Here is a 47008-nt window from a genome sequence, read left to right on the forward strand (position 1 = left end):
TAAATTAGGTTTCAATAGTCATAACCCATTGAACAAATTCGAAGGTTCAATGGGTTTATGATAGGTTATACAATGAAGTGGTCTACACTTCTAGTTTTTGACCGGAAATGGAATCAAAATCGGCTCATCAAGGCACTTTTTGAAGAGAAAAGCTATTGTTGCAAAAAGTAACACGGAGGAGGCGTTTTTGAAACATTTTTCAGGAAAAAGAAAAAGGTTAATTTACTTCAATTACTCGATCAAAAACTTTTTTGTGATCATTTGTCCTTGGGCTTCCGATTTGATCAAATACATCCCTTTGGGATAATTGTTCAAGTCTAGTTCCAATTGCTTTTGAGGACTGGCCACTTCCAACATCTGTTGAGATATCTGCACACCACTTGCATTAAGAATGGTGATAAGAACTTGTCGGGTGCCCTGTAGCCCTTCTAAATATAAAGTTGCTGATTCTCCTCCTTCCAAAGGGTTGGGATATATTCTTGAGGTCAATTGCACTTGGTTCGGTGGTACAATAGGGCTTGGGTCATTACTGCTACGTAAACGGTTGAGGTTGTTGAGACTGTTGAGAATAAAAACAGTATAATCTTCCACTTCACTAAAATACCCAAGCCCACAAGGAGTAGGAGTTGCCCCATACACGGTTCTGATCCTCATTCGTGTACTGTTTACGGCTGAAGCTGGGGGAGTCACTTGGGCCGTGTAGGAAGATGCCTGCCCTGTAGCACTTAACACTTCTTCGTTACTGCTGAAAGTCCCATCTCCATTCCAATCAATCCAAGCTTTAAGAGCCGTTCCGGCCCAGGAGGCTTGGAGGGTAATACTCAAGTTCTCACTGGTATTTATCGAAAGTTTTGCTTTTAAATGCGTAAAATCCGAATATCCATTTAGTTCAAAACCGGAATTGGTATTTTGTAAATTCCCCAAACTGACAGATTGGATGTATTGGCCAAGGGGTACTACATTGCTTACTGTACAATACGCCGGAGGAGCTGTACCTGTCGCTATCAAATTGGCCGGCTGCCAAAGAGGTTCCCGGCTGGGGTGTTGCAGGGCGGCCAGCATCCGGTCCACTTGACCTTCGGTAAACATGCGGTAACAATTGCTATAGTCCATATAGTTTTCCCCGTTGGGAACTCCGGCTCCCGGACAACGTTCCGTATTGGTATTGCAAAAGCCAAAGTTGCTTAGTGTGGCAGGGGTATCGTCTACATGGTCTCCGGGAGCATTACATCCATTGTCAAACGTATGGGCTAAGTTCAACCAATGGCCAAATTCATGGGTCAAAACACTGCGGAAGTTTTCATCGGTATTATAGCCCAGGTATCTTCCGTTATAGACCACCCGGGCCAGGTCGTTGTCGGACATAGAGGTATCGGGATACCAAGCTACTCCTGAGTTATTCGTCACACCGTTGTTGTACAAATCCAACATAACGTAGATATTCATGTATTTGTAATTGTCCCAGGCATACTGTTGGATTTTTGCGTTATACCCCCATCCATTTCCAAACCCTGCTTCTACCGGGTTAAATGTAATTCCATTGGTAGGATTGCCTTGAGGGTCTAAGCGGGCCAGTTTAAATTCTATATTTAGGGTTTGTTTAATGAGGGAAAAAGGAGCAGCAATCTGATTCCAATCCTCATTTAAACCGTTAAAGTCCTCGTTCAGCTTGTGTAAAGCGTTCTTGATGACATCTTCATCCACTATACTTCCTCCTTGATTTACCCCAAAAACATGGAAGACTACAGGAATGATATAGGTTACCTCTTGAGCCTGTTGCTTTGAAAGGGATTGTATGAAGTTTTGGCTAAATAGCTCAAACTGTGCGGCATTCTCTTTTGCTTCAGGGTGTCGGAGGTAAAACTTTTCCATTGCTTCATCTGTACCGCACTTGATCTTATCCTGAGCAAAGGCGATGGAATGGAGCAAGAGTACTGTTGTCAATAAAAAGCCGAATCGTTTTGGAATAAACTGGGAAAAGGGCACGACAAACTTTTGTGGACATAGAAAATATTTCAATTCCATAATTGACATTTTTAAAAAGTTTGAGATGTTAGTTTAAAAAATAGAAGTGTTCCAAAACACTGTTTTTATCAATCTGTTTGTGATAAAACTGATAAGATGAAATATAGGAGTGATTACAACAGTAAGCGCTTGACTGAGTTGAACAAGTATAAATACTTATACTCTAAGTAAAGGTAATAAATTAATAGAGGCAAAGGTAACTGGATTTGAATTTTTATTTACCTATTTGGTGGTATTGTTAATGTGTAAAACTGCTCTGCTTTGATCCTTGGGTTTAGAACATGTTTAAATTTCACCTTTTGGACTGTAAATTCCCATTTCAGGAACCTCAGTACAGTATTTTGAGTGGTCGAATCATCGGAGTGCCGAACCATCGGAATGTCGAATCATCGAAAGTCTACCACGAAGGTTTCAATACATAAGCGTTGCAGATATTTGATTTATACTTCGTTTTTTTGATAAAAATCTTAATGAAGTGGTTTACACTTCTAGTTTTTGACCGAAAAAGGAATCAAAATCGGCTCATCAAGGCACTTTTTGAAGAGAAAAGCTATTGTTGAAAAAAGTAACACGGAGGAGGTATTTATGAAACATTTTTCAGGAAAAAGAAAAAGGTTAATTCCCTTCAATGCTTAAATTTAACAGATTCATCGTTGTTTTTTGAAAAATACATCTGTTGAAGAAATTATCGAAACCTTGTATCAGGTATCACAAGTCACCTCGTCCCATTCTTGGTTATTGTATTTGATTAGCCAATTCAGAGCATAGTGTCTTTCATATACCACCCCCGGATGAACGGCTTGCATTTCTTGACCATTGATTCTCGCATCCACACAAGCCCAATCGATGCGGTAATAAAGATCGTTGGCATCCAGAATTGCCTTTTTACTTCTGGGTACTTTTGCAGATTGGATAAATGAATTGGGGTCTGTGTCAGAACCAATAGGATATTGTTCGGAAGGGATCGCGTTTAGGTCAGCCATATGGTTGGGGAAAGCCAAGTCCTCCACTATGCCTAAAGCCCACATCAATACCCAAATGCCTTCGCACTTCCAGGTTTCATAGTTTTTCTTTTCTTCGGTAGGGTTATTCAAAAAATCCAATTCTTTAGGAGTGGCTTTGTCAAGGAGCTTGTACCCGTTGAGATATTCTTTTGCCTGCTCTCCCGAAATGGCATTAAAAGCAACCATATTGGTAGTGGCCAACATTACCACCCGTTCGGCAATTTTTTCCACTGAGCGGATGCTAACGTTTTCATCGGATGGAATATAGGGTAAGTTGGAATTTACCTTCACCTGTTGTGCCATAAGGATGCTTTCACTGTTCTTCTTTCTCTCTACCTGCATTTCGGTGGCGTTTTCCTGAGGTTTGTCATGGTATTTGGTAAGAATATTTACCTTGAGCTCGGAAATTTCATTGTTTCCGTTCATATCCAGTATCAAGGCCAAATCTTTATCCAGAAAGTGTTGCGTATCTGAACGGGAAATGACCGTGTCAGGACGGGCAAATACAATCACGTCTAACGCTTGGCTTAATGCTTTGATCAAACTGATTAATTCAGGAAAGTCATTGATAGAAGTTAAAATCGAAAATTCACAATTCAGGGTCTCGATTTTCCGCATCAACAAGTATTTCACCTCTTCGTTTTGGCTGGACAAAGAATTGACAAAACCCAACATTCCCGACAGGTTTTGGGTTAACGAAGAGTCAATCTGCTCGATTTTGTATGAAGGTTTGGCCCTTTCTCTATAGTTTATCTGAAATTGACTTTTGGCTCCTGTCAAGCCATTGTTTGTGTTGACGGATATGCTTTTTGTCTCTCCACTTTCCGAATAACTAATTTCTTCATTGGGAAAACGGGTATTTATTTCTTCAATAATCTTTTCAAGTGCTAACTCATGTGCGTAAAGGGTGCAGTAGTTTTCCATTGAGATGTGAGTTTGTGTATAGAATCTATTTAAGCGTGCAAAAAGTTGAAGGTACAGAACTCCGTTTTGCTTTTCGTCCAAAAATACGAAGAAGTTTAAAGGGTTCTCTCCCAAAGAGAGGGGAATCATAAAAATCCCCGGATTCTGTGAGATATTTTATTCACCTTTGTTTTCCAATGCTTCTTTCACAAGTTCCCGTATGGGTACTTCGTCAATCATCACATCTTTTATGATAGCTTCTCCATTTCTTATCATCACCAACGCGTAGGATTTTTGCTGTTGATCCCTACTGGAACCCCGGTAAATCCGCTCGGCTTCTAATGCTTTTGATTCTTCCATATAAAACCTGTCAAAGGGATAATGAATATATAGAATATTGTCTGCAATAAAGTTTACCCTGACTTTAAGGTAATCGGCCGTATGGTTTGGTGCTTCCTTGGAAACATCCAGGAGTTTTGCATAATCGTCATTATCTTTCATCAAGGTAACATATACCCAATCCCCTTTCTTCCAGTTGGTATCCTCTGGTACCCGGATAGTATTTTCTTTATATTGTAGCGTAATGTATTTCCCCCTGAAAGGATCGTAAGGATCTACCGGAGCCGTTTGAAATTTATATTCTACTCCTGATTTTAAGATATCCTCACTATCCAAAATCATCTTTGCAGGTACATACAATTGAACGAGTACTACCAGGACAAATGCGGGTAGTATAAATTTTCTATTGTTCATCAGTTTTTCTCTTTTTTAACATATGATAATTGGATACAAAAAAGCCTATTCCCAGTAGTACGAAAACAACTCCTCGAAGCACAAAACTTAAGTTGCTATCAAAGAACTTACAAGTTACCAAGGCAGTGATGATGAATAGTCCGTAATTCATAATTCCCATATGGCTGGACTTAATGCCTCGCCAAATTGTAGAGAGACCTATGATTAAAATCAGTAGGTTGATCAGCAGCATCGGAGAGGAGATTAAGATGCCTATACCAGAAAAACAGGTAAGTAAAACAAAGGCAGGTTCCAGCAAGGGAATTTCCCGGAGGGGTTTGTTTTTCCAATATAAGAAAAGCAAACTAAGGGCTAATGATATTGAAACGATAAAATAAACATATTCCGGGATAAAGATTTCCGGGTAGATAAAATCATTTTGTAGCACGAAGCTTTGCCATAAACCATAAAACCCACTCCCAAGTAAAATACCCACCGTGCCAAACAGGCCCGCTCGATAGAATGTACTTTTCTTTGATTTTTGTATTTTAAAATGGCAAAACAAACCTGCCAGGTAAAATAATGCCATAAGGCTAATGATGACGAGATGTATATTCATTTCTGCCCATTCCAAGCTCCAACTGATAATAATGAAAATAATAGAAGGAAGGAGGAAAATATGGAAATTCAAACCAAGAATGAATATAGGAAGAAACAATACAAAGGCAAATTCCAAGGGCTGTCTTTCCCGGAGAGGTTTATTTTTCCATTGAAAGTAAAGTAAAACCGAAGCCATAACTGTCAGTATCGCTGAGGATAAAAATTCTGGGGATACGATCAACTCCTTGTAATGAAATTTATGTGCTGACAAGTCTTTCCAAAACCAATCAAAACTTAACCCCAGAAAAAGGGCAATGGTCCCCAGTGAGCCTATGATACGAAAGCCATTATTCCTTAACTTTTGCCGCCGGAAAAACTCCGAATTCCCGATAAGGTAGAACAAACCGAAAAGGCTGGTATAAGCGATAAACATCCATTCACCCATTTGATAGGCCACAGTGCCCAAAGTGATGGTGATTGAAAGGGGAATGAACCAATTGTGAAATATCATAAAATTGCTTCCTGGCTTTTTCTTGAAAAGGCTATAATAATGGGGCAAAGCAAGGAATAACAGTAACCAATAAAGGTAGGATTCTACTTGAGGATACGACCAATAACTGGTTTCTCCCGCATAGTAGGTGATGGCGATCAGGTAAAGCAAGGATACCACAGACGATTTCATTATATAAACCAAAGGAATACCCAGCAACGCCCAAGTAAGTAGGAAAGCACTGAGGTTGCCCGGTAAATGGTAGATTTGGGAAATAAGTGCGATACTGGCTCCTACAGTTAAAAACAAAAAGGTACTACTGCCTTCACGCCAAGAGAAGCTTTGCTGTTGACGAAGCAAGGTATATCCGCAAAGTGCTTGGCCAAGCAACAAAGGGATGAATGCCAAGGCGGTTTTTGTATTTCGGGAAAGTTCGTCCCAATTATGAGCGATGATTAAAATAACCCCAAGTCCGACCAAAAGAGCTCCCAGTACGGCAAAAATGATAAAAAGCCGATTCGTAGAAGTTTCCTTTTTTTGTTGGTAATATTCCTGTATTCTGTCAGCGGTTTCCTGCGAAATGATTCCTCCATGTACAAGTTCCGGTAACTGTTTTGATAAATTCATGATCCAGTATTAAAGGATGGTCAATGTTTACCTGTTACGTACCTTATTGTATACATGTTGCAGTCAGCCGTTATTTTTCCTTTTCACAAAAGGTAGGTTTATGCGATAACAACAGGTCTGATAAATTTGATTCTGTTACGAATATATTTTGTTGCGAATGATGGAACAGACTAAGCGAAAGGGAAGGTTTTTTATCAAATCTTATACACAGTCAGAAAATTATGATTTCCTGACTTCATTGGGTGTGCATCCAAAATAACGCTTAAAGGCGGTCATAAAATGTTGTGGGTAATTATAGCCTACACTACTGGCTATTTCAGAGATCGTCAACTCTGTGGATAATAATAAATGATGGGCTTTTTTCATCCTTAAATTTGTCAGAAACTCAAAAATGGTTTGCCCAAAAAGTTCTTTAAAACCTGTCTTTAACTTTGTTTGGTTAATACCTACTGATACTGCAAGGTAAGGAATAGTGGTATGCTCAAGATCTTTGCTGATAATGTCTTTTGCATGATGAATCGCTTCTATATCATTTTTATATAGTCTGGAGCGTGTAGGTTTGCTATCTTGAAGGAGGCATAGTTGAATGAGAAGTAACTCGGACACTTTAGATTCGATGTATAATCGTTTTAACTTTCCCGAATAATTATCTTTTCGTTGGTATATTTCTGTAATGATTTTTCGCAAAACCGGGTCTTTAGAAATAGAAGCAAATAGCCTTTTTCCTTTAAAAACACGATCCGTAATGGCATGATCAGCAAAATGAAGAGCATATAGATCGGGGCAAAAAGAGACCTCAAAGAATTCACCGATTCCTTGATCTACGTCCATATGAAATAAGTAATCGTCTTTATCTTCTTTAAATAACATGCATTCCCCCCGCTCAATATTAAGATAGCTTTTATGCTCACTCACACAGGAGCCTCTAAGGCAAAAATGTGCCACCACGCTTTCTTTTTCAGGAGAGACTGAATAGGTTTTGATACGGTTTGATTGATACTTCCCCCATTTTAAATGAATCCCTTCCAGAAAAACGTTTGTCAGATCTATGTCAAAACCATTGTTGTCGGATAAAGTATCTTTTCGCTCATCCACTTCAGAAGTCTTCGTATTTCTGTTTTTGAATTGATAGTTGGTATTATCTATAGACATTTTATACTTCATATTTCATCCGTTTGCGTAATGAATACTTCTTCTTGCGTATAGCCAGTTTAGGCCATAAACCACACTTTTGCGCAAAAGTAAAACTTATTTAGAATCAATACAAATAGTATATAATGTTCAATAAAATACTCTTATTCATATTGCTGATGGTATCGTCTATGGCGTGGGCGCAAAATACGGAAACTGTTAAAAAGGATACGGTATCGGATAGTCATTTACTACTCGAGGAAGTAGTTATTACCGTACAAAAAAAAACGTATAACACCGATCAAACCTCATCCTCTTTGCGGCTTGAGGAACATATAAAGGAAGTACCTCAGAATGTTCAGGTCTTGAATGAAAACGTAATCTCCGACCAACAACTATATACAATGGCTGATGCAATAGCCCGCAACGTGAGTGGTGCCAATCGGATTGAAGAATGGGGAGATCTGTACACTTATATCACAATGAGAGGGTCTAGAGCGGGCTCTTTGAGAAACGGAATGAATACCACCTTGAAATACGGTTTATTATCGGAAGATATGAGTTTTGTGGACCGTATAGAATTTGTAAAAGGTCCGGCTGGATTTCTGTTTTCCGGTGGAGAGCCAAGCGGTATGTATAATATTGTCACCAAACGACCTTCCGGGTATAATAAAGGGAGTGTTTCATTGAGTCTGGGCAGTTATGGTTTATACAGAGCTTCTTTAGATGTAGACGGGATCGTAAATAAAGACCAATCCCTGTTATACAGGGTGAACCTTTCGGCTCAAGACGGTCATTCATTCAGAGAATACGAGACCAGCAAAAGGTTCAACATTGCCCCGGTGATTCAATACCAATTTGATGAAAAAACAACTTTAACGCTGGAATATATTTTACAATATGCCCAATTGCCCGACTTAGGGATAAGTAATTTGTTTTCCAAAACGGGATATGGCACCGTGGCCAAGACCCGAACAATATCCGACCCCGGAATAGAACCCTCTGTTATAAAAGACCAAAACATGACAGTAAACCTTGAACATAAACTGAGTGACAACTGGAAACTTACTACGCAATTATCGTATTTTGATTATGATCTAAAAGGCTCCTTTTTATGGATTCAAAATATTGATAATGAGGGTTATTTACAAAGAATACGTTATATATGGGATGCTAAAAATGAAATGACATTCGGCCAGGCATATATAAACGGTAGCTTTAGTACGGGCATCGTAAAGCATAAGCTGCTTGGAGGCCTGGACTATAACGCTAAGAGTTATGTGGCTGATTTTAGCCAAAGTCATATACTGGATAGTGTAGGTACCTTTAATATCCATAGTGACCAGTACCAAAAACCCTATTTTGGTGTGGGACAATTTGATAGGAGTATTGATACTAAAGAGCGTGTAGGAGCAGGCTTTCTTTTAGAAGAAAATTTGATGTCTGTTTATTTACAAGACAGGTTATCCTTTTTGAAAGAAAAACTACATATAACCCTGGCCGGGCGGTATACCTACCTAAAAAATAATAATTATGGTACGGTGTCTGAAAATAAAAAAATTACTCCCAGGTTTGGGCTAAACTATGCTGTTACTGACCGTACTAATCTCTATGCATTGTATGACCAGTCCTTCGTTCCCCAAACCGGAAGGCTTCGGCATGGAGGTGAAATAAAACCCTTAACGGGTAATAATGTCGAATTCGGAATCAAAAAAGATTGGCGTAATCGAAAATGGAACACGACTCTCTCTCTTTACCGGATTACAAAGAATAATCAGGTGTCCAATGATCCGGATAATATCGGGGGTGAGAACTATGTTTTACAATTTGGGCAAACCAGAACACAGGGAGTTGAATTCGATATAAAAGGGGAGCTTCTTACCGGATTGAATGCCCTTGCCAATTATGCATTTACCGAATCGGTCATCACAAAATCAACGACACAATTCGAGAAGGGGACTTTTGTGCCTGGGTACACAAAACATACGATCAACACCTGGCTTAACTACCGAATCCAAAAGGGGAGTCTAAAAAAAATAAGTGTGTCTGCCGGTATGATGTATATGTTGGACAGGAGGACCTGGTGGAATGGTGATTTTAAAGGGGAAGACTTACCGGATTACTTTCGCCTGGATGCTGCTGTATCATGGAATTCTCAAAAAACACGGATAGCGTTAAACGTATACAATGTCCTGAATAAAGACCTCTACAATGGAGGCCACCATTCAAGTGGTTGGTATTATTGGCGGCCTGAATCTCCAAGAAATATCAGGTTAAACCTTACCTATAATTTTTAACATACTTATGGTAAAAGCAACGGTGTTTCAGGATAGTACTACCCATCACCAGAAAATATGAAGAACTCTAAATTAATGATACTACTCGTTTCCTTTCTCACTTTTTCTTGCGCTCAATCAGTTAAAACACCTCCTAAAGAAAAGTACAACAGGGTGATGGTGCTCGGTCAGAACCCATTAGAGATACTTCTGGATTTAGGGTTAAAAGACAAAATTGCCGGTATCGCCTATCTGGATAATGAGAATGTTTTTAAACATTACCCAGGATTACCTGTACTGTCTTTGGGATGGCCCAATAAGGAAAGTGTCTTGTCTCTCCAGCCTGATGCGATCGTTGCTTTGGAGTCTGCTTTTAAGCATCAACGGATTGGTAATGAGGGATTTTGGAGGGAGAGAGGCGCGGAAATCTGTGTTGTCGATAACTATAATTCGGACAAAAACTTTAATAATTATTATAAAGATTTAGAAACTGTAGGAGCACTCTTTGGCATCAAGCATACGTCAGACTCCATCGTTGACAATCTAAAAAAAGTCGCAGAAAAGTATACCCAAATAAAAAATATCCGGATGCAAAAAGTCTTGCATTTATCCTATACGGGGATGTCCGGCCAATTCTATTATTATCCTCCTTCTATGTGCTTGCTTGATGAGATCGTTGACAATTGCGGAGGGGAATATATAAACCTTGGCATCAACTACTTTATTATGCCTTTAGAAACGATTATGAAAGTAAATCCGGATAAAATAATCCTTACCCGGTTCAGAAAAAGGAAAGATGAGGATGTGATCGCCCAAATAATTAAAAATCCGCACCTCAAATATGTAAAGGCCGTTAAGCAGCAAGAAATTATCGAGGTGGATTATACCCGTGCCATTCGAGGTACTACTGAAATGGAAGCTATTTATCTCTCAATATCAAACTTTCTTAAGCGATGAAATGGGTACGAACAATTTTAATACTATTTGTGATATTGCTATTCTTATCCGTAGTGACTTTAAAGATGGGGCAAATAGAGATATCGATCACACAAATACTGGATTCTTTCTGGATACGGAGCGGTTACGATTTAATCACTGATGTTATTATAAACCTGCGTTTGCCAAGAGTAATCTTTGCTATCTTATCAGGGGCAGGTTTAGCTTTATGCGGATATATCATGCAAGCCTCTATTCAAAACCCGCTTGCAGACCCTTATGTATTGGGTATATCTTCGGGTGCTTCACTAGGCGCTTCATTAGCAATCGTACTCAATATTTCTTTAGGAAGTCTTATCGGAGATCATTTGATCATTTCAATATTTGCTTTTCTTGGCTCCTTTATGACCATGGTATTGGTAAACCTGACTTCTAATTATAAGGGAAATGCGACAACCGAAAGGATCATTTTGTCGGGAGTGATTGCCAATTCACTTTGTATCGCCTTAACCAACCTGATGATGTATTTGGCCAAAGATGCCGAAAGTGTAAGGAATATAACCTTTTGGACTATGGGGAGCCTATCCGGCATTTCCTGGACACAAGTCAATCTATTAACAGTAGCTACCATGATCTCGGTTATTTTCTTTTTGACGCAGTATCGCGCGCTAAATCTGATTAGTCTGGGAGACGAAGCGGCAGCTAGTTTGGGGATTAATGTACGGAAGAAAAGAAATATATATATCCTTGCTGTTACCTTCCTTACCGGGGTTATTGTCTCGCAATGCGGGATCATTGGGTTTGTCGGTCTTGTAGTACCTCATGCTGTGCGTAAAGTTTGCAGGACTTCTAGTAGCCACATACTGCCTATAGTACTCCTGAGCGGGAGTGTCTTTATGTTATTTGTTGATGCCTTGTCGCGAAGTATTCTTGTTCATCAAGAAGTTCCGATAGGCATTGTCACCTCACTCATAGGGGCACCCGTTTTTTTATTCATATTTATCAAAAGGAAATAGAGTCATGATGATTAATGTAGAGGACTTAACAATAAAAATTAAGGAAAAAACGATTCTCGAAAATATTTCTTTTAAGGTTTTACCAGGGCAATTTGTAGGGATCATAGGTTCAAATGGAAGCGGGAAATCCACTTTGATTAAAAGTTTGTATAAGATATTAGAACCTTCTTCTGGGAGCATACTTTTCAACAAAAAAAACATTTCCGGGATGTCACATGCGGAATTAGCTAAACACGTTGCTGTTGTAGGGCAATTCAATAGGACTGACCTGGATTTTTCAGTGAGAGAATTTGTAGTGATGGGCAGGTACCCTCATAAGAAAAGATATGAACGGATGAACCGTGAGGATTATACAATCGTAGAGCAAACTTTAAACCTATTGGAGATAAGGGATTATCAGGATAGAAAGATATCAAGCTTATCAGGAGGGGAAAAACAAAGAGTTGTTGTGGCGCGTGCTCTGACACAACAGCCTAAGTGCTTGATTTTAGATGAACCTACAAATCATTTGGATATTAAATATCAACTGCAGCTTTTTAAACAATTAAAAAAACTACCTATCACGATAATCATGAGTATTCATGATATAGCATTTGCCTATAATTTTTTTGATCGGATATTGGTTCTGGTTAAGGGAAGGCTTCTGATGACAGGAACCCCCGAAGAAGTCATTACGCCTCAAACCATTAAGCAAATGTTTGATGTCAATGCTCATTTAATTCCTTGTGAAAGCCAAAATAAGACAGCTGTGATTTATGAAGATGATTAATCCGGTAATGACTTAAGACATGTTTTAAATGGCTAACGGGCTTTCAATACAATTGAAAAAGTTGTTGACCCCTGTGATACAGGTTGCAGTCGGCCGTTATTCATCCTTATTCATAAAAGGTGTGTTGAATTTGATCGCGTTACGAGTGTATTGCTTTTGAAGGGGGTAGGATTAGCGAAAGGGGAGAATTCCTTTTTAAAAGAGGATCTAAAAAAATAGAGGTCAGCTTGCTACATGAAGTAATGCAGAAAACTGACCGGCACATATGAGGTCATAACTTGATATTCAATCTTGCTTTTCGTCCACTGTATCATATAAAGAGATGATATTGGTAATTCTTTCAGCATGATCATATATGTTATCCAGGTCTTCAATATAAATTCGTTCTTCTTTTTTATGATCATCAAATAATCCAATATATTTTTTTCCTCCGTTGAAGTGTAATCTACAAATCGGTTTTCTATTATTATCATCTAACAATACTCCAAAGTAACTTTTTGTATCTCTGGAAAAGATCCTATCTAAGGAAACTACTTTTCTCAGAATTGCCTTGATTATCCTGAACCCTTCAGTTTCTTCGTCAGTCGTAATAATACCCTTTTTATCATTAGTCAAGATAGGTCCTTCATCATCTGTTTCAGTTTCTACCTTAACGATGTCTTTTTCATTGTCTAAAGCGTTTTGTAAGCGAGCGCTTATCATATCACTGATTAGATATTTTGCTGCCTTTTGTACAAGTTCAGTAAACTGTTCTTGGATTTTTTGTGTGACTCTACCTGTATAAACTTTTGTAGCAAAATATCTGACAAATTCCTCAGATGGTTCCTTCAGTTCTTTTGATAAAATTTCTCGAATTTGTTTCGAATATTTTAAATCACTTGCAGAATTAACAATGTATTCTAAATCGAACTGGTTCTTTTGGAATTTTTTCAACTCATTCACAATGTTTTCATTTAAATTTTCAAATGAAAATTCCAAAAAAGGCCGATCATCCATTTTGTTTTTTTCATCCAAGTCCGTAAAGAAACGGTAGGTAATTCCATTTGTTAATACTCCAAATCGTGTTGACGAGACATGGAAATATCGATGAAGCTGTGTATGATGTACATCCAGTACTTCATCACAATGTTTACATTCAATGATCATTATAGGCTCTCCATCTTTCAAGATACAGTAATCAATCTTTTCACCCTTTTTGATCCCTAAATCAGCCGTAAATTCCGGCACTACTTCCAAAGGGTTAAATACATCATATCCAAGTGTAGAAATAAAAGGCATTACAAATGCATTTTTAGTAGCTTCTTCAGTTTGTACTTGATCTTTCATTTTCAAAATACGATCCTTTAGTTCTTCCAAGCGGTCAATGAAATCCATGGTCATAAAAAAATTAAAGGTTATATATTATACTTAATGAGATTTCCTTTATTAGTCCATTCGCTTCTAATGATGCTTTACTTCCTTAAAAAAATCATATAATGACCTTCTTAAAGTGTATCTAAGATTAAGTTAATAAAAATAACTATTTATGTGTGTTTTTTTTGAGATGTAATTATTGCGGAGTCAATGACGATATTTTGTAGTTCAAACTGAAACTTAGATATAACCCGTTGTTAGTGGTAGTGAATACGTAAATAAACATCTTAACCCTGATGCTTATCAAGCAATGATACAACAATCTTTTGGAGGCGAAGTACAGGTGCCTGGCTTCTGAATAGTTGGCTTTCCATGATGGCATTTTCAAATAAAGAATACACCTGGTAAGCCAATTCGGAATCTTCCAGTTCCGAAGCAAAAAACTTTTGAAGTTCCAATTTATGGTATTGCAGGGCTTCAAAAATCTTCGTCTTTTGCGGAGGGGTTTCCGAGAGCATATTCAGAAAACTGCAGCCTCTGAAATCGTTTTTTAAATTGTCGTCAATGATCGCATCGAAGGCCGCAATGACTTTATTGGGCTTGTCCCTTAAAAATGCCCGGAAGTCTTGTTCCCATTTCCGGTGGCGTTCTTTCAGGTAGGCAATGCAAAGGTCGTCTTTGGTAGGAAAATGATAATAAAGACTGGCTTTGGCCACCTTTGCCTCCGCAATCACTTGGTTGATTCCGGTAGCATTATACCCTTGCTTGTGAAATAGCGCAGTGGCAATATGTAAGATTTTTTCCCGGGTGGATACTTTGTCTTCTTTTTTCACAATATGTTTGTTAAATCACAGAACCGGGCAAATCGTAGGATTCGCCCGGTTAAAGTTAGTATTAATACAGGATTTATTTCACATTTCGCATAAATGAGCGAATGTTTGCAATGATTTCCTCCCCGAATTCTTCCAAGGCAAAGTGTCCGGTATCGTAAATATGATAGTCAATTTCTTTCACATCCTTTTTGTAGGCTTCCGCACCTGCTTCCGGAAAGAATTCGTCATTTTTTCCCCATGTAATCAACAAAGGGGGCTGGTGGACTCGCAAATACTTTTGCCATTCAGGATACAAAGCCACATTGTTTCTATAATCGTAAAAAAGATCCAGTTGAGCCTTGTGGTTGCCCGGGCGTGATATTTTCAGAAAGTCCAGGTTCCAATTGTCCGGATTGATAGCCTGAGGGTTTTGTGTACCATGCGTATATTGCCACTTAATTCCTTCAAGTGTGAACGCTTCAAGTGCTGCTCTTTCATTTTCCGGTGAACGGTCTTTCCAAAGTCGTTTTAGCGTTGCCCAAGCGGTTCCCAAGCCTTCTTCATAAGCATTTCCGTTTTGTACAATCAAGGCCTTTACTCTCTCTGGATGGGCTGTAGCGATGCGATAGCCGATAGGAGCCCCGTAATCTTGCACCATAAGGGTGTATTCATCCAATGACAAGCTTTCCAGGAATTTATCCATAATGGAGGCCAAATGATCAAAGGAATATGTGAATTGTTCCGGTGAAGGGTATTCACTTTCTCCAAAGCCGGGATAATCCGGAGCAATGAGATGGTATTCATCCGATAGTTTGTCCAACACTTCTCGGTACATATGTGAAGACGTAGGAAACCCGTGTAATAGGACGATGGTTTTGTTTTTAGGATCTCCGGCTTCCCGGTAAAAGATGTTGAGCCCTTCTACTTTTTGGAATTTAAATTTAGTTTTTGTCATGATCTGATCGTCTTGTTGGGTCTTATGGGTTGATTTTGTGCAACTTGTGAATTGCATTAAACAAATTAAAAGTAAAGTTTTCATGGATTTAACAGATTTATACAGATAGGTCTGTATGATTTATATTTAAAAGAATACCCTTACTAAGAAATAAGGGTGATATTGAATTAGGTTGATCAACTTGTGAGCAAAGGTATTGAGAATTTTTTATCCAGACAAGTCTGTCTGAAAATTTAAATATGATTTATGCATTATCTTTGGAAGAGGGGGGAATTAAGGTTGATTTTTTAATTCCTTAGCCAACTCATGAATGGCCTTATTGGTTTTGTCAAAATAGCTTGCGATAATTTGCAAGTCATCTTCCGAAAATTGCTGGTAGACTTCAGTTAATTTTTCTTGCAGGCGGGTAAACATTGGACCAAACACCTGGAAAGATTTTTCCTGATCCGGAACAATCAGTACTTTTCGTCTGTCTTTTGGGTCTTTTTCTCTGTTTACAAATCCTCGCTTTTCAAGACGATCGATCACACCGGTAATGGCTCCGGTGGTCAAGCCGGTTAAAATAGCAAGCTCTCCGGCTGTCATTTTAAAGTAATGTGTGAAGTGATGCTTCAATCGAAGAGATAATAGGGTAGAGGGTACATTTGAGAATGAGGACAAGCCTTTTGTAAAAACTATTTTGTACGAATATACTTTCACTGAAAGTAAACATTCAATCACTTAAAGACACTTCAAAACCATGGAAAAAATAGCAGTAAACAGGAATGTTGAAATGCATTTAAGCCTTAGCAGGGCTGATCTTTGGCTGTTTATATGTCTCTCAACGTATTTTATAATGAATGGTGCTCAGCTGTGGGAAACGGTCATCATGACACCTGCCTGGACAGCAGCTCCTCCGGCATCCTTGGTCTTTTTTCAAGCTCCCTATGGTTTGGATTTTAAAGTTTTTTGGATTGTCGTGCATTCGTGTCATGAGGTGATCTTTCTTCTGGCGCTTGTTTTTAACTGGAAGATCAGAGCGAGAAGGTTGCCTTTGTTAATATTGTTTGTCGTACATGTGGCCATTCGTGTTTGGACGTTGGCTTATTTTGTCCCAACCATTATTGAATTTCAACACCTACCTTTTAGCAATGCCATCGATCCGGAATTGGTAGTAAAAGCGGCTCAATGGAGGCATCTCAATTATCTGAGAGTCGGCCTGTTTTTCATCGTCAATCTTTTGTTCATTCCTGTGTTTTCACTTCAATCAACTCAACAGTGAATATAGATACAATCATGCTACAATGTAGCTTGTACCCGGTCTATGGAAGAACCCAACAATGCGGTGGTTAAATCCAAGTCGGCTTATCAACCAACGAATGATCACTTGATGTCCCCCAAAAGGAAAAAGTTCTCAATCAATAAGAAAGCACCAATAAGGAGCCGTAGAAAATAGTACCGGAAGGCAGGAGGGATCAATATAAGGCAATAAATAAGGGGTTATCTTACTGAGAAACAAACCATGGTAAGATAAGCCCCTATGTTCATTCAATTGAGTTGTCCATCGTGGGGATTTGGATGGATAAGGTTGCTTACATTATCGAACCAGCCTTACTTGGGTTGCAATAGGACCTTTCTCACCCATCTCTACTTCAAAACTCACTACATCATTTTCCCTCAATTCGTCTTCATCCAGGACATTTTTTACATGCACAAAAACGCTTTCTTTTGTTTCTGAATCCTTGATAAACCCAAAACCTTTCGACTCGTTAAAAAATGTTACAGTTCCCTTTCTTACAGGGTCAGGGGCTTCAGCAGAATCTTGTTTAGGTATGCTAATTTCGATATTCTCTTTTTTGACTTCCTGCTTCTGGTTGGGGTCAGGGGGAGTGGAGGTAATCATGCCAAACTCATCTACATAGGCAATCATGTCATCCAGATTGCTCGATTTCTCCCTTTCCTTTTTGGCTAACCTTTTGGCCTCTTTTTCTCGCTTCTTTTTTTCTTTTTTGTTTCTTACTTCTTTTTTGTGAAATGTTTCTTGTGATCTACCCATAAATTAATTTTTAATTGATTAAATAAACATTTTGACGAATATTGAATCTATGTAACACGATCTCCACGTTCTTAATTTCCGAAAGTCGAAATAGTTGAGGTCCGCATTCTCAATACAATGATTCACCGAATACTTTAAAGATAAGCTTTTTTTTATAAGTGGGCTAAAGCATGTTTGAATTAAATTCTTCTTGGCCTATGGCATATGTTGCTTTTGCTCACTCTTTTAAGAGTATGTTTAAATTTCATCCTTTGGCTCAAAAACTCCCATTTCAGGGGCCTCAGTGCAGTATTTTGAGAGCCCTCAACTGAGAATTTAACCACCAAAGAAGCGGGCTCTCGAAGGAGCCTCTCCCACAACGAAATTTAGACATGCTCTAAACAGGGAATGCTCCCATGTAAAACAATTTGACAATAAGAAAGCCTGTCATGCATGACAGGCTTTCTTATTGAAATTCACGGAATGTAGAAGCAATTAAACTACCTTAACATTAACGGCATTTAATCCTTTTCTACCTTCTTGTAAATCAAACTCAACAACATCACCTTCTTGAATGCTGTCGATTAATCCTGAAACGTGTACAAAATATTCTTTGTTTGTACCTTCTTCGATAATGAACCCAAACCCTTTTGATTCATTGAAGAACTTTACTGTGCCTTTATTCATTGATGAAAATTAAATAATAATGATATAATGAGGCAAAGGTATTGTTATATCATTTTATCTGACAATTTTTAGCGCTTAAATTTTATTTTTTTCTTCACTTAATTTGTTAACTATCTGATATTGAGTGATTTGTATTTTTTTGTTAAAATGAGAAAAAACTACAAAAAGTGATTTTTTGTAGTGAATTTGCTGGCATTAGTAGAGTTTTCAGGTTTGAGGTTAGTTTTGAATTGTCTTCCGTTACTTCCCATAATTCTATAATTTAATACCTGTTTAATTGTATTTTCATCAAGGATATTTGACAAAATATGCCTTTGATATATGTACAGCTCATGTAATTCTTACCTTATCGAGTTTTTCACATAATTCGATATTGGAGAGTGTTCCGCTTTTTCTTTGGCTTGAAGAGTTAAAATCCCTTGCAAGGAAATGCGTACAATTTTCAATGGCAGTCAGGTCTCTTTGCCGGTCATCTGCAAAGCCTCCGCAAAGTTGCCACTGACCCACTGTGGTTTTATATTGATCTGGAAGATACCTCGGTCGCTCCCCAATATGGTAAAGGGTAACATTTTGCGTAACAGATTTCAGTAACTCCATTATCAAAATGTCCACTCCTCTAAAATCGCAGACTGAAAAAGAAACATGCGCTTGAGTACTATATTTCCTCAACGGTTTTTCATAAAATTCCAAAAAGTCAGAAAAACGGATATTCCCATTTCCAAAAATGAATATATTCATTGGTAAAGTAGTTGATGGATGCTTTAAAGGATTTGCTTATTAAAGGCAGGTTTATATTTTCTCCAGGTTCTCTTTTGTGAATTTTCCGGGATTGTTTCCTGTATTTACCGTAGAGATGGGTTCAAATAACATGACCGATACTTCTTGTTCTGCAACGGGGCGGTGTTCTACTCCTTTGGGGACAATGATGAATTCATGTTCATGTACTTCAACGGTTTTGTCACGAAACTCCATACGGAGCTTCCCTTTGAGTACATAGAACATTTCATCCTCTTTGTCATGTTTGTGCCATACAAATGTTCCGTACAGTTTTACCAACTTGACATGTTGCCCATTCAATTCACCTACAACCTTTGGGTTCCAGTAGTCTGAAAAACCGGAAAGTTTATCTTCAAGTGTTACTTTTTCAATTTTCATCGTTGAATTTATTTTTGACAATCGTTTAGGCTTATCAAATATAGCCGGTGAATTGAATTTTATCTTCAAACAAGATTAGCATGAAAAAATCCCCTGAAATTATCGGTTCAGAGGATGATGTACTTTTAATTTTTATATGTTTTCCAGGCGGTCAGGGAGTAATTTATCGATCCAATCGTCATATTCCCCATCGTAACCGACTTTTCGTTGCAATGCTTCTGTTCTGTCCAGAATGCTTTGAATCACTTCGTCCGGCATAAATTTCTTTTGTTGAATTTGCTCTGCAATGCTACTGATTTTCTTTTCAATGGTGCTTTCTGTGGTGCGTAACCATTTTTCGTAATCATTTTCCTGCCAATCAAAAAAATGATCCATCACCTCCAGGGAAACTTCCTTTCCATGCTCCAACGATTCTTTGATATTGCCTCGGCCGGTGACGGCATTCCCTAAGGCAAATACATGCTCATAGCCTTCCACTTGGCAGCTTTTAGGATCAGTAAACCGGAACAAAGGCCCGTCAAAAGGAATGCCCTCTATCTTTTCAGGGATGCTGCCTATGGAAGATATTACCAAGGGGGAACGGGCTGTAAACTCACTGCCAGGTACCGCGACTACTTTTCCATCTTGGATTTCTGTTTTCTGAAAAACCATCCCTTTTAACTGCTCTTGTTCCACAAGTTTGTCAACAGGCATGGCACAGGGTTCAAAATGAAACAAGTATTTATTTTGAAAGTTTTCCATGATTTTTTGAGCAACCTTTTGAGCTTTGGCTTCGGCTTCCGGTGTATCTTTGGCGATGGGAGACAAGGGCATGTCTATGGCTCTTCTACGATAGTACAGAGTGCAGCCTGTCAGGCCAAGGTCTTTCAAGGTGAGGTGATGGTCGTCCAGAACTTTTTTGATGCTTTTTTCCAGGGTAAACATGTCGGTTTGAATTCCCCGGTCTTCCAGTGCTTGGTGTACGGTTTCGATCATCAGAACTTTTACCACATCCAAGGAAGCCAAGCCTCCGCCAATCACAATAGCATTATCACGAATGGGGTAATAGGGTCCTTGGTAATCGGGTTCATGAAAGTGATTGAACCAATAAATAAAGGGGTTTTGGTAAACTAAGCCTTTGTTAACGTATTGATCAATACCAGGAACGGGCAAAGGGCGGTCTTTCCACGCTCCGGTGGCCAGTAAGATGGCTGAAAAGCCCCAGTTGTTTACCAAGTCATCGAAAAAAATATCTCTGCCCAACTTTACCCCGGGTACATAGCGAATATGCTCTTGGCTTAATTTGCTGTCAATCGCCCTTTCCTCTTTGTCTCTGAGCTTGACATGCCATTTGGGCAACCCATCTTCAATTTTACCATAGGGAAGTAAATTTTGATCAAAAACGACTACTCTGAAGCCTCGTTTGGCTAATTGATGTGCAGCTTCCGAGCCGGAAACGGCTCCTCCGATAATTGCGACAAAATGATGACCGGTGAGATTTTCCATAGTGCTTTTCGGGTGTTTTTCAGGAAGATAAGAAAATACATGGAATATGTAAAACCCTCAAATTAATATTTTGCGAACCGCTTCTTTTCTCTTGAGAAATAAAAGTCAATGAGTACAAAGCTGTAAGTGAAGTGAATTAACCTTTTTCTTTTTCCTGAAAAATGTTTCAAACAGGCCTTCTCTGTGTGCCTTTTTTCAACAATAGCTTTGGCTATTCTTTTCAAAAAGTGCCTTGATGAGCCGGTTTTGATTCTATGTTCGGTCAAAAACTATTCGTGTCAACCACCTCAGTGTGTTAAAAGAAACAGTGCAAAGTGAAAAAAAGATGAGAAGTATTTTCCGGGGCTTGTCTATTTTTGGAAATTACGGGGAAATGAAGCGCTTTAAACGCTATCAACCGCCCAATATAAACGAAGTTTCATATTACGATGTAGAGAAAGATGGACTCAATAGAAATTCTCATTAAAATACGAAAAATTGTCCGCTCGATTAATTTGGAGTCAAAACGTATTCAAAAGGATTTTGGAATTAGCATTCCGCAATTATTGTGTTTGGGGCACTTGACCCAATGCGAAAATTATCAATCGACTCATAGTGAGTTGATGCAATTGCTCAGTTTGAACTCGAGTACGGTGACGGGGATTATCAATCGCTTGGAAAATAGGGGGTTGGTTGCGCGTTTGCCTAAAATGGGAGATAAACGGATTACGTACATTGCCTTGACCTCCAAGGGCTTTAAATTGCTTGAGGATACGCCTAATATTTTGCACGATCAACTTTCTGCTAAAATTGATAAATTGCCCCAAGGAAAGAAAGAAATGATCAAGGAGGCGCTTGAAATAATTATTGAGGCCTTGCATATTGAAGAAATAGATGCTTCTCCTTTATTGACCATTGAAGAACCTATTGGGAAGAAAGAGGAGCAACATGAAGAGTAGGCAAATGTTCTACTCACCCGGGCCCATTTGTATATAATTACTGGGCTCGGGTGGTTGATGCAAAACGGGTTTAGAGCATTGGAGAAAGTACACAGTGTTGAAAAGGAAGACGCAAAAAGATTTCCAGGACTCCTTCTGATGGGCTGCCGAACGTTAATTTTCCTTGATGTTGTTGTACTACACTGTAACATACTACCAAACCTTTATCTTTTTGTAGTAAGGCGGTATAAGGGTTGATCAATGCTTCCAGTTCGCCTGCTTCCAGGTGTTTGCCGTTTATGCGAAGGGTTAGTTCGGTAGTAGGCGCTTCGGCAGGGTCAGCCTCAGCCATTTGCAAATGGAGGTATAATTTCCCCTTATCTTCAATTCGTTCCAAGGCAAAACGAAAGAGGTTGTACAAGGCAATTTCAAACTGAGGCAAACAAGCAAATTCTTCTATCTCTTCATAATCCTTAATGATCCGCACCTTTTCCGGAGGTCCACACTCCTGTAATACACTGTCAATTAAATCCGGGTAACTGCGATTCGTTTTTTCGACCTTGGATAAAGCAGCTTGTTTTTGTAAAAAATGAATGCTTTTTCTCAGTTGCAGGCATTTTTCATTTATTCCTTCTGTCAGTGCTTTGGTTTCCAGTAATTTGAAATCCACTTGTTGCTCTTGTGCATATTGTGTGATGGGAAGCTGTTCGTCTATCTCTTCCAAGAGTTTGTAGATGCCGGCAATCGCTTGCAGGTTGTCTTCCAGTAAGGTTAAATCTTGTTGGATATCTTTGACAGGGACAGGAAGCGTAGAGGTGATGGCATCTGCCATCAGTTGTTCGGGAGACAATTCAGTCTTCTCTTTTAAGGCCGTTTTTAGTTTTAGTATTTCATCTTTTAAGATGTCGGCCTCCTGAGAGGAAGCTGTTAAGAAACTTTCTTTTTGAGCGTTCTCCCGTAATTGATTTTCCAATATTGCTTGCGTTTGATCCAGTTGCGCTTTTTGAGAAGCAAGCTCTTGGCGAAAGCTTTTTTGGACGTAAAAAGCCAAAGAGATAATTATACCGGCAATGATGAGCATACTACTCCATTCTACTAGATGGTTAGGAGGTAGCCAAATATTGGAGTCGTTCCATTGAATGGCTTCTTTGATAAACAATGCAGCAACCATAATCAACAAGGTAGTAAGCCATGGCCAAAGACGCTCTTTGCCGGAAAATAAAGTGAGGGGAAGCAGTATACTACTAACAATGATTAATTGTATATGCAATACGATTCCGGGCAAGAAAAAATAGGTATTGACAGGAGTGGAAACTGCTATGGTCATTAAAAAGACAAAACCCGGTAATAAGATACTGGTGAATGACCGGTTTAAAATAGTTGATCCTAGGTGGTTAAGTGCAAGGGCTCCGGTACATAGAAACATAAAAGCGATGGAAGGCCAGGCATAATTGCCTAAGCCCGAAACCCATAAAGCAATACTGATGACCAGAAGTGTTAAAAAAACACTGAGGCAAATATGATTACTGAGTTTTAATTGCCTTTGCAAAGAAAGCGATTGAGAGGAATGGACACCTCTGTTGCTCAACCAGCGCCAGCCGTGATGAGGAGTTTTCATGTCTCTATTGAGTAAGTGTTTAAGAGATGTTAAAAATGCCTAAAGCTTTTCGAATATTTAATTTTAAAACCTAACTTTCGTCAAAAATAAAAAGGAAAAGTAAAATCAACAGTATGAAACTCAAATTGACATTTGTTGCGCTTATTTGTGCAATTGTGGGACTGACTAGCACAAACAGTATTGCTCAAAAATTTACAGGCTTGGATAAAAGCCCTTTGGATCTTGCTTATTTCCCCCAAAGTTCAGGCTATAAAAAGGATGTCAAACCTGTGATGAGGGTTATGTATTCCCGGCCTCAGAAAAAAGGGCGGAAGGTATTCGGCGGTTTGGAAGCTTATGACAAAGTATGGAGAGCCGGGGCGAATGAAGCGACAGAAGTGATTTTCTTTGAAGATGTGAAATTGGGTGGAAAAGATATCAAGGCAGGTACCTATACCTTGTATGTAATTCCTACTGCGGATCATTGGACGGTAATCCTGAGCAAAGACACGAATGTATGGGGAGCCTATTCGTATGATCAAGCCATGGATGTAACTCGTATCGAAGTGAAAACCCAAAAGACACCTTCAGCGGTAGAAGCTTTTACTATTATGTTTGAAGGAAAAGGCCCTAAAGGAAAAATGCTGATGGCCTGGGACGATACTATGGTGGAAATACCGATCAATAAATAATTGAAGGGAAGAAATGCTCCTCTTTAGGGCATTTGTTTTCGAATTCGCAATAATGTTTTGCCTGAAGAGATAAAAGAAGCCGATGAAAATAAATGTTTTCATCGGCTTCTTTTATTAAGGAGCTTTTATCTTAACAAGTACAATTTGCCAAAGCCTTTCTTAAACATATGGTCTGCCGAAGTTTCCCGGTGTTCAATGGAATTGCCGTTGGCACGGGTGATGACCCGGTAAAAGTACGGCCCATTTGCCAATTGCCCGCCAAATTCATCCCGGCCGTCCCAAGCATACTCTGAGATGTTATGTCCGATTTTGATTGGGCCTAATTCATCCTGGGTAATTTCTCTGACCACCCGACCGGATACTGTTAGGATTTGGATTTTAATTTGATCCGGAATAATATTTCCCGTAAGGGTGAACACAAACCGGACCTTGTCCGAAAAGGGGTTAGGGTAGGGGTAAAAATGAGTGATTTTCGACTCGTTGATGACTTCAAAACGGGTTTGATAAGGTTTTAAACCGGACTTGTTTCCCGAAATATCGCTGGCTTGTACCATCAAGGTATAAATGCCGTCTTCGAGCCGTTCAGGTTGATAATCTACTTGAAAAGAATTGTTTTCCGAACCCAACCATGTGACTTGAGGGGTGGCAAAATAAATCCGTTGAAACTCACAATCATCACAGGTTTTCATATACAATTCCATACCCGTAGTATCCTTTCGGATCAGGTGTTTGTTTTCATCTTTAAGAGTAATACTGATCAACGGAGATGGAGAGACGATTTCGCCATCCAAGATATGCCTACCGTCAAAAAGTACATCCAGAATAGGGTTGGTGTTGTCTATAGATACCTTGTAGTTTACCTTTAATACATTATTTTCATAAATCTGCTCAGGCTGAAGGCGAGGGTTGACCTGGACGTTTAATTCATTTTTGCCTCCGAAACCTATGCTTGGTATAGCGCTCTCAAATGCCAGGGACTGGTTGGCTTTTAATGTACCCAATGTATCGTACAATACCTCTTGTTTGTTGGTTTCAAGATTTTGAAGGCTGTATTTTACGATCAGGGATTTTTCAAAATCTACTTCCGACACGTTGACAAAACTAAATTTGTACCGGATACTGTCACCTTCTTGAAAAGAGGGTAAAGGGTCTTGCTCGGGGGCTTTTCCGGCAAAGAAAAGCATTCCTTCAGGCATGGGTTCGTAGAAGACTTTCCAATCCTTCAACTGCATGGGCGTTTGTTGTGTGAGGTCTTCTATATCGGCCATTAATCTTAAGTAAGGGTATTCGGAGGCATTGATGTTACTGAGGTCTTCGTGCGTCAGATTCACGGCTTCTTGCAAAAGGGTCTCAGTACCGTTCAGGTTAATTCCGTAAAGGTCTACCTTTACCAGGTCTTGCTCCGAATCTTTGTCGTGGAATTTAGCCCAACTATGTCCCCAGGCCTGGGCCGGCCCAATGATGGTCGAGCTGATGGTGCCTTGCCGGTTGTCGAGTACTATTTCAAAATCTCCCGTAATGACCTGTTCGTTCGGAGGGGTACCACTGACGTTTTCCGGTTGGGCAAAAATCTCCGTAGCCGAATTTGCCGGGGCTCCCATTTTGCCAAAGGCAATATAAGGCTCTCCATTTTTAACTTTCGCTTGTAGTTGGTCGGTGTCGATACCGATTTTGACCAATTCTTCCCAGTTCCAACTCTTTAGCGTTTCCATTTGAAAATCTCCAATCGTCATCACAAGTACATAATCATCCTGTTCGATTTTCCGGAAGATGGAGCGCAAAGTACGCCAACCGGAGTTAAGCATATTTTCCTCTTGCCAGGTAGCAGCCCGGTGATTGTTAGGGTTTCCGGGGACGGCACTACCACAGGTTAAAGGTGTATTGTACCAGTTAAATGGGTAGTTGTAAATGATGCCGTTGTCTTTGTCAAAGGGAATGATTAAGAGCCGGCCTTCGCTACATTCCCCATGGTCGATCACCCGGACTCCGTTAACATCCAGTGAATAGGTGTGCGGGCTGTCATGTGCTCCTCCGGTTGTCTTGGCGAAGATTTCGATCTTATCCCGGATAAATGCCCATGTCCTGCTTTGTTCATGGCGTCTGATCCGGTTTACCTCATCTTTTTTGAATTGAGGGAAATGGCTTTGCGACCAGCCCGAAGGACTGTCTTTGATATAGATGAAAGACGTAGAAGCCCAGGTGGTATCGTCTTCCGGACCCAAATCCCGGTACCTGACCCTGGCATAGTATACCAGTGAGTCTGTATCATTATCCGATAACAAATGGGTAGCCCATTGAGGTGTGATACTGGCTAAAACTTCCGTTTCCTGAAAAGCCGGGCTGTTGAATGAATCGGTGGTATCCAATTGAAATGTATAATACCTCTCTTCGGAATAGGGATCGGTGTTTTGAGCAAATAAATTAACGGGTTGAGTACTGACAATGCTGAACTCTTGAGGAGTGATGAGGTTCATGGCTCCTCTCGGTAGTGTCAGTTGTATTTGACCTGTATTATTGTTTTCGTTCAGTTCTTCAATAGAGGCATTATTATCCAGAATCACTTCAAACGTATTGGTCCCATGGCCAATGATGGCATCTTCAGCGGAGCGGGGAACCGTAAAGTACAAGGTGTCCTGATAGTAAGGAGGTTGTACGATTAAGGGGGCATACTCTTTTACCGTGCCGTTTTCATAAATGCGCCTGACCGTAATGTCCATAGGGTTGTGGGAAACTTTGCCGAAATTGGAAGTGACAATGCCGATTTGAAAAGAATCTGTTTGGACTGTAATGGCCTCTTCCGGGTTAAAGGGCTGGATGAACAAACTCTCATCATCAATTTGGTAGTCCGGTTGCGTTGCTGCGAAAAGCCGGATAGCCGGGTCGCCTTGCAATACAAATTGTTGTGCGTTTGCCCAGAATAATTGATTGCCAGGATTTAACGCTATATACCGTTTGATGGTTTCCTGAAAAGCTTTTCCGACGGGATAATTCAGATATACGTCATCTGCTAATAAGGTACTATAAATTTTGCTGCTATAGGAAAACAAAGATCCATCCAGGCCTAGGTCGCTATGGGCGGAGAATAAGATGGCGCCTTTTTCCGGAGTGAGGGTCCAATCTTCTCCCAGCGAGACATTCTTTGCATAGATATCCCCGGCATTACATCCGTTAATCAAAAACATGGGGTATTTGCCCTTGTTCTTATATCCCAATAATTCATCACTGGCTTTTCCAATATCGATATCGGTGGCTGTTGTACTGGAGTGCCCGAAAAAGGTAACCATCAATAGTCCTTGGTTTATGTCATCGGATACATCGATGAATTCAACCGCTTCCGAGGTCGTTTTAGAAACGGTTTTTACTTGCCCCCCGACAAATTCAGCCTCCGCTATCCCTTTTAAAGCATCTACAAATGCCCGCATTTTTCTGTGTTCGGCAGTTGTTCTCCCCCCACTGATATGTAAAAGATGTTTTCTCCGTAGATTATCGAATGGAGCATTTTCAAATTCAATCACTTTGTTCAAGTAATCAATTACTTGTTCCGGTTGGTTGACAGAAAGCCGGCCTGTGGCCAAGGCGGGATCATGAAGGGTTCCGTTCAGTCCTGCGGTAATGGCATTGTCAGAACAAGGCTTTCCGTAACAAGGAACTAAACTGCGAAAAGGCCAGGATTCGCTCTCCGGTCTGCTGTTTTCATATTGAAGGGTCAAGTCTAAGCCCTTACCGATTAATAATAAGTATTCGGGGTTACCTTGGTTGAGCAAGTAGTCGGCAAATCTCCGGAAAGCGAGAGGGGTGGTTTCGCCATAGCTAAACTGGTTGTACAAATCCGTTACTTCTGCAATCAGTACTTTATGGTTACCTCCTTCCGGAGCCCTCCGGTATTCCGCATAGGCCTCTATTACATCATCATGTCCGTTGGCAGGTTTCATCAGATCTTTATGGGTGATAATAATATAATCGTTGTGTGTTGGGATGGGATTAAAGTCCACCGCTTCTATGCTGTTTGCCGAACGCCTGGAAGCATTGAGTAAAAGTTGTCTTGAAGATGCCGTACCGGGAATTGTGGCCGTTAAGGTGCTACCGGCAAAGTTGCTATTGATTATTTTTATATTGGAATAATCGCTGATATCATAAAGGGTAGAGTTGTTTCGAACATTGTTGATCACAACCCTTGAGTTACCGGACGGGTTATTGCGAAGCCGAAAAGTTTTGAATGTTTGGTTGTTTGCATTGAATTGTTGCGGATAGGTAAGTTGTACGGAGGCCATAGCTACCCGCTCGTTGTCAGAAGTCGTCTGGTTAATCTGATAGCTTAGCACCACCTGATTTGAAGCCAAATCGGAAAACTCCAATTGGGCAGTGTATTCTTTCATCTCATAATTCTCGAATGTCAGTTTGGTCAATACTCTTTGACTACTCGTATTCGGACCTACAAGGATATCAATATCATGTGGGGTGTTGGACCATCCGGCCAGTCGTAATCGCAAGACAGGTTTGGGGCCGGCCGTAGTTAAGTTGGAGACTGCTAGGGTATAATTGACTTTATTGGTCCCACCATAGACCTTGTCAGTATAGCCTTTGGGCTCCGTGAAATCGGATAAGAACGCTCCGTTTCCAATAGACTTAAAATAGGTAGGGTAAATTCGGCCTTGAGAAAAGGTGTTATTGAAATGCATAAGTGTTTCTTCCAAATGGTACCCTTCCGGGCTTAAGCCGGGGTTGTCAGTGCCAAGGGAAGGTATCCTTTTGCCAAAGGAACCATCCAAAGTAAAAGTGAGAAAATAAGCCGTTGTATTACTGTAATAGTTAATGTAAGGATTGGTATGGTTTGCCGGGTCATTGTACATAAAGGCATCAAGCGTACCATCGTTTTTCAAACCATAAAATTCCAGGTAATCCGCACTGTTGAATTGCCCGTCTTCTTCTCCTTTTACAGCAATAGCTAACTCTTCTCCTCTGAAAAATAATTGCAATTGTCTGGGGTCAATGCTTTCCACTGGGAATCCCGCATTCTGTAGTTGGGAATAAGTGACCCGGTAAATTCCATCATTTTTGACATTGATTTTAAAATACTCTTTGTTGAAATCAATCCATTCATTACCAAATATTTGACAAAATCCTTTTAAAGGAATTATAAAAGCTAGTGATAAAAGCAAAGGCCTGATAAGAGAGCGAACCGTCATAACTGGATTATTCTATTGTTTTTTGCTAAATGAATACTGCACTGAGAATACATGAGAGTAGAGACCTTCGGCTTGATCTCCGATGTCAGTTAAGGCATAATCAATGGTGAACGCTTTGATTTGTAATCCCAGTCCAAAGTTGGGTTGAAAAGAAGTGGATGTACTTCCGTTAAAGTCCTTAATTTTTTGAAATTGGCCGATTCCCCCCCGGATAAAGACCGTTTTCTTATAGTTCAATTCCATTCCGGCATGTGGATCGATCGAGGCAAAATCTGAGTGAGCCAGTGTATTTCGTTTGCCATCAAACGTAATGTCAGCCCCGGCCGTAATCATCACTCCTGCAATAGGTTTTTGGCCTTTTTGCTTAAGGAAGTCCCAGTAATATGCCCCGTCCAGAATCATACGGGGCAAGGTGATTTCCACAGAATTATCGGGAATGGTATTACCCGTTTGGTTGAATACATCGTAAAAGGTTTCCGGGTTGAAATACCAGGCATTGTACGTACCGGTAATATCCCTGCCTACCAGTCCCAAGCGCCAGTTTTTATGCTGCCATTGTGCTCCTACGTCTAATCCAATGCCCCATGCATTAGCAAAGATGCCCACAGAGCGATGAATGACTTTGAAGTTAGCCCCAAGTTGTAAGTTTTTTAAGTTGGGGAACAAGCGGGCATAGGAAAGGATAAAAGCATAATCGGCTGCTGAAAAGGAGCGAATGTTGTTATAATTCAAGTTTCCGTCCGCATCAAACAAAAAGCGGGTATCGGGGATATCGTCCACGCCGAAACGGATGATAGAGGCTCCCAAACGGCTTAAGGAATCAATTTTTAGGGCAAAACCTCCGTAATCGTAATTGGCCATTCCGGCAAAATAAGAGGCGTGCATTAAGGAAAAGGCATAGTCGTCTTGGATATGGAGTAAGCCTGCGGGGTTCCAATAGCCGGCAGTAGCATCCTCTGTTATGGCCACCTGGGCATTGGCCATGGCCAATGCTCTAGCTCCTACACCTATTGCCAAAAATTCATTGCTGTATTTGGGCGTATTCTGACTCCAGGCCCAAGTAGGAAGAAGCAAAAGCAACAAGAAAAACCAGGGGTGTTTCATTGAAATTTTCTAATTAAAAAAATACGATTATCGGTTTAAAAAATAGTAGACACAAGTATTTGAAATGCTTATGTCCTTAGGATGTTGAAAAAAGCAAAGATCTATGGCTACTCAAATATGATTTTAGGAGGCCATTCTAAGGCTCCCTTATAATATTAACTGGAATGGTCGGCAACAATTAGCCATTTGCCTTTAATTTTTTTCCAGATAACTGAAAAGTACCCCTCCTTGTTTCCCCCTTCAAGGCTTAAGTGGTATTTTCCAATCATAAAAATAGCCTTTTTACCTACATATTCTTGATGTAAAATATCAAATTTCAATTCCCCCATTGCCTTTTGGTCCGGATAAGCTTTTTTATACCGCTCCAGTATATTATTCCAGCCCATCGTGACTCCATTCTTTCCGATAAACTTTAATTGCTCCGAATGCCAATAGCCTTCCATAAAGCTCTCAAGGTTTCCCTCGTTCCAGGCTTGTGTCTGACGATCCAATTCGGAGGCAATCATAGCCACATCTTTGTTTTGACCAAAACTTGAAAAAGCAACTGACAACAAGGTGATAAAGAGCAGGTAGTATTTTTTCATAACTGTGATGTTTGGGTGATTAACTGTTTTTGAATTGTATAAAGCCTTGCCAAAATGATGAATGCTTGTTTTTATGGAGAGGGAACTACCTGTCATCGGGAGATTGGTTGCAGGTAGGGGGTTATCGCATATCCGGCTTATTTTGGCTTTCATACCCTTTGTAAAAAATTAAATTAATGAAATTCCCAGACAATTTCTAGAAAAAAAGCATGTGTATTTTGACAGAAATGCCCGGATTTTTACAAATTTTGTTGTACAAACATATGAATTGTAATTTTCATAAAGAGCAAATGAAAATACTTTATCTATTGAGACACGCAAAGTCCAGTTGGAAGGACCTCAATCTGGACGATTTTGACCGTCCCTTAAACAAGCGGGGGAAGCATGATGCACCCTTTATGGGGAAAAAATTTAAAGAACAGGGAATCCTGCCGGATTTGATTTTAGCTTCGCCGGCAAAACGGGCAAAAAAAACGGCCAAAACCGTAGCCCGTGAAATGGGCTACCCGGAGTCAGAAATCCATTTTGACAAACAATTGTATGCCACCAGTGCCACCAGCTTAATCCGATTATTGCAAGGGCAAGATGATGAATGGGAGTCTATTATGCTTGTAGGGCATAACCCGGAATTAACCTTGATGTCTAATGCTCTATCCAACCAATACATAGACAACCTCCCGACAACGGGACTTTCCTGTATTCAGTTGAACGTAAACTCATGGGGGCATATAGAGCCTAAAAAGGGCGAACAAGTTATTTTTGATTTTCCTAAAAGGTATTTATAAGCAATTCAATAAGATCAACCAACTATGTTGTACTTTCTATCCAAGACCCTGGATTTTGTCTTGTTACCATTTTCCTGGGCTATTATTTTTTTGCTCTTGGCTTTGTTCACCAAAAAAGCATTCCGGAGAAAATTATTTATAGGCTTGTCGTTGCTCGTTTTGATTTTGGGTGGAAATGCACCCTTGGTCAACCGGATGATGTTGGTCTGGGAAGTTCCTCCCACTCCTATTTCTTCTCTTGAAGGGCCGTATGATTTTGGCTTGATTCTCACAGGGGTTACCAATAATTATAAAGGTCCCGGTGACCGCTTGCACTTTCGGAGAAATGCGGACCGGGTGTTGCATGCTGCATTGTTGTACCGGAAGGGAATTGTGAAAAAACTATTGATTACAGGCGGGTACAAACCTGTTTTCGGTAAACAACTGGATGAGGCGGCTTCGATCAAGCATTTCTTAATAGACTGGGGGATTCCTGAAAAGGATATCGTATTGGAAAGCGAGTCGCGGAATACGTATGAAAGTGCCGTTAAGACAAAAGCATTGCTGGATCGGCAATATCCGGAAACAGGCCCTTCCATAATAATCACCTCAGGCTTTCATATGCGCAGGTCCATTGCTTGCTTTGAACAAGCAGGAATGGAAGTGCTGCCTTTTAGTGCCGGGTTTTACACCTCTGATCCTGACTATCCCGAAGAGCGACCTGTTGACCCCTTTATGTCACTCATTCCGGAAGCGGGTGCTTTTCAGACTTTTTCGATTCTTTGTCGTGAAATTATGGGGTATGGAATATATAAATTGTTGGGCCGGATTTAATCAAAGCCCTGTGATGTTGCATAAGAAGCAAAACCAACGAAGCAGGAAAAAAATACTTTTCTTGGCAAATTGTATCTATGTGGAATTTGAAAAAGATTTAGACGAATCTTAAAACAAGTGTACACGAAATATAGTAATGTATTCATTTACAGATGGTAAACTTTAAGGATTTGTGAATTGCAGATGATGATTTACTCCGGTAAAAATTCTGTGTATCTTTTCAGTTTTTTGGATGATAGATATTACCTACTTTTGTAGCCAATAAATAGCCCCCGGAAAAACAGATTTTGATGGATCATAAGAATAAAAAAATCATTCAGTCTCTTAACCCTAAGAAAATCCTCATCCCTATCCTGATAGGAGTCGTAGTGGTGATGTTTATGATTTTCAGTGGAGATGGAATTGACTTTCAAGAAGTAAAAGTTCATTTCCAGAAAGCCAATATCTATTGGTTTTTGTTTGCTTTAGTCGTGTTATTTGCCCGGGACTTAGGTTATATTTACCGTATCCGGCACCTGACAGATAAAAACCTTTCCTGGGTATCCAGCGTGTATGTCATTCTCTTGTGGGAGTTTGCCTCTGCAGTCACGCCCTCGGTAGTGGGCGGAACAGCCATTGCAGTCATCATTATGAACCAAGAGAATATTTCTTTTGGAAGGTCTTTGGCCTATGTAATGCTTACGGCCGTGCTGGACAACCTGTTCTTTGTATTTGCCTCGTTATTTGTGCTACTGGCGTTGCCTTTTGATATTTTTCCGAACCTCAAGGAGATGACCGCCTTGCGTTTTGACCTGCCCTTGAAAAGCATCTTTATACTGAGTGTGTCTTTGGTGGCGGTATATACCTTTTTGATGTCCTTCGGATTGTTTTTTCAGCCCCGGGCCTTCAAATGGGTCTTGATCAAAGCGACTAATAACCGGTTTTTGCGCAGGTTCAGAAGTCTGGCCGCACAAAGTGGTGACGATGTGATTACCGCCTCGGCAGTGCTCAAAGGGGAGCGTTGGGACTATTGGGTGAAAGCGGGGCTTTCCACCATTTTCATCTGGAGTGCCCGCTACTTTATGCTCAACTGCCTGATAGCCGCTTTTTCCGGAGTCGATGTTTGGGATCACTTGTTGATCTTCAGCCGCCAAATCATTATGTGGGTGATCATGCTGATATCTCCTACTCCGGGAAGCACCGGTACAGCCGAATATACCTTTGAGTTGTTTTTCGGTGAGTTTTTCGAATATAGCGGTTTGGCTTTGGCTGTTGCCCTTTTCTGGCGTCTTTTCACCTATTATGCCTATTTGGGAGTAGGGGCCATTACCATTCCTCGTTGGATTCAACGGGTTTTTTATAAAGATTTGAAAAAAGAAACCCAAACGGCAGATGAGTCCGAAAATGTATTGAAGGATTAATTTTGCCATACACTTAGTTTGAATAATTAGAAGTAGCCTTTAGGCCTTCTGTAATAAGCGATATATCTTGAATCAACTATTAGAAAATACCGATACCATCATAGCTTTGGCTACTGCACCGGGAAAAGGAGCGATTGCCGTTTTGCGAGTGTCCGGTCCGGAAGCAATTACACTCACCAACAATGTGTTTACCGGAAAAGACTTGACCCAACAGGCCTCTCATACCATTCACTTCGGAACTATCCGGGATGAGGGCGAAATCATTGATGAAGTATTGGTATCCCTGTTTAAAGGACCGAATTCTTATACGGGAGAAAATGTAGTGGAAATTTCCTGTCATGGTTCAGGATTTATCATCCAACAACTGGTGAAGTTGTTTTTAAAACAGGGGGTTCGTTATGCCAAAGCCGGAGAGTTTACCAAGCGGGCTTTTCTCAATGGTAAGTTTGACTTGGCTCAGGCAGAAGCGGTAGCGGATTTGATTGCAGCCGATTCGGAAGCGGCCCATCAGGCAGCCATGAACCAGATGCGGGGTGGTTTTTCTCGACAGATAGCCGAATTGCGGGAAAAGCTGATTCACTTCGCTTCCATGATCGAATTAGAATTGGACTTTAGTGAAGAAGATGTGGAATTTGCCGACCGCTCTGCTCTTCAAACACTAATCAATGAATTGAGTCTTATCATTGAAAAACTGATCGCTTCCTTCGAAGTGGGGAATGTGATCAAAAACGGAGTTCCCACTGTGATTGCCGGAAAGCCCAACGCCGGAAAGTCGACCTTGTTGAATACCTTGCTCAATGAAGAAAAAGCCATCGTTTCGGATATTCCCGGGACTACCCGCGATTTCATCGAAGACGAACTGATCATTGAAGGCATCGGCTTTCGCTTTATCGATACGGCCGGGCTACGGGAAACGGAGGATAGGGTAGAGGCGATCGGAGTGCAGCGGACCTATGAAAAAATGAAAAAAGCTTCTCTGATCATCTATCTGTTTGATATCAATCAGACCTCTGAAGAGGAGCTTCAAGAGCAAATTACGCAACTGGAAAAGCTTGAAATACCTTATATAGCTGTGGCTAATAAAGTGGATTTGTTTTCGGAGGGAGCCTTGCCGGAATACTTAAAAAACCATCCGTATATCTTACCGATTTCGGCTTCAAGCCTGAACCATATGGAGCCTTTGAAAGCCAAATTGTTAGAAATCGTCAATCTGGATTCTTTCAAAACCGGCAACACCATCGTCACCAACGTGCGCCATTACGAAAGCCTGGTCAATACCCAAACCGCTTTGAGCGATGTGCTCAGTGCCATAGACGAAGGTGTGACCGGAGATTTTCTGGCCCTGGACATCCGCAATGCCCTGCACCACCTGGGAGAAATCACCGGAGAAATCACTACAGACGATTTATTGGCGAATATATTTTCCAAGTTTTGTATCGGAAAGTAGTTACTTTTCCTTTTGTTAGCTAAACCCTTTTTTTAGTGGCTTTTAAGCTGTTTTTCTTTCTCTTATTTGTTACTGATTTGCCTGTTTTTTCGTATCTTTTGTTACTGATTCGTTGCTGCAAGGAACAAATCTTGTTGTTAGCAACAAATTTTCAATAACAGGGGGAGATTATGTTACATACTGATACGTACTGATACATTATCTCCCCCCATCAAAGAAACGTTATGAGTAGTAACATTCGATTACCTAAGATTTGTCAACACTGTGGTCAGGAATTTATTGCCAAGACCACTGTCACCAAATACTGTGGTGATAACTGTGCTAAACGAGCGTACAAGAAACGCATTTAAACGATTGTGATTATCCTTTATCAAGACCCCTCTTTAACCTCCCAGCGGTTCTACGATCATATACATACCAACTACCCCTCTCTTTTATACTCATAGTCAACATACTTAACTCCTTTGGCATGCTGGTATACTTTTTTTACCTCTGAGGTTAGTGGTTTGGGGTATTTACACCAAAATCTGTCCCTTAAGATTTGAGGAAATTCAAACTGTTTATGATTTCAACTCTCAATGAAATAAACCCGCATATCTCATTAAAGGGATTTGTAATAATATCCACTTGTAGGTTTAACCCAAGGGCTTTGAAGATAATGTAGTCACATCAAAAAGTGGTTTTAGAATATTCTAAAACCACTTTTTGATTGATTTGTTATGGTGAATAGTAATCCTCTATAAAGGGATCGACTCTCCATCATTTGGTATGATCACTTTTTCAATAAAGCCTTTTTCTTCGACAAACTCTCGGAGTTCCTGTCGATGAAGTATACAGTGATTTAGCGCTTCCATATGCACTGCAATGATGGTAGCTTCAGGAAGTAAATTATGAATTTTTAGAATGTCCTCTTTTCCCATGATAATAGCACCGAAGCGATCCTCTTCCAAACTCGCATACCCCGCGTTTACAACCACTACATCGGGTTGCCAGCTTTTTAAGTTATTCTCTACTTCATCTATCCAGATGGTATCTCCTAAAAAATAAATTGATTTTTCATTCGGAGCATTAAAGTAGAACCCAGAGGCTTTGCCCAATACTTCGGCTAGTTGGGGAATGGAATAAACAGTGTCCGTACCGTGTTGGCAATAGGTCTTTGTGAATTTCAAGCCCTCAAATTCATTTTCTGTAGCCATGACAGTTACATGGGTAAACCCTACGGCTTCAATGGCACTGGCATCCTCTTCGTTTTGGGCATATACCTTTAAATCTTTGGGTAGCTTTTCTCTGGCCACTTGGTCCCAGTGATCAATGTGCAGGTGGGAGACCAATACGGCATCGACCTCAAATAACTGCTCGGGTTGTACAGGCATATCCACCAGTGGGTTACTTAGGTGGGAGTGCCTAGTTCCCGGGAAGCCAGGGTATCTCCCTTTTTCGGCAAACATTGGGTCTACCAGGAATTTCTTGCCGGCATAGTTTAACACCAACGTTGCATTTCTAATAAAATGAATACTGGATTGCATAATTTTCTTGTTTTAGATGAACTATGCAAAGTTGATTCATGGGTGATAGGCTGTGGGTACCCGTTTTTTCTCAATTACTACCATTTTGATAATCGGCTAAAAACTCTGAAGAGGTCATGCCTGTTTGATTTTTGAAAAAGCGCATTAAGTGATTGGGTTCCGAATAGCCAAATTCGTAGGCGATTTCGCTAATGGTTTTTTCAGAATAAATCAGTTCATTTTTAATCTCGGTAAGTAGACGTTGTTTTAGAAGTTCCGTGGCTGTCAGGTTAAATTGTTTTTTTACTGCTTTATTTAATGTGATACGGCTGATACCAAGTAATTCACAATATTCGTGAATACGCTGTTTTTCTTTAATGTGCAACTCCATTAATTTTTTAAATGCATATGCATGATTGGTGGTATCAATCTGAAAAGGCAAACGATGTGCTTTGGCATATTCCCTGTTAAGACGTTGCAACAAATAATAAATCAGAGAGCGGATAATATGTGCACTATCCAAATGAGGAGTAACAAGTTCGGATTTGATTTCTTGTAGAATATTACAGATGCTTTGAATTTGGCCGGTATTTGATTGGAGAAAGGTGGAGTTGTCGTATTGATAAAAATAGAGCAGGCGAGAAGTGAATAATTTGTCGGTGAAGAATTCATTCAGGAAATCTTCTTGAAAAATTAGAATAGTAAAATCTAATTGAGCGTAGTCTACGTTCCACCTTTTATGTTGAAAAGGAGAAATAAACAATATAGTGTTATCTTGTACCTTGATTGTTTTATGACCGATTAAAATATGTCCATTCCCCTTCCTAAAAATCAAAATTTCAAAATAATCAGCATTGTGAACTTTAGGCAATAGATATTTATAGGCTAATTGGGATCCATCTATTACATTGATTAAAAAATCAACACCGCATTCCGTTTTATTGAATTTTATAGTTTTCAATGTTCAAATTTTGTAAATTGTTAGCTTCTCTCAATGTTTGGACTGTTCCAGATAAAATATCTTTTATCTTTTTAACAAGATGGTCTTCAAGATTTTTTCGACTTGCAGCTTCCCAATTTTGATATACAGCGCTTTCTCATTGTCATCTTGCTGTTACTCTTATTGTCAGCTTTCTCCCCTCTTTCTTGAAAACGCTTGAAGCGCCAAAAGGTGTTAGTACCCAACTAATTTTCTTGCTTTCTGAAGATAGTCCCTCCCTCAATTCTCTCCAAATTCCTTTAAATTTTATGACATCGCAGGAACTGCTCCGTTCAAAGCATTCATTTGACCTTATTTACAGGCCAATGGCTTTTTTGACTTCCTCATCCTTCAGGCCGGTGTAGGCACAGAATTCAGAAACAGCCACCAACTGATGGGGTTCTTTGTGAAAGTAATCCCTCATTTGATGCAAAAGCTTCCGGGTGGTCTTTTCACTTTTCTGGGTGATCAACTGTACATCTTTGGGATAAATACATAAGCGTTTGCGATGCATGATGTATTGGGGTTCGGTTTTCCAAATAAAGATAAAAACCTTCCCTAAGGAAAACCCGGTCATTTCCTACTTTTCCACCCAAGCCGGAACCGGTAGCTTTTTTCTTTTCCTTTCTTCCGGTATGCTTGTAACAAAAAAGCAATCTTCCATGATCGTTATCGCCCTATTTCTGATAGTTGCCGGAGGAATCGTTCTTACCTATTCCCGGCTTTTTACCCGAAAAAAATGGCTGGGAGGGGCAAGCATCCAGCCTTGCTTTCCCGGAACATGTGTTGACAGAAGCCGACCGGGTTTTGCTCCGAGAAAATACGGTTTCGAAAAACAAACCGGAACCGGTATCCAAAGCCATCGGGGAGACGCTTTATTCAAACCTTCAGTAACAGGATTATTTACCGACTACATGATAGAAAAACCATGAAAACTACCTTTTTCCAAAAAAAATGCCTGCAAAGACCTGTTTACCTTGTGCCTTTTACTGCTTTCTCAAGCTGTGCGAGCCCAAGGCTCTGCCGGGGCCTTGAAGAATATCGGCACCTGGGTGAGCACTTTGGGCAATGCCGTGTTTGCCATCGTGGTGGTCATCGGCCTGGTGCGTACCGTAACCAAATTTATCAAGGGAGAGCCGGATGCCATTGGAGCGCTGTTTCAACTCATCATCGCTTGTGGCCTTTGGGGCGGTTTCCAACTGGTGGAAGACGATATTGCCAAACTGGTAGGAGGGAAGGGGGCGATGAAAACGTATTTGTCTTTGGAGAAAAAATCCCGGGTGTTAGGTCTTCCAGTCAACGACTGGATACTACTGGGATGTTTGGTCGTAGGCTTGACCTGGTGAGTGGAAATATCAACTATGTATTTTATCAAAAAGGCGCGAATAATCAAGATTTGTTAATCCACCACTATAAATACGATTCCGATAATCGCATCAAAACGGTAGAAACATCTATTGACGGTTGGGTATGGAATCAGGAAGCGAAGTATCATTACTATCAGCACGGGCCCTTGGCGCGAACCGGAATCGGTCATTATGCCATTCAGGGACAAGACTATTTTTATACCTTACAAGGCTGGCTAAAAGGAATGAACTTGCCGGGACAGGAACCTTTTACCGACCCGGGTAGAGACGGAGCTGCCTCCTCACCTTTTGAATCGGTCAACCGAGACGAAATGGCCTTTACCTTAGGGTATTATGAGGGCGATTACCGCCCTATTGGCACCGAAGTGGATATAGCTTTGGTGGACGAGGAGCTCTGGCACCGCAATACTCTGGATAATACTCCGGCATATATACTATACGATGGCAGTGAACCGCTGCCACAGCTTACCGAAGCCCGGGAATATATCCGTGCAGAAGGAAATACCACCGTACAAGACGGGCAAACGGTGACCTTCAAAGCCGGAGGATATATTGACTTAAATCCCGGCTTTACGGTGGATCCCGGTGGGGATTTCGAAACCTTACTGGAAGATTCACCAAAACGGGGATATGGCTCTGAACTCTACAATGGCAATATTGCCTGGATGGTAACGGATGTGGCGGAGTTGGGAAGAAGAGCCAACGACCCGCAAAAGGGCATGCAAACCATGTTGTACAATTACGACCAGCTCAACCGGATTACCAAAGCCCGGGGGCTGACCAGCTACCAGGCCGGAAACGGATGGGAACAAAGAAGCATGTTTGATCAAAAGCCTTTCGATGCGGATTACAGTTATGATCCTAATGGTAACCTGTTGAATCTCAACAGAAGAAATGAGCTTGGAGAATTAAAGGAGGAGCTGAGTTACCATTATGAAGCGGATATGAACCGTTTGTTGCATGTAAACAATACCTCGATACATGCCGGCAAAGGAGGAATAGCCAACCAGAATGCAGGGAATTATACCTATGATGAAGTTGGTAACCTGATTCAAGACCAATCCGAGAACATCCGGTCCATTGAATGGAATATATCCGGTAAGGTGACCAAAGTGTTAAAAGAAAACGGAGGCATGACCGAGTACCGTTATGATGCGGCCGGTAACCGGATCTATAAAGCCGTAACAGTTGGAGGAGAAATAAAAAGCACACACTATGTGCGGGATGCCTCCGGGAATACCATGGCAGTATATGAGAATTCCCAATTAAAAGAACAGGGCATTTTTGGCTCTTCAAGAGTAGGACTTTATCGTGGAGAGGTGGAAAAAGGCAAGCGAATACTGGGGCGAAAGCAATACGAGTTGAGTAACCACTTAGGCAATGTACTGGCGGTAGTCACAGATAACAAAAAAGCCTTGGATACCGATGCAAACGGCACAGCCGACCAGTACCTCTCCAAAGTGGTAAGTGCCACCGATTACTATCCTTTTGGATCCGATATGCCAAGCCGGAACTACTCGGATGAGAACTACCGCTATGGGTTCAACGGGAAGGAAAACGACAAGGACTTCGGCAACCAGCACCTGATCCAGGATTACGGTTTCCGCCTGTACAACCCGGAGATTGGGAAGTTTTTGTCAGTGGATCCGCTTACCAAGTCTTTTCCTATGTTGACTCCATATCAGTTTGCTTCGAATACTCCGATAATGGCGATCGATTTGGACGGGTTGGAAGCATCCTTAGCTATTGGAGGAGGGACCTGGGCTTCTCCACCAACAACTGTAATTAATGGAAATACAACTACAATTACAGGCTTTATTTCTCCTACAAGGTCACCTAGAATAAAAACGGAAATAAAACTTGCGAATAGTTATACTTTGAATCAAATAATAAATAATCCATTTGGGGATGGAGCAACTTTTGAAGTGATTGGCGTTAATCCTGCGCCTCCATATACCTACATTAGAGATAAAACAGGGAAAGAATTTCCAATTAGTGCGAATGAAGGTTATTTTAGACCAAATGTTAATGATAGTCAAATGTTACGAAACGCATATAATAATGGGGAATTGTCAGGATTTGATATTTTATCTAAAGGTCAGATTGACACTAGAGTACTTGGTGCTTATAGAGAATATGTTATAATTGGAGAGCGTTTGCCGAAGGTTAAACGTATAGTTGATATACAAACATTCAGTTCTGGTCAATTAAATTTTAATGTTGGAAGTACAGAGGTAAATGATCCTGTGAGAATCCAAGAAATTGTAAATCAACTTCAAAGTGATCTCTCAAGAGAATTAGAAGTTATAGGATCTGCAGGGATGGCACTTTCTAATGGCACTGTAGTAAATGATAATAATGCAATAAAAAGTGGGAATCAAACTTGGGGAGAGTTTAAACAGGCTAGAGCTAACAGTGTCATAAATGCAATATTAGCAATTGACCCTAGTTTAGCACCAAGATTAAAAACTAGTATTACTTCTGGTGGAAGTAAAGGTATGAGTGAGGTTAGTACCAAGTTTAGAACTACTACTAACAACATTGAAAATAAAGTAGATGGAACTTGGAGTGCGCCTAGTAATTAATAAAAATAATAATAATGAGAAAAAAATATTTAGTTACTGGATTCTGCATTTTGTTTATAATGAACGTTTATGGGCAAGAGTATTTATTTCCTGTTAAAAGGAACGATAAATGGGGGTATATAAATTCAATGGGCAAAATAGTTATAAATTTTGAATTTGATGAGAGTTACGAATTTTCTGAAGGTCTAGCAGTAATAAAAGCTAACAATAAGTATGGCTTTATTAACAAAAAGGGAAAAATGATAATTGCCCCTCAGTTCGACTTCATAAACAGTTTTTCAGAAGGGTTAGCAGCTGTTAAACTTGATAATAAATGGGGGTTTATAGATAAACATGGAAAAATAAAAATTCCTCTAAAGCTGGATGAATGTAGTGATTTCCATAATAGTCTTGCCAAAGTGAAGTATAAGGGCTATTGGAATTATATTACAAATGATGGAAAGTTTTTATTGAAAGAAAAATATGACTTTGTTGGAGCCTTTTCAGAAGGACTTGCTAGTGTTTGTCAAAACAACTTATATGGTTATATTAATCGAAAGGGAAATTTAATGATACCTTTGTTATATGAATATGCAGCAACTTTTTCAGAAGGACTTGCTAGTGTTCGTCAAAACAATTTATATGGTTATATAAATATAAATGGAAAAGTTGTAATTCCTCCTAATTATCAAGAAGCTGAAAATTTCCAAAATGGAATAGCCATAGTTAAATTAGATACAAGTTGGGTTTCAAAAGTTCGTCATTTAATGATTGATTCATTAGGGAATGTTTTAAAAGAGTTTGACTATGAATCAGTGTATACAAGTCGTTGGCTAGGAAATAAGACTGTTTTTATTGTAACTAAACATAATAAGAAAGGTGTTATCAATCGAAAAGGTGAGAGCTTAATTGAGATGGTTTATGACGCAATTAATGTTAGTGAGGACAGTGATTTGGTTTTGGTTAGGAAAAATGAAAAGTTTGGATTTGTTAATAAAAAAGGAGGAGTGGTCATAGAACCAAAGTTTGAATTTTGTAGAAATTTTAAAAATGGACTTGCTGCTATTTATGAAAATTGGTTGCCTTTTGATATTTTCAATATAGGTAGTGTTGTTAAGAAAGGGTATATTAATAAAAAAGGTACCATCATATGGGTTCCAACTAATTAATTTGAGTACACCAAATAGAAGCTGTAATAGTTATGACTTACACTGACAGTTAGGATTAACTTTAAGAGTTGAAATTAAAGTATAACCCTAAAACTGTCAAACTACAAAGACCTACAAGTAAGCGAGCAACCCGTGTACGGCAGCAGCCGGGTAGGGCTATTTAGACGCTCTATCCAACCGGAAGGACAAGCAGAAGAGAGCCAACCCCAGGCCGGAGAGCTGGCTTTGGGTCACCGTCAGTACGAATGTAAAAACTCTTCAAGGTTTCTTAATAAAATGCTGTTTAGTTTTAAGCACAGGCTTGGTTTTTCAAACCTTAAAGAGTTGAAATCGGCAATTTGATAGAAGGCATCGACTGGACGGTGTACGGCAAGGTGGCCAAGGTGGTGAAGGGGGAGGACTTTACTGAATACCGCTACGATGCCTCGGGCAATGTAATGGCGATTTATAAAGACCAGCAAGTAAGCGAGCAACCGGTCTACGGCAGCAGCCGGGTAGGGCTGTTCAAACGCTCCGTCCAACCGGAAGGACAAGCAGAAGAGAGCCAACCCCAGGCCGGAGAGCTGGCCCTGGGCCATCGCCAGTACGAGTTAAGCAACCACCTTGGGGCAGACGCCTAGTCAAATGTCTTGGCGACTATCACCGACCGGGTGAAATACAAAGACAACAGCCGGGCCTCCGAAGTGTTAAGTGCTTCCGACTATTTTCCTTTTGGCAAACAAATGGCCGGGCGGAACTACTCGGATGAGAACTACCGTTATGGCTTTAACGGCAAGGAAGACGACAGGGACTTCGGCAACCAGCACCTGATCCAGGATTACGGTTTCCGCTTGTACAACCCGGAGATTGGGAAGTTTTTGTCGGTGGATCCGTTGGCTAGTTCTTATCCCATGTTGACACCTTACCAGTTTGCTTCGAATATGCCAGTTTCAGCAATAGATTTAGATGGTCTTGAGGCATATCTTGTTGATCATACGAATAGTGGGCCAGTTAGAGCAAGGTTAAGCTTAGTTTCTTCAGAAGGCCCCAAACTTTTAATTATAGAAGATGGCAAAGAACAAACTGTTTATCATTTTGGTTTGGCTCCTTATGAAAAGTATACAGGGTATATTGAAAGTTGGACATTAATTCGTGATGGAAGCTTACAACCCAAGAGTGGATCAAGAAGACAAAGTTGGTCACCTTGGATTCCTAAACAAGCCAAGCCAGATTATGACAGTTTTAAAGCAAGAACTCTTGGACCAAAATTGAACCAATTTAATATTAATATGCCAAGCTTGTTTTTGAATAAAATTAAAAAGAGTGTACCTTCATTAAGGTCAGGAGATATTAATCTCAGATACACTGGAGGTACATCTACTTGGAGTAATGAATATCAGCAAAAAGATCTTGATATATTGGCTGAAAAAATATTAAATACATCAGGGATAAAAAAAATAAAATTTGAGATTATAATGCCTTATAATAAAGATTCAGGGATAGACCCTAATGCTATTATTGATTTAGACAATAAACTTTATGATTTAGGACAAAACTTGATTAAAGAGCTACAACAAAGAGGAGTGAATGTTACTATGGAAGTTGATACGAAGGTAAAAGGATATTCTGAGGATGAAATGTCAAGTCAAAATACAGGGCCTAAAGTCGAAGTGATTAAATAAATACCATCTAAAAAATAGATTTAATGATGAAGTTTAAAATAACCTTTAAATTGGTTTCTTTTATAATATTTATTGTAGTTACAATTGACACTTCTTGTAAAGCTCAACAAACTGAAATTAGTTATCATATCATAGACTTAACTTTATCGGAGAATAAACCATTTTATGAAAGGGAAAGCAATTTGATAGATGAGATTGTTAATGGTGTTAAACATAGATTTTTATTTCCCTATTCAGATTTTGAGTTGCAAGAGGAAATACCACCTAAAGAATTTGCATCAATCATGGACAAAGTTGGTGCTATAACTATTACCAAACTACAAATTAAAAAAGAAATAAAGACTGATGTTAAAGGTAATATCTTAAATAAGATCTATACTAGTGAAACCTTTCAGAATGATTATAAGTATGAAAGCCCTCCAATTATTGTGGCAGTTGCTTTACTTGATAAGAATGGAGTTATAGTTGCCATTTTTCCATACACCGATTTGGCAGCCAATCTGTTTATTGGTAATCCCCATTGTACATTTAATATACAAAAGGGATTAAATTTTTTTGATGCATTTGAGCAGAATCTTTATTATTCTACAGTCCTTGAAAAATAGTTCAGGATATATTCCTATTAATTATTTTTATTGTACGGTCTCTACGGCAGCAGCCGGGTAGGGTTGTTCAAACGCTCCATCCAACCGGAAGGGCAGCCGGCAGCCAGCCAACCCCAGGCCGGAGAGCTGACCCTGGGCCATCGCCAGTACGAACTGAGCAACCACCTTGGGGCAGACGCCTAGTCAAATGTTTTAGCCACGATCACCGACCGGGTGAAAAACAAGGGCAACCGCCGGGCCTCCGAAGTGTTAAGTGCCTCGGACTATTTCCAACTAGCCGTCCGCGACTGGCCGTCCGCCATTCGGCAAGCAAATGGCCGGTCGGAACTACTCGGATGAGAACTACCGTTTTGGATTCCAGGGACAAGAGGTAGACAATGATATTGTGGATGGAGCCGTATCTTATAAATACCGAATTCATGATCCGAAGATTGGTAGGTTCTTTTCTGTTGACCCATTAGCAGCAAAGTACCCACATAACTCGCCTTATGCTTTTAGTGAAAATAGAGTAATTGATGGGGTAGAATTAGAAGGGCTGGAAGTTTTTCTACTAACTGGAGGCATACAAGCAGGCCCAATTGTTCAAGAACAAAAAAATTGGGGTTATTTAATAGCTCCTGACGGGGTTTTCCATTATGGCGATTGGGCTATTGGAATAGAGACTGATATCAGTGTATCACTATCTATTTCTGCTATTTATTTTCCTACTATGACGCATTCCGATGATGCAACAGGTTCAGGTTGGAGTTTTGGAGGAGCGGTTGGTTTTCAAAAAATTCTATCAGGAGGAATAAGTAAAGTCTATTCTGGAGATTTTATACATGAAGGGATTGCAACTTCTGCGGGCTTTGGTTTGGGGCTTAGTCCTATACCTTTTTCAGCAAATGGGTTTTATGCATATGGAAAGAAAAAAGAATTGACTTCTCAAAAAGAAATAGCTTTGTCATATCACCATGTTCGTACATTATTTCACAAGCATTTAACTTCTTATGTTGATTTAGTTAAATTAAAAGCTAATTATGATGCTGCAATAAAGGAAGAAGAAGGAATGCTAATGAAAGCTTATAATTTATATAGAAAAAGTGGTTATAAAGGGCAGAAAGAGCTAGAAGTTTTTAATTTGAAGTTTGATTTATATGAAAAATTAAAAAATGAACGGGAAAAAGTTCAACGAGAAAGTGAAAAAAGAAAAGAATTGATAGATATCATGTACAAAGCATTAATAAACATTTCTGATAAAGTTGAATCTGTAACTAATGGTAGTTGATGATAAACATGAAATATGACTTTATTACTTTGAGTTCCAAAGAGTATATATTAAATACTCTAACATTGTTGCCTTTTAAGTTAAAAGTCAAAAATAACTCTATAACATTGATTCCTGACTTTTTATTATTTGAATCAACGTGGACACCATTTAGACCATTGATTTTACTTTCATTAGATGAAAAAAAGTCAAGTATTCACCTTTCGCTTAAAAGTCAGATGTCTTTTTTTGAAAAAATGACACATTTTTTTGCAAATTTATTTTCAGTAGCCGTTTTTTTCTGAAATAGAGTCAGGGTTTTAGGCGGCTTTTTTCAGGGAGTCGCATAGGATTTTTCTCAGTAAGGCTACTACTGTTGTTTTAGAGTTCCACGAAGTAAGAGAGTCTGCGGTAAGT

Annotated in this window: 41 protein-coding genes and 1 pseudogene; 21 read left to right on the forward strand and 21 right to left on the reverse strand. The window is 39.9% G+C overall.

Going from position 1 to position 47008, the window contains the following annotated elements:
* Positions 1 to 231 precede the first annotated feature (231 nt).
* The 5 genes from AAG747_RS18670 to AAG747_RS18690 form a co-directional block, all read right to left on the reverse strand.
* The gene (locus AAG747_RS18670; RefSeq protein ID WP_346822735.1) at positions 232 to 2025 is read right to left on the reverse strand and encodes a M43 family zinc metalloprotease; all 1794 of its coding nucleotides are present in this window, start codon (positions 2023 to 2025) and stop codon (positions 232 to 234) included.
* A gap of 701 nt (positions 2026 to 2726) precedes the next feature.
* A complete protein-coding gene (locus tag AAG747_RS18675) occupies positions 2727 to 3953 on the reverse strand; it encodes a DUF4272 domain-containing protein (RefSeq protein ID WP_346822736.1) in 1227 nt (408 codons plus the stop codon).
* Positions 3954 to 4109: 156 nt separating this feature from the next.
* Positions 4110 to 4685 carry a GDYXXLXY domain-containing protein gene (locus AAG747_RS18680; RefSeq protein ID WP_346822737.1) on the reverse strand — a complete coding sequence of 192 codons (576 nt, stop codon included), beginning with the start codon at positions 4683 to 4685 and terminating at the stop codon, positions 4110 to 4112.
* On the reverse strand, positions 4675 to 6381 hold the full coding sequence (locus AAG747_RS18685; protein WP_346822738.1) for a DUF2157 domain-containing protein: 1707 nt from the start codon (positions 6379 to 6381) through the stop codon (positions 4675 to 4677). Before AAG747_RS18685 ends, AAG747_RS18680 begins: the two co-directional genes overlap by 11 nt.
* Before the next feature lie 219 nt (positions 6382 to 6600).
* Positions 6601 to 7545, reverse strand: coding sequence for a helix-turn-helix domain-containing protein (locus tag AAG747_RS18690; protein ID WP_346822739.1), 945 nt, complete (start codon positions 7543 to 7545; stop codon positions 6601 to 6603).
* Positions 7546 to 7658: 113 nt separating this feature from the next.
* Between AAG747_RS18690 and AAG747_RS18695 the strand changes: the two genes are divergently transcribed.
* The 4 genes from AAG747_RS18695 to AAG747_RS18710 are packed head-to-tail and all read left to right on the forward strand — an operon-like array spanning position 7659 to position 12509.
* A complete protein-coding gene (locus tag AAG747_RS18695; RefSeq protein WP_346822740.1) occupies positions 7659 to 9809 on the forward strand; it encodes a TonB-dependent siderophore receptor in 2151 nt (716 codons plus the stop codon).
* 57 nt (positions 9810 to 9866) lie between these two features.
* Complete coding sequence (locus tag AAG747_RS18700; RefSeq protein WP_346822741.1) at positions 9867 to 10745, forward strand: ABC transporter substrate-binding protein; 879 nt, start codon at positions 9867 to 9869, stop codon at positions 10743 to 10745.
* Positions 10742 to 11740 (forward strand): FecCD family ABC transporter permease, encoded by a 999-nt coding sequence (locus AAG747_RS18705; RefSeq protein WP_346822742.1) that lies wholly within the window; start codon positions 10742 to 10744, stop codon positions 11738 to 11740. Before AAG747_RS18700 ends, AAG747_RS18705 begins: the two co-directional genes overlap by 4 nt.
* A gap of 4 nt (positions 11741 to 11744) precedes the next feature.
* On the forward strand, positions 11745 to 12509 hold the full coding sequence (locus tag AAG747_RS18710; protein WP_346822743.1) for an ABC transporter ATP-binding protein: 765 nt from the start codon (positions 11745 to 11747) through the stop codon (positions 12507 to 12509).
* 285 nt (positions 12510 to 12794) lie between these two features.
* Here AAG747_RS18710 and AAG747_RS18715 read toward each other — a convergent pair whose 3' ends face one another.
* From AAG747_RS18715 to AAG747_RS18730, 4 genes are all read right to left on the reverse strand, one after another.
* The gene (locus tag AAG747_RS18715) at positions 12795 to 13883 is read right to left on the reverse strand and encodes a type I restriction endonuclease (RefSeq protein WP_346822744.1); all 1089 of its coding nucleotides are present in this window, start codon (positions 13881 to 13883) and stop codon (positions 12795 to 12797) included.
* 266 nt (positions 13884 to 14149) lie between these two features.
* On the reverse strand, positions 14150 to 14695 hold the full coding sequence (locus AAG747_RS18720; RefSeq protein WP_346822745.1) for a TetR/AcrR family transcriptional regulator: 546 nt from the start codon (positions 14693 to 14695) through the stop codon (positions 14150 to 14152).
* A gap of 73 nt (positions 14696 to 14768) precedes the next feature.
* Positions 14769 to 15629, reverse strand: coding sequence for an alpha/beta fold hydrolase (locus tag AAG747_RS18725; protein ID WP_346822746.1), 861 nt, complete (start codon positions 15627 to 15629; stop codon positions 14769 to 14771).
* Between the two features lie 273 nt (positions 15630 to 15902).
* Positions 15903 to 16244, reverse strand: coding sequence for a MarR family winged helix-turn-helix transcriptional regulator (locus AAG747_RS18730; protein WP_346822747.1), 342 nt, complete (start codon positions 16242 to 16244; stop codon positions 15903 to 15905).
* A gap of 124 nt (positions 16245 to 16368) precedes the next feature.
* Between AAG747_RS18730 and AAG747_RS18735 the strand changes: the two genes are divergently transcribed.
* A complete protein-coding gene (locus AAG747_RS18735; protein WP_346822748.1) occupies positions 16369 to 16890 on the forward strand; it encodes a transposase in 522 nt (173 codons plus the stop codon).
* A gap of 315 nt (positions 16891 to 17205) precedes the next feature.
* Here AAG747_RS18735 and AAG747_RS18740 read toward each other — a convergent pair whose 3' ends face one another.
* The 5 genes from AAG747_RS18740 to AAG747_RS18760 all read right to left on the reverse strand — a co-directional run bounded on the left by AAG747_RS18740 (position 17206) and on the right by AAG747_RS18760 (position 20970).
* Positions 17206 to 17664, reverse strand: a complete 459-nt coding sequence (locus tag AAG747_RS18740; protein WP_346822749.1) for a cold-shock protein — start codon at positions 17662 to 17664, stop codon at positions 17206 to 17208.
* A gap of 474 nt (positions 17665 to 18138) precedes the next feature.
* Complete coding sequence (locus AAG747_RS18745) at positions 18139 to 18330, reverse strand: cold-shock protein (RefSeq protein WP_346822750.1); 192 nt, start codon at positions 18328 to 18330, stop codon at positions 18139 to 18141.
* A 330-nt stretch (positions 18331 to 18660) separates the two neighbouring features.
* The gene (locus AAG747_RS18750) at positions 18661 to 19068 is read right to left on the reverse strand and encodes a hypothetical protein (RefSeq protein ID WP_346822751.1); all 408 of its coding nucleotides are present in this window, start codon (positions 19066 to 19068) and stop codon (positions 18661 to 18663) included.
* Positions 19069 to 19119: 51 nt separating this feature from the next.
* Positions 19120 to 19485, reverse strand: a complete 366-nt coding sequence (locus AAG747_RS18755; protein ID WP_346822752.1) for a cupin domain-containing protein — start codon at positions 19483 to 19485, stop codon at positions 19120 to 19122.
* Between the two features lie 132 nt (positions 19486 to 19617).
* A complete protein-coding gene (locus tag AAG747_RS18760) occupies positions 19618 to 20970 on the reverse strand; it encodes an FAD-dependent oxidoreductase (protein ID WP_346822753.1) in 1353 nt (450 codons plus the stop codon).
* A gap of 325 nt (positions 20971 to 21295) precedes the next feature.
* Between AAG747_RS18760 and AAG747_RS18765 the strand changes: the two genes are divergently transcribed.
* The gene (locus AAG747_RS18765) at positions 21296 to 21436 is read left to right on the forward strand and encodes a hypothetical protein (protein ID WP_346822754.1); all 141 of its coding nucleotides are present in this window, start codon (positions 21296 to 21298) and stop codon (positions 21434 to 21436) included.
* Positions 21411 to 21908 (forward strand): MarR family winged helix-turn-helix transcriptional regulator, encoded by a 498-nt coding sequence (locus AAG747_RS18770; RefSeq protein ID WP_346822755.1) that lies wholly within the window; start codon positions 21411 to 21413, stop codon positions 21906 to 21908. Before AAG747_RS18765 ends, AAG747_RS18770 begins: the two co-directional genes overlap by 26 nt.
* A 70-nt stretch (positions 21909 to 21978) precedes the next feature.
* Here the strand turns inward: AAG747_RS18770 and AAG747_RS18775 are convergent, their stop codons facing one another.
* Positions 21979 to 23505 carry a hypothetical protein gene (locus tag AAG747_RS18775; protein ID WP_346822756.1) on the reverse strand — a complete coding sequence of 509 codons (1527 nt, stop codon included), beginning with the start codon at positions 23503 to 23505 and terminating at the stop codon, positions 21979 to 21981.
* 113 nt (positions 23506 to 23618) lie between these two features.
* Between AAG747_RS18775 and AAG747_RS18780 the strand changes: the two genes are divergently transcribed.
* Complete coding sequence (locus AAG747_RS18780) at positions 23619 to 24176, forward strand: DUF2911 domain-containing protein (protein ID WP_346822757.1); 558 nt, start codon at positions 23619 to 23621, stop codon at positions 24174 to 24176.
* 125 nt (positions 24177 to 24301) lie between these two features.
* Here AAG747_RS18780 and porU2 read toward each other — a convergent pair whose 3' ends face one another.
* The 3 genes from porU2 to AAG747_RS18795 form a co-directional block, all read right to left on the reverse strand.
* Positions 24302 to 29362 (reverse strand): putative type IX secretion system sortase PorU2, encoded by a 5061-nt coding sequence (porU2, locus tag AAG747_RS18785; protein ID WP_346822758.1) that lies wholly within the window; start codon positions 29360 to 29362, stop codon positions 24302 to 24304.
* Between the two features lie 12 nt (positions 29363 to 29374).
* Positions 29375 to 30466: a putative type IX sorting system protein PorV2 gene (locus tag AAG747_RS18790; protein WP_346822759.1), complete on the reverse strand. Its 1092-nt coding sequence runs from the start codon at positions 30464 to 30466 to the stop codon at positions 29375 to 29377.
* 155 nt (positions 30467 to 30621) lie between these two features.
* On the reverse strand, positions 30622 to 31050 hold the full coding sequence (locus AAG747_RS18795; RefSeq protein WP_346822760.1) for a YybH family protein: 429 nt from the start codon (positions 31048 to 31050) through the stop codon (positions 30622 to 30624).
* A 290-nt stretch (positions 31051 to 31340) separates the two neighbouring features.
* Here AAG747_RS18795 and AAG747_RS18800 point away from each other — a divergent pair, with 290 nt between their 5' ends.
* The 4 genes from AAG747_RS18800 (at position 31341) to mnmE (ending at position 35495) form a co-directional block, all read left to right on the forward strand.
* Positions 31341 to 31835: a SixA phosphatase family protein gene (locus AAG747_RS18800; protein WP_346822761.1), complete on the forward strand. Its 495-nt coding sequence runs from the start codon at positions 31341 to 31343 to the stop codon at positions 31833 to 31835.
* Positions 31836 to 31859: 24 nt separating this feature from the next.
* Positions 31860 to 32648 (forward strand): YdcF family protein, encoded by a 789-nt coding sequence (locus tag AAG747_RS18805; RefSeq protein ID WP_346822762.1) that lies wholly within the window; start codon positions 31860 to 31862, stop codon positions 32646 to 32648.
* A 290-nt stretch (positions 32649 to 32938) separates the two neighbouring features.
* Complete coding sequence (locus AAG747_RS18810; protein ID WP_346822763.1) at positions 32939 to 34048, forward strand: lysylphosphatidylglycerol synthase transmembrane domain-containing protein; 1110 nt, start codon at positions 32939 to 32941, stop codon at positions 34046 to 34048.
* A gap of 64 nt (positions 34049 to 34112) precedes the next feature.
* Complete coding sequence (gene mnmE, locus AAG747_RS18815; protein ID WP_346822854.1) at positions 34113 to 35495, forward strand: tRNA uridine-5-carboxymethylaminomethyl(34) synthesis GTPase MnmE; 1383 nt, start codon at positions 34113 to 34115, stop codon at positions 35493 to 35495.
* Between the two features lie 737 nt (positions 35496 to 36232).
* On the opposite strand, the gene AAG747_RS18820 is transcribed toward mnmE, so the two are convergent.
* The 3 genes from AAG747_RS18820 to AAG747_RS18830 all read right to left on the reverse strand — a co-directional run bounded on the left by AAG747_RS18820 (position 36233) and on the right by AAG747_RS18830 (position 38493).
* Positions 36233 to 37021, reverse strand: coding sequence for an MBL fold metallo-hydrolase (locus AAG747_RS18820; protein ID WP_346822764.1), 789 nt, complete (start codon positions 37019 to 37021; stop codon positions 36233 to 36235).
* 70 nt (positions 37022 to 37091) lie between these two features.
* Positions 37092 to 37961, reverse strand: coding sequence for a helix-turn-helix domain-containing protein (locus AAG747_RS18825; protein ID WP_346822765.1), 870 nt, complete (start codon positions 37959 to 37961; stop codon positions 37092 to 37094).
* 334 nt (positions 37962 to 38295) lie between these two features.
* Positions 38296 to 38493, reverse strand: coding sequence for a hypothetical protein (locus AAG747_RS18830; protein WP_346822766.1), 198 nt, complete (start codon positions 38491 to 38493; stop codon positions 38296 to 38298).
* 176 nt (positions 38494 to 38669) lie between these two features.
* Here AAG747_RS18830 and AAG747_RS18835 point away from each other — a divergent pair, with 176 nt between their 5' ends.
* The 9 genes and pseudogenes from AAG747_RS18835 to AAG747_RS18875 all read left to right on the forward strand — a co-directional run.
* Positions 38670 to 38873 carry a hypothetical protein gene (locus AAG747_RS18835; RefSeq protein WP_346822767.1) on the forward strand — a complete coding sequence of 68 codons (204 nt, stop codon included), beginning with the start codon at positions 38670 to 38672 and terminating at the stop codon, positions 38871 to 38873.
* Between the two features lie 83 nt (positions 38874 to 38956).
* Complete coding sequence (locus AAG747_RS18840) at positions 38957 to 39325, forward strand: hypothetical protein (protein WP_346822768.1); 369 nt, start codon at positions 38957 to 38959, stop codon at positions 39323 to 39325.
* A complete protein-coding gene (locus AAG747_RS18845; protein WP_346822769.1) occupies positions 39298 to 41931 on the forward strand; it encodes an RHS repeat domain-containing protein in 2634 nt (877 codons plus the stop codon). Before AAG747_RS18840 ends, AAG747_RS18845 begins: the two co-directional genes overlap by 28 nt.
* A 14-nt stretch (positions 41932 to 41945) precedes the next feature.
* Positions 41946 to 43079, forward strand: a complete 1134-nt coding sequence (locus AAG747_RS18850) for a WG repeat-containing protein (protein WP_346822770.1) — start codon at positions 41946 to 41948, stop codon at positions 43077 to 43079.
* Between the two features lie 132 nt (positions 43080 to 43211).
* The gene (locus tag AAG747_RS18855) at positions 43212 to 43421 is read left to right on the forward strand and encodes a hypothetical protein (protein WP_346822771.1); all 210 of its coding nucleotides are present in this window, start codon (positions 43212 to 43214) and stop codon (positions 43419 to 43421) included.
* Between the two features lie 20 nt (positions 43422 to 43441).
* Positions 43442 to 43699: a hypothetical protein gene (locus AAG747_RS18860; RefSeq protein WP_346822772.1), complete on the forward strand. Its 258-nt coding sequence runs from the start codon at positions 43442 to 43444 to the stop codon at positions 43697 to 43699.
* A gap of 9 nt (positions 43700 to 43708) precedes the next feature.
* On the forward strand, positions 43709 to 44740 hold the full coding sequence (locus AAG747_RS18865; protein WP_346822773.1) for an RHS repeat domain-containing protein: 1032 nt from the start codon (positions 43709 to 43711) through the stop codon (positions 44738 to 44740).
* Positions 44741 to 44763: 23 nt separating this feature from the next.
* Positions 44764 to 45345, forward strand: a complete 582-nt coding sequence (locus tag AAG747_RS18870) for a hypothetical protein (RefSeq protein WP_346822774.1) — start codon at positions 44764 to 44766, stop codon at positions 45343 to 45345.
* A 310-nt stretch (positions 45346 to 45655) separates the two neighbouring features.
* Positions 45656 to 46612 (forward strand): annotated as a pseudogene (locus AAG747_RS18875) (RHS repeat domain-containing protein); the annotation flags it as partial.
* Between the last annotated feature and the right edge of the window lie 396 nt (positions 46613 to 47008).

Source organism: Rapidithrix thailandica, from assembly GCF_039710355.1.
Lineage (GTDB): Bacteria > Bacteroidota > Bacteroidia > Cytophagales > Flammeovirgaceae > Rapidithrix > Rapidithrix thailandica.

Excerpts from the sequence above, each read along its gene's own strand:
- AAG747_RS18740 (WP_346822749.1), bottom strand. The coding sequence starts at position 17,664 with ATGGGTAGATCACAAGAAACATTTCACAAAAAAGAAGTAAGAAACAAA.
- AAG747_RS18700 (WP_346822741.1), top strand. The coding sequence starts at position 9,867 with ATGAAGAACTCTAAATTAATGATACTACTCGTTTCCTTTCTCACTTTT.
- AAG747_RS18685 (WP_346822738.1), bottom strand. The coding sequence starts at position 6,381 with ATGAATTTATCAAAACAGTTACCGGAACTTGTACATGGAGGAATCATT.
- AAG747_RS18755 (WP_346822752.1), bottom strand. The coding sequence starts at position 19,485 with ATGAAAATTGAAAAAGTAACACTTGAAGATAAACTTTCCGGTTTTTCA.
- AAG747_RS18670 (WP_346822735.1), bottom strand. The coding sequence starts at position 2,025 with ATGGAATTGAAATATTTTCTATGTCCACAAAAGTTTGTCGTGCCCTTT.
- AAG747_RS18705 (WP_346822742.1), top strand. The coding sequence starts at position 10,742 with ATGAAATGGGTACGAACAATTTTAATACTATTTGTGATATTGCTATTC.
- AAG747_RS18745 (WP_346822750.1), bottom strand. The coding sequence starts at position 18,330 with ATGAATAAAGGCACAGTAAAGTTCTTCAATGAATCAAAAGGGTTTGGG.
- AAG747_RS18800 (WP_346822761.1), top strand. The coding sequence starts at position 31,341 with ATGAAAATACTTTATCTATTGAGACACGCAAAGTCCAGTTGGAAGGAC.
- AAG747_RS18735 (WP_346822748.1), top strand. The coding sequence starts at position 16,369 with ATGGAAAAAATAGCAGTAAACAGGAATGTTGAAATGCATTTAAGCCTT.
- AAG747_RS18680 (WP_346822737.1), bottom strand. The coding sequence starts at position 4,685 with ATGAACAATAGAAAATTTATACTACCCGCATTTGTCCTGGTAGTACTC.
- AAG747_RS18850 (WP_346822770.1), top strand. The coding sequence starts at position 41,946 with ATGAGAAAAAAATATTTAGTTACTGGATTCTGCATTTTGTTTATAATG.
- AAG747_RS18870 (WP_346822774.1), top strand. The coding sequence starts at position 44,764 with ATGATGAAGTTTAAAATAACCTTTAAATTGGTTTCTTTTATAATATTT.
- AAG747_RS18715 (WP_346822744.1), bottom strand. The coding sequence starts at position 13,883 with ATGGATTTCATTGACCGCTTGGAAGAACTAAAGGATCGTATTTTGAAA.
- AAG747_RS18795 (WP_346822760.1), bottom strand. The coding sequence starts at position 31,050 with ATGAAAAAATACTACCTGCTCTTTATCACCTTGTTGTCAGTTGCTTTT.
- AAG747_RS18820 (WP_346822764.1), bottom strand. The coding sequence starts at position 37,021 with ATGCAATCCAGTATTCATTTTATTAGAAATGCAACGTTGGTGTTAAAC.
- AAG747_RS18845 (WP_346822769.1), top strand. The coding sequence starts at position 39,298 with ATGTTTGGTCGTAGGCTTGACCTGGTGAGTGGAAATATCAACTATGTA.
- AAG747_RS18695 (WP_346822740.1), top strand. The coding sequence starts at position 7,659 with ATGTTCAATAAAATACTCTTATTCATATTGCTGATGGTATCGTCTATG.
- AAG747_RS18765 (WP_346822754.1), top strand. The coding sequence starts at position 21,296 with ATGAGAAGTATTTTCCGGGGCTTGTCTATTTTTGGAAATTACGGGGAA.
- AAG747_RS18775 (WP_346822756.1), bottom strand. The coding sequence starts at position 23,505 with ATGAAAACTCCTCATCACGGCTGGCGCTGGTTGAGCAACAGAGGTGTC.
- AAG747_RS18690 (WP_346822739.1), bottom strand. The coding sequence starts at position 7,545 with ATGAAGTATAAAATGTCTATAGATAATACCAACTATCAATTCAAAAAC.
- porU2 (WP_346822758.1), bottom strand. The coding sequence starts at position 29,362 with ATGACGGTTCGCTCTCTTATCAGGCCTTTGCTTTTATCACTAGCTTTT.
- AAG747_RS18810 (WP_346822763.1), top strand. The coding sequence starts at position 32,939 with ATGGATCATAAGAATAAAAAAATCATTCAGTCTCTTAACCCTAAGAAA.
- AAG747_RS18790 (WP_346822759.1), bottom strand. The coding sequence starts at position 30,466 with ATGAAACACCCCTGGTTTTTCTTGTTGCTTTTGCTTCTTCCTACTTGG.
- AAG747_RS18760 (WP_346822753.1), bottom strand. The coding sequence starts at position 20,970 with ATGGAAAATCTCACCGGTCATCATTTTGTCGCAATTATCGGAGGAGCC.
- AAG747_RS18710 (WP_346822743.1), top strand. The coding sequence starts at position 11,745 with ATGATGATTAATGTAGAGGACTTAACAATAAAAATTAAGGAAAAAACG.
- AAG747_RS18675 (WP_346822736.1), bottom strand. The coding sequence starts at position 3,953 with ATGGAAAACTACTGCACCCTTTACGCACATGAGTTAGCACTTGAAAAG.
- AAG747_RS18780 (WP_346822757.1), top strand. The coding sequence starts at position 23,619 with ATGAAACTCAAATTGACATTTGTTGCGCTTATTTGTGCAATTGTGGGA.
- AAG747_RS18750 (WP_346822751.1), bottom strand. The coding sequence starts at position 19,068 with ATGAATATATTCATTTTTGGAAATGGGAATATCCGTTTTTCTGACTTT.
- AAG747_RS18725 (WP_346822746.1), bottom strand. The coding sequence starts at position 15,629 with ATGACAAAAACTAAATTTAAATTCCAAAAAGTAGAAGGGCTCAACATC.
- AAG747_RS18830 (WP_346822766.1), bottom strand. The coding sequence starts at position 38,493 with ATGCATCGCAAACGCTTATGTATTTATCCCAAAGATGTACAGTTGATC.
- AAG747_RS18770 (WP_346822755.1), top strand. The coding sequence starts at position 21,411 with ATGGACTCAATAGAAATTCTCATTAAAATACGAAAAATTGTCCGCTCG.
- AAG747_RS18805 (WP_346822762.1), top strand. The coding sequence starts at position 31,860 with ATGTTGTACTTTCTATCCAAGACCCTGGATTTTGTCTTGTTACCATTT.